General features: G+C 35.0%; 82 protein-coding genes and 2 tRNA genes (2 of these 84 only partly in view). 70 read left to right on the forward strand and 14 right to left on the reverse strand.

Annotated elements, in window-relative coordinates:
• Window positions 1-23, reverse strand: partial view of a hypothetical protein gene (locus C1A06_RS13580; RefSeq protein WP_145996419.1) — the 5' portion only. It extends 247 nt beyond the left edge of the window; 23 of the gene's 270 nt are visible here — the first part of the coding sequence; it begins with the start codon at window positions 21-23; its stop codon lies off the left edge, out of view.
• A gap of 188 nt (window positions 24-211) precedes the next feature.
• Here C1A06_RS13580 and C1A06_RS13585 point away from each other — a divergent pair, with 188 nt between their 5' ends.
• The 4 genes from C1A06_RS13585 (at window position 212) to C1A06_RS13600 (ending at window position 1804) form a co-directional block, all read left to right on the forward strand.
• Window positions 212-502: a helix-turn-helix domain-containing protein gene (locus tag C1A06_RS13585; RefSeq protein ID WP_101690763.1), complete on the forward strand. Its 291-nt coding sequence runs from the start codon at window positions 212-214 to the stop codon at window positions 500-502.
• A gap of 141 nt (window positions 503-643) precedes the next feature.
• Entirely contained in the window at window positions 644-1024 is a 381-nt protein-coding gene (locus C1A06_RS13590) for a hypothetical protein (protein ID WP_101690764.1), read from the forward strand.
• A gap of 24 nt (window positions 1025-1048) precedes the next feature.
• Complete coding sequence (locus C1A06_RS13595) at window positions 1049-1516, forward strand: thermonuclease family protein (RefSeq protein WP_101690765.1); 468 nt, start codon at window positions 1049-1051, stop codon at window positions 1514-1516.
• On the forward strand, window positions 1517-1804 hold the full coding sequence (locus tag C1A06_RS13600) for a hypothetical protein (protein WP_101690766.1): 288 nt from the start codon (window positions 1517-1519) through the stop codon (window positions 1802-1804).
• 18 nt (window positions 1805-1822) lie between these two features.
• On the opposite strand, the gene C1A06_RS13605 is transcribed toward C1A06_RS13600, so the two are convergent.
• Window positions 1823-2131 (reverse strand): hypothetical protein, encoded by a 309-nt coding sequence (locus C1A06_RS13605; protein WP_101690767.1) that lies wholly within the window; start codon window positions 2129-2131, stop codon window positions 1823-1825.
• 329 nt (window positions 2132-2460) lie between these two features.
• Between C1A06_RS13605 and C1A06_RS13610 the strand changes: the two genes are divergently transcribed.
• From C1A06_RS13610 to C1A06_RS13625, 4 genes are all read left to right on the forward strand, one after another.
• Window positions 2461-2931 carry a phage holin family protein gene (locus C1A06_RS13610; protein ID WP_101690768.1) on the forward strand — a complete coding sequence of 157 codons (471 nt, stop codon included), beginning with the start codon at window positions 2461-2463 and terminating at the stop codon, window positions 2929-2931.
• The gene (locus C1A06_RS13615; RefSeq protein ID WP_101690769.1) at window positions 2909-3319 is read left to right on the forward strand and encodes a structural protein P5; all 411 of its coding nucleotides are present in this window, start codon (window positions 2909-2911) and stop codon (window positions 3317-3319) included. Before C1A06_RS13610 ends, C1A06_RS13615 begins: the two co-directional genes overlap by 23 nt.
• The gene (locus tag C1A06_RS13620) at window positions 3316-3711 is read left to right on the forward strand and encodes a hypothetical protein (protein WP_101690770.1); all 396 of its coding nucleotides are present in this window, start codon (window positions 3316-3318) and stop codon (window positions 3709-3711) included. The genes C1A06_RS13615 and C1A06_RS13620 overlap by 4 nt, the downstream gene beginning before the upstream one ends.
• 495 nt (window positions 3712-4206) lie before the next feature.
• On the forward strand, window positions 4207-5460 hold the full coding sequence (locus tag C1A06_RS13625; RefSeq protein WP_101690691.1) for a phage integrase SAM-like domain-containing protein: 1254 nt from the start codon (window positions 4207-4209) through the stop codon (window positions 5458-5460).
• On the opposite strand, the gene C1A06_RS13630 is transcribed toward C1A06_RS13625, so the two are convergent.
• Both C1A06_RS13630 and C1A06_RS13635 read right to left on the reverse strand, forming a co-directional pair.
• A complete protein-coding gene (locus C1A06_RS13630; RefSeq protein WP_101690692.1) occupies window positions 5457-6005 on the reverse strand; it encodes a hypothetical protein in 549 nt (182 codons plus the stop codon). The two genes, C1A06_RS13625 and C1A06_RS13630, sit on opposite strands and share 4 nt — an antisense overlap.
• A 10-nt stretch (window positions 6006-6015) precedes the next feature.
• Complete coding sequence (locus C1A06_RS13635; protein ID WP_145996412.1) at window positions 6016-6762, reverse strand: hypothetical protein; 747 nt, start codon at window positions 6760-6762, stop codon at window positions 6016-6018.
• A gap of 251 nt (window positions 6763-7013) precedes the next feature.
• Here C1A06_RS13635 and C1A06_RS13640 point away from each other — a divergent pair, with 251 nt between their 5' ends.
• The 33 genes from C1A06_RS13640 (at window position 7014) to C1A06_RS13785 (ending at window position 26151) form a co-directional block, all read left to right on the forward strand.
• Window positions 7014-7454: a helix-turn-helix domain-containing protein gene (locus tag C1A06_RS13640; protein WP_101690694.1), complete on the forward strand. Its 441-nt coding sequence runs from the start codon at window positions 7014-7016 to the stop codon at window positions 7452-7454.
• Entirely contained in the window at window positions 7451-7660 is a 210-nt protein-coding gene (locus C1A06_RS13645) for a hypothetical protein (RefSeq protein ID WP_101690695.1), read from the forward strand. Before C1A06_RS13640 ends, C1A06_RS13645 begins: the two co-directional genes overlap by 4 nt.
• An 11-nt stretch (window positions 7661-7671) precedes the next feature.
• Complete coding sequence (locus C1A06_RS13650; protein WP_101690696.1) at window positions 7672-8025, forward strand: hypothetical protein; 354 nt, start codon at window positions 7672-7674, stop codon at window positions 8023-8025.
• 63 nt (window positions 8026-8088) lie between these two features.
• A complete protein-coding gene (locus tag C1A06_RS13655) occupies window positions 8089-8463 on the forward strand; it encodes a DUF3127 domain-containing protein (RefSeq protein WP_101690697.1) in 375 nt (124 codons plus the stop codon).
• A 63-nt stretch (window positions 8464-8526) separates the two neighbouring features.
• Window positions 8527-9417 carry a hypothetical protein gene (locus tag C1A06_RS13660; protein ID WP_101690698.1) on the forward strand — a complete coding sequence of 297 codons (891 nt, stop codon included), beginning with the start codon at window positions 8527-8529 and terminating at the stop codon, window positions 9415-9417.
• A 79-nt stretch (window positions 9418-9496) separates the two neighbouring features.
• Window positions 9497-9757 (forward strand): hypothetical protein, encoded by a 261-nt coding sequence (locus C1A06_RS13665; RefSeq protein ID WP_145996413.1) that lies wholly within the window; start codon window positions 9497-9499, stop codon window positions 9755-9757.
• A gap of 2 nt (window positions 9758-9759) precedes the next feature.
• Complete coding sequence (locus C1A06_RS13670) at window positions 9760-10425, forward strand: lambda exonuclease family protein (RefSeq protein WP_101690700.1); 666 nt, start codon at window positions 9760-9762, stop codon at window positions 10423-10425.
• A gap of 25 nt (window positions 10426-10450) precedes the next feature.
• Window positions 10451-10621: a hypothetical protein gene (locus C1A06_RS15135; RefSeq protein WP_159461423.1), complete on the forward strand. Its 171-nt coding sequence runs from the start codon at window positions 10451-10453 to the stop codon at window positions 10619-10621.
• 3 nt (window positions 10622-10624) lie between these two features.
• Window positions 10625-11437 carry a hypothetical protein gene (locus C1A06_RS13675; protein ID WP_101690771.1) on the forward strand — a complete coding sequence of 271 codons (813 nt, stop codon included), beginning with the start codon at window positions 10625-10627 and terminating at the stop codon, window positions 11435-11437.
• Entirely contained in the window at window positions 11430-11654 is a 225-nt protein-coding gene (locus C1A06_RS13680) for a hypothetical protein (protein WP_101690772.1), read from the forward strand. The genes C1A06_RS13675 and C1A06_RS13680 overlap by 8 nt, the downstream gene beginning before the upstream one ends.
• On the forward strand, window positions 11651-11929 hold the full coding sequence (locus tag C1A06_RS13685; protein ID WP_101690703.1) for a hypothetical protein: 279 nt from the start codon (window positions 11651-11653) through the stop codon (window positions 11927-11929). The genes C1A06_RS13680 and C1A06_RS13685 overlap by 4 nt, the downstream gene beginning before the upstream one ends.
• 11 nt (window positions 11930-11940) lie before the next feature.
• Window positions 11941-12363 carry a DUF4494 family protein gene (locus tag C1A06_RS13690; protein ID WP_101690704.1) on the forward strand — a complete coding sequence of 141 codons (423 nt, stop codon included), beginning with the start codon at window positions 11941-11943 and terminating at the stop codon, window positions 12361-12363.
• A gap of 206 nt (window positions 12364-12569) precedes the next feature.
• Entirely contained in the window at window positions 12570-12905 is a 336-nt protein-coding gene (locus C1A06_RS13695) for a hypothetical protein (protein ID WP_101690705.1), read from the forward strand.
• Between the two features lie 98 nt (window positions 12906-13003).
• Window positions 13004-13852 (forward strand): DUF7833 domain-containing protein, encoded by an 849-nt coding sequence (locus C1A06_RS13700; protein ID WP_101690706.1) that lies wholly within the window; start codon window positions 13004-13006, stop codon window positions 13850-13852.
• 16 nt (window positions 13853-13868) lie between these two features.
• Window positions 13869-15710, forward strand: a complete 1842-nt coding sequence (locus C1A06_RS13705; protein WP_101690707.1) for a toprim domain-containing protein — start codon at window positions 13869-13871, stop codon at window positions 15708-15710.
• 27 nt (window positions 15711-15737) lie between these two features.
• Window positions 15738-15956: a hypothetical protein gene (locus C1A06_RS13710; RefSeq protein ID WP_101690708.1), complete on the forward strand. Its 219-nt coding sequence runs from the start codon at window positions 15738-15740 to the stop codon at window positions 15954-15956.
• Window positions 15956-16363, forward strand: a complete 408-nt coding sequence (locus C1A06_RS13715) for a VRR-NUC domain-containing protein (RefSeq protein ID WP_101690709.1) — start codon at window positions 15956-15958, stop codon at window positions 16361-16363. The genes C1A06_RS13710 and C1A06_RS13715 overlap by 1 nt, the downstream gene beginning before the upstream one ends.
• Before the next feature lie 195 nt (window positions 16364-16558).
• Window positions 16559-16912, forward strand: a complete 354-nt coding sequence (locus C1A06_RS13720; protein ID WP_101690710.1) for a hypothetical protein — start codon at window positions 16559-16561, stop codon at window positions 16910-16912.
• A 4-nt stretch (window positions 16913-16916) separates the two neighbouring features.
• A complete protein-coding gene (locus C1A06_RS13725; RefSeq protein WP_101690711.1) occupies window positions 16917-17327 on the forward strand; it encodes a YopX family protein in 411 nt (136 codons plus the stop codon).
• Window positions 17324-17479: a hypothetical protein gene (locus C1A06_RS15140; RefSeq protein WP_159461424.1), complete on the forward strand. Its 156-nt coding sequence runs from the start codon at window positions 17324-17326 to the stop codon at window positions 17477-17479. Before C1A06_RS13725 ends, C1A06_RS15140 begins: the two co-directional genes overlap by 4 nt.
• Before the next feature lie 4 nt (window positions 17480-17483).
• Window positions 17484-17576, forward strand: a tRNA-OTHER gene (locus tag C1A06_RS15145).
• A gap of 321 nt (window positions 17577-17897) precedes the next feature.
• Window positions 17898-18299 carry a hypothetical protein gene (locus tag C1A06_RS13730; protein ID WP_101690712.1) on the forward strand — a complete coding sequence of 134 codons (402 nt, stop codon included), beginning with the start codon at window positions 17898-17900 and terminating at the stop codon, window positions 18297-18299.
• A 3-nt stretch (window positions 18300-18302) separates the two neighbouring features.
• On the forward strand, window positions 18303-18593 hold the full coding sequence (locus tag C1A06_RS13735; protein WP_101690713.1) for a helix-turn-helix domain-containing protein: 291 nt from the start codon (window positions 18303-18305) through the stop codon (window positions 18591-18593).
• Window positions 18594-18600: 7 nt separating this feature from the next.
• Window positions 18601-18951: a hypothetical protein gene (locus C1A06_RS13740; RefSeq protein WP_101690714.1), complete on the forward strand. Its 351-nt coding sequence runs from the start codon at window positions 18601-18603 to the stop codon at window positions 18949-18951.
• Entirely contained in the window at window positions 18948-19334 is a 387-nt protein-coding gene (locus tag C1A06_RS13745; protein WP_101690715.1) for a hypothetical protein, read from the forward strand. The genes C1A06_RS13740 and C1A06_RS13745 overlap by 4 nt, the downstream gene beginning before the upstream one ends.
• A 6-nt stretch (window positions 19335-19340) precedes the next feature.
• The gene (locus C1A06_RS13750) at window positions 19341-19943 is read left to right on the forward strand and encodes a helix-turn-helix domain-containing protein (RefSeq protein ID WP_101690716.1); all 603 of its coding nucleotides are present in this window, start codon (window positions 19341-19343) and stop codon (window positions 19941-19943) included.
• A 28-nt stretch (window positions 19944-19971) separates the two neighbouring features.
• Window positions 19972-20421 carry a terminase small subunit gene (locus C1A06_RS13755; protein WP_101690717.1) on the forward strand — a complete coding sequence of 150 codons (450 nt, stop codon included), beginning with the start codon at window positions 19972-19974 and terminating at the stop codon, window positions 20419-20421.
• A gap of 64 nt (window positions 20422-20485) precedes the next feature.
• A complete protein-coding gene (gene terL / locus C1A06_RS13760; RefSeq protein WP_245872080.1) occupies window positions 20486-21916 on the forward strand; it encodes a phage terminase large subunit in 1431 nt (476 codons plus the stop codon).
• A gap of 2 nt (window positions 21917-21918) precedes the next feature.
• Window positions 21919-23307 (forward strand): phage portal protein, encoded by a 1389-nt coding sequence (locus C1A06_RS13765; RefSeq protein ID WP_101690719.1) that lies wholly within the window; start codon window positions 21919-21921, stop codon window positions 23305-23307.
• Between the two features lie 10 nt (window positions 23308-23317).
• Window positions 23318-23761 carry a DUF3310 domain-containing protein gene (locus C1A06_RS15205; protein ID WP_221405687.1) on the forward strand — a complete coding sequence of 148 codons (444 nt, stop codon included), beginning with the start codon at window positions 23318-23320 and terminating at the stop codon, window positions 23759-23761.
• A gap of 2 nt (window positions 23762-23763) precedes the next feature.
• A complete protein-coding gene (locus C1A06_RS13775) occupies window positions 23764-24030 on the forward strand; it encodes a hypothetical protein (RefSeq protein ID WP_101690720.1) in 267 nt (88 codons plus the stop codon).
• Window positions 24031-24032: 2 nt separating this feature from the next.
• A complete protein-coding gene (locus C1A06_RS13780; protein ID WP_101690721.1) occupies window positions 24033-25187 on the forward strand; it encodes a hypothetical protein in 1155 nt (384 codons plus the stop codon).
• Between the two features lies 1 nt (window position 25188).
• The gene (locus tag C1A06_RS13785) at window positions 25189-26151 is read left to right on the forward strand and encodes a ribonuclease H-like domain-containing protein (protein WP_101690722.1); all 963 of its coding nucleotides are present in this window, start codon (window positions 25189-25191) and stop codon (window positions 26149-26151) included.
• A gap of 134 nt (window positions 26152-26285) precedes the next feature.
• On the opposite strand, the gene C1A06_RS13790 is transcribed toward C1A06_RS13785, so the two are convergent.
• From C1A06_RS13790 to C1A06_RS13820, 8 genes are read right to left on the reverse strand one after another with little or no spacing between them, the layout of a single operon-like run.
• Window positions 26286-26534: a hypothetical protein gene (locus C1A06_RS13790; protein WP_101690723.1), complete on the reverse strand. Its 249-nt coding sequence runs from the start codon at window positions 26532-26534 to the stop codon at window positions 26286-26288.
• A gap of 3 nt (window positions 26535-26537) precedes the next feature.
• Window positions 26538-26792, reverse strand: coding sequence for a hypothetical protein (locus C1A06_RS13795; protein ID WP_101690724.1), 255 nt, complete (start codon window positions 26790-26792; stop codon window positions 26538-26540).
• 24 nt (window positions 26793-26816) lie between these two features.
• Window positions 26817-27164, reverse strand: coding sequence for a hypothetical protein (locus tag C1A06_RS13800; RefSeq protein ID WP_101690725.1), 348 nt, complete (start codon window positions 27162-27164; stop codon window positions 26817-26819).
• Window positions 27161-27541, reverse strand: coding sequence for a hypothetical protein (locus C1A06_RS13805; RefSeq protein WP_101690726.1), 381 nt, complete (start codon window positions 27539-27541; stop codon window positions 27161-27163). The genes C1A06_RS13800 and C1A06_RS13805 overlap by 4 nt, the downstream gene beginning before the upstream one ends.
• A complete protein-coding gene (locus C1A06_RS13810) occupies window positions 27538-27771 on the reverse strand; it encodes a hypothetical protein (RefSeq protein ID WP_101690727.1) in 234 nt (77 codons plus the stop codon). Before C1A06_RS13810 ends, C1A06_RS13805 begins: the two co-directional genes overlap by 4 nt.
• Before the next feature lie 30 nt (window positions 27772-27801).
• Window positions 27802-27984 carry a hypothetical protein gene (locus C1A06_RS13815; RefSeq protein ID WP_101690728.1) on the reverse strand — a complete coding sequence of 61 codons (183 nt, stop codon included), beginning with the start codon at window positions 27982-27984 and terminating at the stop codon, window positions 27802-27804.
• A 27-nt stretch (window positions 27985-28011) separates the two neighbouring features.
• On the reverse strand, window positions 28012-28182 hold the full coding sequence (locus C1A06_RS15150) for a hypothetical protein (protein ID WP_159461425.1): 171 nt from the start codon (window positions 28180-28182) through the stop codon (window positions 28012-28014).
• Window positions 28183-28203: 21 nt separating this feature from the next.
• Entirely contained in the window at window positions 28204-28695 is a 492-nt protein-coding gene (locus tag C1A06_RS13820) for a hypothetical protein (protein WP_101690729.1), read from the reverse strand.
• Between the two features lie 325 nt (window positions 28696-29020).
• On the opposite strand from C1A06_RS13820, the gene C1A06_RS13825 reads away from it, so the two are divergent.
• The 29 genes from C1A06_RS13825 (at window position 29021) to C1A06_RS13955 (ending at window position 49429) form a co-directional block, all read left to right on the forward strand.
• The gene (locus C1A06_RS13825) at window positions 29021-29233 is read left to right on the forward strand and encodes a hypothetical protein (RefSeq protein WP_101690730.1); all 213 of its coding nucleotides are present in this window, start codon (window positions 29021-29023) and stop codon (window positions 29231-29233) included.
• Between the two features lie 21 nt (window positions 29234-29254).
• The gene (locus C1A06_RS13830) at window positions 29255-29704 is read left to right on the forward strand and encodes a hypothetical protein (RefSeq protein ID WP_101690731.1); all 450 of its coding nucleotides are present in this window, start codon (window positions 29255-29257) and stop codon (window positions 29702-29704) included.
• 4 nt (window positions 29705-29708) lie between these two features.
• On the forward strand, window positions 29709-30218 hold the full coding sequence (locus tag C1A06_RS13835) for a hypothetical protein (RefSeq protein ID WP_101690732.1): 510 nt from the start codon (window positions 29709-29711) through the stop codon (window positions 30216-30218).
• Window positions 30215-30526: a hypothetical protein gene (locus tag C1A06_RS13840; protein ID WP_101690733.1), complete on the forward strand. Its 312-nt coding sequence runs from the start codon at window positions 30215-30217 to the stop codon at window positions 30524-30526. The genes C1A06_RS13835 and C1A06_RS13840 overlap by 4 nt, the downstream gene beginning before the upstream one ends.
• A gap of 9 nt (window positions 30527-30535) precedes the next feature.
• Window positions 30536-30871 (forward strand): hypothetical protein, encoded by a 336-nt coding sequence (locus C1A06_RS13845; protein ID WP_145996414.1) that lies wholly within the window; start codon window positions 30536-30538, stop codon window positions 30869-30871.
• 5 nt (window positions 30872-30876) lie between these two features.
• A complete protein-coding gene (locus tag C1A06_RS13850; protein ID WP_101690735.1) occupies window positions 30877-31242 on the forward strand; it encodes a hypothetical protein in 366 nt (121 codons plus the stop codon).
• Window positions 31243-31247: 5 nt separating this feature from the next.
• The gene (locus tag C1A06_RS13855) at window positions 31248-31553 is read left to right on the forward strand and encodes a hypothetical protein (protein WP_101690736.1); all 306 of its coding nucleotides are present in this window, start codon (window positions 31248-31250) and stop codon (window positions 31551-31553) included.
• Between the two features lie 31 nt (window positions 31554-31584).
• Window positions 31585-32187, forward strand: a complete 603-nt coding sequence (locus tag C1A06_RS13860) for a nucleoside triphosphate pyrophosphohydrolase family protein (RefSeq protein ID WP_101690737.1) — start codon at window positions 31585-31587, stop codon at window positions 32185-32187.
• Between the two features lie 11 nt (window positions 32188-32198).
• Window positions 32199-32474: a hypothetical protein gene (locus C1A06_RS13865; protein WP_101690738.1), complete on the forward strand. Its 276-nt coding sequence runs from the start codon at window positions 32199-32201 to the stop codon at window positions 32472-32474.
• An 11-nt stretch (window positions 32475-32485) separates the two neighbouring features.
• Window positions 32486-32668 (forward strand): hypothetical protein, encoded by a 183-nt coding sequence (locus tag C1A06_RS13870; RefSeq protein ID WP_101690739.1) that lies wholly within the window; start codon window positions 32486-32488, stop codon window positions 32666-32668.
• Window positions 32661-33344 (forward strand): hypothetical protein, encoded by a 684-nt coding sequence (locus C1A06_RS13875; RefSeq protein WP_101690740.1) that lies wholly within the window; start codon window positions 32661-32663, stop codon window positions 33342-33344. The genes C1A06_RS13870 and C1A06_RS13875 overlap by 8 nt, the downstream gene beginning before the upstream one ends.
• A gap of 1 nt (window position 33345) precedes the next feature.
• The gene (locus C1A06_RS13880; protein ID WP_101690741.1) at window positions 33346-33591 is read left to right on the forward strand and encodes a hypothetical protein; all 246 of its coding nucleotides are present in this window, start codon (window positions 33346-33348) and stop codon (window positions 33589-33591) included.
• A 10-nt stretch (window positions 33592-33601) separates the two neighbouring features.
• Complete coding sequence (locus tag C1A06_RS13885; protein WP_101690742.1) at window positions 33602-33934, forward strand: hypothetical protein; 333 nt, start codon at window positions 33602-33604, stop codon at window positions 33932-33934.
• Window positions 33935-34263: 329 nt separating this feature from the next.
• Window positions 34264-34887 (forward strand): hypothetical protein, encoded by a 624-nt coding sequence (locus C1A06_RS13890; protein ID WP_159461426.1) that lies wholly within the window; start codon window positions 34264-34266, stop codon window positions 34885-34887.
• The gene (locus tag C1A06_RS13895) at window positions 34884-35273 is read left to right on the forward strand and encodes a hypothetical protein (RefSeq protein ID WP_101690744.1); all 390 of its coding nucleotides are present in this window, start codon (window positions 34884-34886) and stop codon (window positions 35271-35273) included. Before C1A06_RS13890 ends, C1A06_RS13895 begins: the two co-directional genes overlap by 4 nt.
• Window positions 35273-36355: a major capsid protein gene (locus C1A06_RS13900; protein WP_101690745.1), complete on the forward strand. Its 1083-nt coding sequence runs from the start codon at window positions 35273-35275 to the stop codon at window positions 36353-36355. Before C1A06_RS13895 ends, C1A06_RS13900 begins: the two co-directional genes overlap by 1 nt.
• A 2-nt stretch (window positions 36356-36357) precedes the next feature.
• Window positions 36358-36582 (forward strand): hypothetical protein, encoded by a 225-nt coding sequence (locus tag C1A06_RS13905; protein WP_101690746.1) that lies wholly within the window; start codon window positions 36358-36360, stop codon window positions 36580-36582.
• Between the two features lie 26 nt (window positions 36583-36608).
• On the forward strand, window positions 36609-36944 hold the full coding sequence (locus C1A06_RS13910) for a DUF6706 family protein (protein WP_145996416.1): 336 nt from the start codon (window positions 36609-36611) through the stop codon (window positions 36942-36944).
• Window positions 36941-37279 carry a hypothetical protein gene (locus C1A06_RS13915; protein WP_101690748.1) on the forward strand — a complete coding sequence of 113 codons (339 nt, stop codon included), beginning with the start codon at window positions 36941-36943 and terminating at the stop codon, window positions 37277-37279. Before C1A06_RS13910 ends, C1A06_RS13915 begins: the two co-directional genes overlap by 4 nt.
• Entirely contained in the window at window positions 37270-37749 is a 480-nt protein-coding gene (locus C1A06_RS13920) for a hypothetical protein (protein WP_101690749.1), read from the forward strand. Before C1A06_RS13915 ends, C1A06_RS13920 begins: the two co-directional genes overlap by 10 nt.
• On the forward strand, window positions 37746-38156 hold the full coding sequence (locus tag C1A06_RS13925) for a hypothetical protein (protein ID WP_101690750.1): 411 nt from the start codon (window positions 37746-37748) through the stop codon (window positions 38154-38156). Before C1A06_RS13920 ends, C1A06_RS13925 begins: the two co-directional genes overlap by 4 nt.
• Before the next feature lie 9 nt (window positions 38157-38165).
• Window positions 38166-38735, forward strand: a complete 570-nt coding sequence (locus C1A06_RS13930) for a hypothetical protein (RefSeq protein ID WP_101690751.1) — start codon at window positions 38166-38168, stop codon at window positions 38733-38735.
• A 36-nt stretch (window positions 38736-38771) separates the two neighbouring features.
• Window positions 38772-38846, forward strand: a tRNA-Met gene (locus tag C1A06_RS15155).
• Window positions 38847-38869: 23 nt separating this feature from the next.
• The gene (locus C1A06_RS13935) at window positions 38870-39334 is read left to right on the forward strand and encodes a hypothetical protein (protein WP_101690752.1); all 465 of its coding nucleotides are present in this window, start codon (window positions 38870-38872) and stop codon (window positions 39332-39334) included.
• Between the two features lie 80 nt (window positions 39335-39414).
• Window positions 39415-39549, forward strand: coding sequence for a hypothetical protein (locus C1A06_RS15310; protein WP_281253969.1), 135 nt, complete (start codon window positions 39415-39417; stop codon window positions 39547-39549).
• The gene (locus C1A06_RS13940) at window positions 39549-44000 is read left to right on the forward strand and encodes a tape measure protein (RefSeq protein ID WP_101690753.1); all 4452 of its coding nucleotides are present in this window, start codon (window positions 39549-39551) and stop codon (window positions 43998-44000) included. Before C1A06_RS15310 ends, C1A06_RS13940 begins: the two co-directional genes overlap by 1 nt.
• Complete coding sequence (locus tag C1A06_RS13945) at window positions 43997-44503, forward strand: hypothetical protein (RefSeq protein ID WP_101690754.1); 507 nt, start codon at window positions 43997-43999, stop codon at window positions 44501-44503. Before C1A06_RS13940 ends, C1A06_RS13945 begins: the two co-directional genes overlap by 4 nt.
• A 4-nt stretch (window positions 44504-44507) precedes the next feature.
• Entirely contained in the window at window positions 44508-47159 is a 2652-nt protein-coding gene (locus C1A06_RS13950; protein WP_101690755.1) for a DUF4886 domain-containing protein, read from the forward strand.
• The gene (locus C1A06_RS13955; protein ID WP_101690756.1) at window positions 47156-49429 is read left to right on the forward strand and encodes a hypothetical protein; all 2274 of its coding nucleotides are present in this window, start codon (window positions 47156-47158) and stop codon (window positions 49427-49429) included. Before C1A06_RS13950 ends, C1A06_RS13955 begins: the two co-directional genes overlap by 4 nt.
• A gap of 28 nt (window positions 49430-49457) precedes the next feature.
• Here the strand turns inward: C1A06_RS13955 and C1A06_RS13960 are convergent, their stop codons facing one another.
• Window positions 49458-49847, reverse strand: coding sequence for a hypothetical protein (locus C1A06_RS13960; protein WP_101690757.1), 390 nt, complete (start codon window positions 49845-49847; stop codon window positions 49458-49460).
• 9 nt (window positions 49848-49856) lie between these two features.
• Window positions 49857-50034, reverse strand: partial view of a hypothetical protein gene (locus tag C1A06_RS13965; protein WP_101690758.1) — the final stretch only. The gene runs 329 nt beyond the window's last position; only the last 178 of its 507 coding nucleotides appear in the window; the start codon falls outside the window, past its right edge; the stop codon is at window positions 49857-49859.

Raw genomic sequence — 50034 nt, forward strand, 5'->3', positions numbered from 1 at the left:
TTGTTGTATTTAGTCGTTTTCATATCGTTGGTTTTAGTTGTTTGAGATATTTTATTGTCGTTTTCTGTATTACAAAGATACATCTTAATGTCGTGTTTTCAAATTAAAAACGATAATTAAATGTAGTTTTAATATTTATTAACGATATTACAATGTCGTATATTTATTTATAAGCTACATTTGTATATCGAAAACTAAAAGCATTATATATATGGGATTGAGAATAAAGGAACTTATTAAGGAAAAGGGATATTCTATGCAAGAATTTGCAGAGATACTTGAAATAACGAGGGATACGCTAACTAGGAATATAAACGGAAACCCTACAATCGAAACACTAGAAAAGATAGCATCTAAGTTGAATGTTGATATAATTGACCTTTTCGAAAAGCCATACAAAGACAATATCTCAGGCTTTATAAAAGTAAAAGGCAAGATAGAAGAAATCAACTCGATCGAGGATATTGAAAAACTCTTGGATGAACTAAAGAAGAATAGCTAAAAATATGTATGTTTGTTTTTAATTAACAAAAACAAATTATACGTTATGAAAAAATTGTTATTACTCTTACTGATTTGTCCTTTATTATTGGTTTCATGTGGTTCAGATGATGATGAATAAAAAGTACCGCCACAAATAATAATGACTGCCAAAAAGAATGTAAGCGGTAATAATAATATTGATGCTATGTTCTATATTTTTAAAGAGGGGAACTATGATCCAACTACATTAAGTAGGGAGAATCATTTAGCCTATGAAGCAACACTTAAAAATGATAAGGGAGAGATAGTTAAATCAATTGCATTTGGTTCTACCAATTCCAACAAAAGTTATGTTATATATGAATGTAAAGTAGGAAAATACTACGTAGTGTGCTGCCCGTCTGGATTCAAACCAAATACAATAGTATTAATGAATTTATGGAAAGCCAAAGAGGTTGAAGTCACAAAGCAGAACAATGTAGCATTTGAGGCTAAATTCTCTAATTTATATAATACTGGATATGTTGAATGGGATGAATAAAACAGAGACCTGAAAGCAAATTAAATGACTAAATACATCATACTCTTACTAATAGTATTGTCATTACCTATTCAATCCAAAACTTTAAAAGGTAAGATTGTAAGGGTATCAGATGGCGATACTATTGTTTTATTGGATAGTACCAATACACAGCACAGAATTCGTTTAGATGGCATTGATTGCCCAGAGAAAGGACAGCCATTTGGACGCAAAGCAACAGACTTCTTAAAAGAGCTAACAACGGGTAAAACCATTATTGTTGAATGGGAAAAGAAAGACCGCTATAATCGCATTTTAGGTGTCGTTTACGCTGATAATATCAATGTGAATAAGGAACTATTAAAGAATGGTCTTGCGTGGCATTACAAGCATTTTAATAACGATCAGGAACTAGCAGACCTAGAGCAACAAGCCAAAGATAAGAAACTGAATATTTGGTCTGAAAAGAATCCAATAGAGCCATATAGATGGAGAAAAGGAGATCGTAATTAAATGACTAAACTAATACATTTGAATGAGTTCGTTTTGCAGAAGTATGGATTTGTAAAACAGAGAAATGAAGATCGTTACTTGCTAGAGGTTGGCGATATTTGGTTTTCATTTACACCTGAAGGATTTTTCAATGAACAAGAATTTAGGGTTACAACGTTTATTAAAATAGGAGGGGATAAACACGACAATTTATCTTCAACCAAAGAGTATTTTGATATCCAATATCTTCACGAACTCAAAGAGATATATTTAAAAAAGGTAGGTAGGGAATTATTGCCTATATATTAAGCTCCGAAAGGGGCTTTTTTACGTTCCTATATTTTCCTTTTTACACATTAACCAAAGCTTCTGATGTCCTTTATTGACTGTTTCGGCTAGGTTTTCGTAACGTTCCCCGTCTTCGTCATTATCTAGCGCATAACTGAAATATGAAACAGTAATACAAGCTTTCGTAATTTCTTCGTATAATTCAAAACAGCGTTGTAATATATTCCTATCTGTGTGAAAGTCTATTACAATGTCATAAATATCGCCTTTCAATAAGTCTTTCAACTCATTCATAAGGATATTTATTCGTTCTTTTTGTACTTCTATTGTTGAATCAAGAGAGGGCATAAGGTGGTGTGTTAGTATATCAGGTAAATGTACTAATTAATTGAAAGATAAGCAATACATAAAATAGGGTAGGAGCGTGTTAACAAACCGAAGCAACGAGTCTTTGAAATCTAAAAGTATGTAAGTACGTTTGGTTTAAGGGAATTGTTGCGTCTATACGCTTTCCGAATTGATACAATTTTGAGGATATAGGCAAAATAAAACCCTCTTAGCCGACTAAAGATGCGCTAACATCTTCAGGTTAAGACACGAAAGGGAATAGCTTTCGCATCAAGCCAAGAGGGCATAAAACATTGATTGTTTAATGGTGCAAAAGTAAGTAAAAAATTATGATTGAAGATCGAATAATGATTGAATTTGTACAAGCGAATCTACCGAAAGTAGAATTTGTTTTAGCTGCGTGGATAGGTGTTGTAATAGCTGTCTTTATTGACTTGTTAACGGGTTTATATAAAGCGAAGTCACTAAACTATCTTATTACTTCTGATGGGCTTAAACGAACGGTAAGCAAACTAGTATTGTACTTTGCATTTCTATCATTTGCGGGATTCATTGATATAATGACTTTCGGTCTTGAATTTTTTACTATTCCTTATGCTTCTTTGTTATTCTCAATATTCGTTTTTGTCATTGAAGGTAAATCGGTATTTGAAAGAGCAAACGAAAAAGAGCGTAAAAGGCTTATCGGTGGTGCTAAAGATGTAACGGCTGTATTAGCTAGTAAAGATGAAATAGTGAAGGCTATACACGATTATATAAACGAGAAAACACAACAGAATGACGAGAGGATTACGAAATAATAACCCTGGCAATATTGAGCAGAACAAAGATAATTTTCAAGGCGAAATAAAACCTTCCCAAGATAAGCGATTTAAGCAGTTTAAAACAATGGCTTATGGCTATCGTGCAATATTCGTAACGCTGCATACATATTTAACCAAATATAAGCGTGATACAATTGAAAAGATTATAACAGCGTGGGCACCATCGGTAGAAAATCACACAGATATTTATATAGCTAACGTTGAGAAATGGTCGGGAGTTCCTAGAGATAAAAAACTGACCGAAAATTCAGGCTATGATTATATTCAAATCGTTGCTGCAATGTCGAGAGTTGAAAATGGCATTAAAGCTGACATGTCGGTTGTAATAAAAGGCTTTGAGTTACAAGATAAAATTAAGCCATGAAATTACTAACAAAGATAATTGCAGTATTATTTGTTTCGGCTCTACTCTTTAGCTGTAAAACAAAATACGTTGAAATACCGATCGAGAAGATCAAGACGGAAATAGAGTATCGGGATAAGGTTAAACGTGATTCTATATATACACGCGATTCAATTATTATTCACTCAAAAGGCGATACTATTTGGATGGAGAAATACAAAACTCTATACAAAGAAAAACTACGAATTGATAGTGTAGAAGTCGAAAAAATAGTACTTCAAGATAAGCCAGTCATTGTTGAAAAATCGAAGCCTTACTATCCGAAATGGATTGTTATTTTAGCTATCTTTGGTATAGTAGCAATAGGATATAGAGTATATAAAATAATAAAGCCGTTTATCGGCAAATTCTAGACATAGGTTCTTTTTGCATATCATTTTAAGGTTTTAAGGTTATTACTTATTCAAAGAATTAGTTTTTAGTTTTTCGGTAGTCTGGCTTGTGAAAGTCGGGCTATTATTTTATATTTACAAACCATCCGTGTAAAGCTGTGAAAATAGTGTTAAAATTAGAAATGTTTTACAATAGTTTTACAACGAGAAAAATCAATAAATACAATTAGTTGTATATCAATTATATGTGTGTTTGTACACGCTACTTTGAGGTGGTAGTTTCAGAAATGATGTGTGGGTTCGAGTCCCGTCGTGTGCACAAAGCCTCAAATGCGGTTTTAGAGGGTAATCTGACAAAGGTTACCCTTTTTGTTTGTTCATAGTTTTACACATCTATTTTGTATAATTTCGACCAAATGTTTTACAAATGTTTTACAAATGTTTTACAATATGGCGAAAAATGTTTTACAATGGATTTTATTATTTATATCTTTCGGGCACTAAAACTAATTCGACATGGTTGTTATTAAAGCAGTTGTACTGAAACATCAGGAAAAAGAGGATGGAACTTTCAATGTAAAGTATAGAATTACGCATAATAGAAAGTCTGCTTATATTGCTTCGCCTTATTTTATTCACAGATCAGAACTGACAGACAAATATAAATTCAAGCCCTCAAAGCTTACAAATAAAATAGATCGTGAAGTGTTAGACCTTAGAGATAAGGTTTCTGAATTAAGTTCTAATATCAATCACTATTCAGCTAAAGAGGTTGCCGAAGCTTTGACAAAAGCAAAGAGCGAAGAAAGCGAAGTAATTGACTTCTTAAAACATCTGAAAAGCGAATATGAACAGCTCGAATCGGATAATAAATTGAATGCAGCAAGTTATAAGGCTGTATATAATAGGCTGTATGAATACACAAAAGGTCGTTTATTTTGTCACGAAATAACACCTATGTTTCTTACTAAGTTTGAAAGATCGTTAGTAAAAGACGGATTAACAAGTTCGGGTATCATTAAATACATGGGCTGTATTCGTGCAGCTTTTAATAGGGCTAAAGATTTATACAATGATGAAGATAGGGGATTGATCGTTATTCCAAACAATCCATTTTCAAAATATAAAGTACCGAAAGAATCAGAAGCAGATAAAAGGGATGCAGGGATAGATATTGTACTAGATCTTTATTTCTATGAGCCTCAATCAGGGTTGCAGGAACTCGCAAAAGATTTATTTTTTCTTTCGTTCTATTTAATAGGTATAAACGCAAGGGATTTACATAGTAGCGATATTGAATTAAAAGATGGTAGGTTGATATATCAACGGAGTAAGACTAAAGACAAGCGATCAGACAGAGCTGAGATTTCAATTAAAATAGAACCTGAAGCAGAATATCTGATAAATAAGTACAAAGGATTTAAAGATAATGTATTCAATCTAAGCGAACGTTTTAATAGTTCTGCGAATCTGAATTTATCATTAAGCAGAGGATTTAAACAAATTCGAGAAAATATAAAAGTAAAGAATAAACAGAAATACAAGAATCTTACTTATTACTCAGCCCGTCACTCATGGGCAACAATAGCATCACATAATTGTGATATAATAGATAGCCATATTGCAAAGTGTTTGAATCACGTTAGCTTGGATTTTAAAACTACAAATAGGTATATTAAAAAAGATTGGTCTACTATTGATAAATGCAATAGGCAGGTATTAGACTTCGTTAAGCAGGTTATAAAAGAAAAAGAAACGGATAGCGATTAACTACCCGTTTGATTTCCTATACCCAAGATAAGCCAATTAGCATTAAGATCGTAATTCTCAACTGCGTGCTTGATTGCTGCGCCTTGTACAAATCTATAATCCTCTGTTTGTTGTATTTTACTGTGCATATCTTTATCTAATCCTGCTGCTAAATAGAATGATCTAAAAGAGCTTATTTTACCTTTCATACGCAATGTTTCGGTAAATGGGATAAATCTGGCTTTTATGTCGTTATTGACTTGTTCTAAGGTTATTATATCATTTCCTACATATACAGTTTCATCATTTCGGTACATATCGCCTTCAGCTGCAAATATCCAATTAGCATTAACTTTATATTTACGTACTAAATGAGCAATAATATTCATAGGCATATAGCTATTTTCGTCCTTTTCCAATCTGTAAAGATTCTGAACTGCATAACCTACTTCTAAACAAAATGCTCTTTTTGATTTTACTAACTTCTTTTCAAGTATATCGCTGATTGCAAATAAAGCTCTTAACTTTATTTCTGTGTGTATCTTATTTTTGTCGTTTTGTAGCATAGGTATTCTCTTATTTTCTCAGGTCTCTGTGGATTAGCTCAACAATGTAATATAGTTCTTTTATGTCTTGTAGTCTGATCGTAGTTATATCCTCATAAAGTGGATTGATGGATTGGCATGTTATATTTCGGTGTTGGATGTCATGACTTAAAACACTTTTTATCAATAGCCCTTCTGTTTTATGAAGTATTACAAAGAAATAACTATCAATTGAAAGAGGATACGACCAATGGCTTGTTGCTATATTCTTGGCTAGTATACGATCGCCATTCATTAATGATTTATTTGTATTATCGTTCATACTATCCCCGTCAACTTCAAAAATCATATACTTGCCTTTATATTGCATATCAGTAGTAACGGGAATAACGGGTAATTGGGTTATATATGTTTCATCGTCAAAAGATTCAGCATAGTGCTGTTTTTCATCTTTAGATACAAATGGTATAGGTTTGTAATTCTTTGTGAGTATACTATTGTTGATATCTGAATATATTGCTTGTCTCACAAGGCTAGGTATAGATTCATTTACTTTTTTTGCATCTCTTTTTAGTTTGTAATCTAAAAGGTAATCATAAACAGTTTTAAGACTTTTTACAGAAGGATTGACATCGCCTTTCATCCAATAACCAATTGTTGACGGGGATAAATCCGTATTAATAGCTATTTGTCTTAATGATAATACATCTTGTAGTTCTTTTATCAAAGCAAAAGTATCTTGCTTTAGGCTTTCTCTTTTTTGGTCTTTTTCTTTCATTTTAGTTTTCAGTTTGTTGGATACTATATTCAATTTAACTTTGTTTAACGTACAATATTGAATAAATACAAAACAAAGTATTAAATTTGTATCAAATAGGTGTTCGAATTAGTTCTTTACAAAGGTAATTGAAAATAATTGAACACTTCAATACATATTAATGTGTAAAAGTACATAGTTTTAATGAAAATTGAATTTAATAAAAGTTAAATAGTACACATTGAGGATATGGTAAGACAAAATCACACAATATGGAAGCAAATATTATTGACATAGCAAGGGTACAAGAAGTATTGAAAGAAAAGAATATTTCTTTTCAGCAAGCTTTATCTCTATTACTAACTGCAACTGGTAATTCAGCAGATGAAGCAGCAGACGAAATGTGTATATCGCCTGAGACGCTAAAGAAACATATAAGCAGTTCAAAGCCTAAGCTTGGATATAGTAAAGCTACCGAAATATCAGGATATATAATATGTACAGCTTTAGGTTTAGACTATGAACAAGTAGTAGAATACCTAAGAGATCAGGCAAGGAAAGCAATTGAACAAAGAAGAAAGATAGGTCAATCAGCAATTATCGGGCTTATTATTATTGGCTCTTTTGCTCCAAGTATAAGACGAATGAATATACAACAATATAGAAGATCAGCTAGAGTAGAAATAACCACTTCAAGACGCAGAGATATATGACACAAAGACAAGTAAATGAGCTAGAAAGAATCAGAGATCAGTTTTTCGATCTTATCGAACCTGAAAATGCAAAAGAGTTTGTAGAAGATATGTTCGAATGTTATTTGAAAGAGTATGGTGCAAACGAAACACAACTAGAAACGAAGTATAGAGCTATAAGATTAATAAATAAGGTCATTGAGTTACTTAATAATAAGACATTTTAAAATCTAATAGCATGGGACAAGTTTCAGCACTACATGAGGAGCAACTATTAAATATAGTTTCTCAAGCAGTACAAATTGGTATTGTTAGCCAGTTAGTTTATCAGGGAGATATGGATTGTACGATAACACAAAATAAAGCGTATAAAACATACGGCAGGGGAACGATCGAGCGATGGCTCGCAGCTAAACTGATAACGAGATACGCAGACTATGGAAAGGCATCAAGTAAAACAGCGTATAGATATAGCGTGATCGAATTAATGAAAGTAGCAATGAGCGATAATATGATACGTGATATGTCGCCAAAGGCGAAAGACGAATACAAAGAAGTAGTAACATTAGATATGCAAAGGAAAGTCGGTTAAGTCCGACTTTCTGAGAGCAGCAAAACAAATAAATAGATTTTTAAACATTAATAATTAAACAAAATGAACATTGAAGGTAAAGTAAAACAAGTACTAGAAATCCAATCAGGACAAGGAAAAAACGGAGAGTGGAGAAAGCAAAGTTTCATCATTGAGACAGCAGGGCAATATCCTAAAAATGTGTGTATAACAGCATGGGGTGACGCTGTGGCTAATTCAGTTTCTATGTTAGTTGTAGGCAATCAAATAAACGTTTCCTTTGACTTAGAGAGTAGAGAGTTTAACGGGCGATGGTACACCGATGTAAAAGCGTGGAAAATTGAACAAGTAGGTGCAGTATCACAACCACAGCAAGCACCAAACACGGGAGGTCAACAACCTGCACCACAAGTAAATTTCAACAGCAACAACAATAAAGAAGACGATTTACCCTTTTAAGGATTTGTTGGCTCTATTAGCCATCCGTTTTGATACAATAATTATAAATAAAAGTAAAATGATATGAATAACGATTACGAAGTTTTAGAAGTTGTAGCACCATCTGTTCAACAGTTAGATGCTATTGAAAGAGCAAATGTAGATACTCAGGTATCAACAGCGAAACAATATCCTAGAAATATTAAAAGATCATTAAATAATGCTATCGCCATTGTTACAATGGATGAAGGAACGGCACAGTCTTGTACTTACGCCTTGCCTAGAGGTGGCAAACCGATTACAGGACCATCGGTGCATCTTGCAAAGATTATTTCCCAATGCTATGGTAATATCAGAGCAGAAGCAAAAGTTGTAGAGATTACGGATAAACATGTGGTGTCTCGTGGCACAGCGTGGGATTTGGAAAATAATTACGCAGTAGCGTTTGAAGTACGCAGAAGTATTGTCGGTAATAGAGGTCGTTTTAATGACGATATGATAACTGTAACGGGTAACGCTGCAAATGCTATCGCTTATCGTAATGCTGTTTTGTCAGTAGTTCCGAAGTCGATAACAGATAGGGTTTATCATGCAGCGCAAGAGTTGATAACGGGCGATTTATCAGACGATACAAAATTGATTGCAAGACGCAAAAAGGCTATTGATATGTTCAAAGATGAATTTAATATTTCGGAAGATGAACTTGTTAAGCTTTGCGGAAAACAGACAGTAAATCAGATTAAGAAAGATGAAATAGCATTGTTGCTCGGTTTTTATCAGTCTTTGAAAGATGGCGATACGACAGTAGATACGTTGTTAAAAGAAGTAAGGGGGATTTCTACCACAGTCGAACAGTCAAAAGCGACACCGAAAGAAATGCAAAAATACTTCGAGGAAGCCAAAGCAAAACCAGAGTTAGCAGCATCCTACTTAGCACAAGGTAAAATCACAAAAGAAATGTACGATGAAATTTAATTTATAGGAGGTAAATAATATGTGTTTTTGGAAAAAGAAAACTAAAGAAAAGCCGACAATAAAACCTAAAAATGGGTATATGTTTGTCACAATTGAAACTGATAATGGATTTGAACAAAGGGAAGTAAGAATACCTAATGAAGATTCAGTTATAGAAAAGTTGAAGCGCAAAGATTCTATTGATGGCATTACAAAACGTGAGCTATTCGCAGGAATGGCAATGCAGGGATTGTTATCACAAGAAACAGAATCATATCATTTCGGAGGCATAGGAAATTTAGCCGAGCAAGCAGTGAAAAGAGCAGATGCCTTGATTAACGAACTAAATAAACAACAATAACCATGCAACCCCAATTCATTGAACAACGAACAGACGAATGGCACTTACAACGTAAAGGGCGATTTACAGCATCCGAGATATTAGATATATGCGAATCAGACCAAAAGCGAGAAACAGCAGTATTTAATAAAGTTTACGAAGCCATGATGCCAGACGATGTTTTTATTGAAATGAAAAGAAACGAGCGTTCTTCGCCATCTATGGATTGGGGAACGCTATACGAATCAGAAGCTAAAGCGCATTACGAAAGGATAACGGGAAAGATTGTAGCTAATGTTGGCTTTGTTTCTTATGGTAATGACTCGGGCGGTAGTCCTGATGGATTGATATTAGCTGATAACGGGCAAACAGAGTTTAAGTGCCCTTTCAATGGTGCAGTACATTTAAGGTTCTTTGGTATGAAGCATCAAAACGAATTACTAGAGTATTGCAAATATGGTGCATCAGGAAAGAAATACTACTATCAGGTACAAGCTAATATTCTATTCAATAAGTCGGATTATTGCGATTTTATGAGCTATGACCCTCGATTGATAGACTTATTCAAAGGTAAACCTTTAAGGGTAGAGCCTGACGAAAAAGTTATGAAAGAGATCGAAGATAACACAAAGTTAGCATCTGAAATGAAGCAAGAAATGTTATTAAAAATAATCAAAAGCGCAGGTTAATTAACAAGTAAACAAAATTAAAAATATGGAGAATGTAGAAATATTTACAAAAGAAGAAGTAGCAAACATTATAAAGAATATATATAGTGAATTTGCTGAAATGCCAATAGGAATGCACACAACATCGCAACTAAAAAGAATTATCCAATTAGAGGTAGAGAACCATCCTTATAAACCAATTAAAATATTCAAATAAGATATGCAAAAAATAGAAATAAAATTACCTCAGATTGAGGGTGCAGAATTGAAGAATGTAACTACAAATATTGAAAACGGCTATGTAGTTGCTGAGTATGGGGAAAAGGTGCAAGAGCCAAAGTTTAAGAAAGGGGATATAGTATATTGTGAATATTATAGATGTGGTGGATCTTCTTGGGTTGCTATATTAAATGAATGGGATTCATCTTATATGGGAATTAATATAGTTGATATTATGATAAAATCCAACGCAGGTAGTAGCATTGATAAATTAAGATTTGATGACCATCAGAATGTGAAACTAGATATTTGTCGCCTCGCTACCTCCGATGAACAACAAATCTTATTTGACGCACTCGCAAAAGAAGGCAAATATTGGGATGCAGAAGCGTTAGAGGTTAAAGACTTTATCAAAGTGCCTGAGAGTATAGGGATATACAAAGATTACACAATATTCAATAAACGACACGGAGACGGCTTATTTATTGGTTTCAATGAGGATAAGCAGGCTTTAGGAGTTGATGTTGTAAATGGTGTTTATGTGGTTAAGAGTGTTGGCAGATTAGAACAAACGGATAAAGTCCAATGCTACCTACAACCTTGCAAGAGGGATGATTTGAAATCGGGTGACACAGCATATTTTTTCGAAAAAGGAGACGATAGTAAATTTATGTTAGCTATTTGTCTTATTGATGGCTATTGCAAAATACTAGACTATCAAACCTATGTATATATTCTTAACGGAATAGACATAGAAACTAATGTTGATAATGATTCTTACAATTGGTACAAACTAATCCCCATAAATGGCTAAAAAGATAGCAAAGCCCGAAATTGAGCCTAAATGTGATTATTGCGTGCATAACAAAGGGGAAAACAAACAATTCAAATATATGTACCTATGTGAGTGTTTAGGCTATTGCGTACCCTTCGGAATGAAATTTTGTGAAGCGTACAAGAAAATGAAAGGCGATTTTAAAATGGATAATAACAAGTATAAAGAGTATTTAAACAGACAAAAAGAATTATGAAAGGAAAATATTTTAAATTATTTGTGTTAGTTGTTGTAGTATTGGCATTTTGTAGTTGTGCCGATGTTGAAAATGTACAAGAGTGTTTGACTAATAATACTTATGGCTTTTGGGGTGGTTTATGGCATGGTGTAATTGCGCCTTTTAGCTTTATTGGTAGTTTATTTTCTGACGATATAGCAATATATGCTGTCAATAATAATGGTGGATTTTATGATTTTGGCTTTGTATTAGGCTCAGGCATTTTGTTCGGGGGTATATTTTCAAACAATTAAATAATCAAACAATGGCATTCTTTAAAGTAAAAGCATCGTTCAACTCAGAGAACGAAAAAGGGAAAATAGAAAAGGTAACACGTGAATATCTTGTTGATGGTATATTATACGGAGAGGTAGAAACAAGAATAGTGCAAGAACTTACACCTTTTGTTCGTGGTGGCGATGGTATCTTTCAAGTTATAACACGTTATCCGCTAAAAGAAACAGTATTCAATGGTGGCGATAAGTATTTTAGAATACAGCTAATCTATACAACCATTGACGAAAAGACAGAGAAAGAAAAGGAAACAAAAGAATTTGCACTTGTACAAGCTGACGATATTGCGTCTGCACAGTTGGCTTTACTCGAACACATGAAAGGCTCTATTTGCGATTATAAGATCGGTAAAGTTGAAGCTACAAAGATTGTTGATGTGTTCTTTTATTTATAAAATGAACACGATTTGCATTTTAACAATTACATTTTGCAAAATTGAATAAATTGGATTACATTTGAAGGAAAATTAATAATATGATTTGGAAGTTTAGGCATAAAGAAGCATCAAAACAGATCAAAGTATCTCAAATTTCATTGACTAAAAGCAGTCAAGTGCTTTTTTTGCCTATGCGACTTCCGTTTTGATACAATTTTAATGATATGGAATATACAAAAGAAAAAACAATAGAGCTTTTAAAAGATCGTGTAAAGAATCATACTGTTTACTCAGTAGCCAAAGGTTCAGGATTAACAAATACGACAATTGATAATATTTTAAAAGGCAAATGCAATGCTAGAGAAAGCACTTTAAAGGCTATTTACGAGTATTTAGTGGCTGTTGGTAAAGATGATTGCAATAATGATAATATTGCGCCTAAACGCAAGCAAATGACCTTTGAGCAGAGATATAAGGTGCTTTATCATTTCACGAAGTCTCAGGGCTTGAATCCGAGAGAAGCATTTACGGAAAAACAGCTAATGAAAATGGAGATATGAAAAAGATTTTCAGATCATTATATTACTATGTGATACTTAGACTTAAAGGGTATTCGCATAGTGTTTCTATTTGGGCAATAAAAATATAAAACTAAGATATGAGCGGGTGGATTAAGTTGCATAGAAGTATTACAGAGAATCCTATGTATTTCTCCGAGCCTTTTACCAGAATACAGGCTTGGACTGACCTAATTTTAATAGCCAATCACAAGAAGGGCTATATATACTATCGTGGCAATAAAGTTGAGCTAAATAGGGGCGATGTTGGGCATAGTCAAGTGAAATTGGCAGAAAGATGGAAGTGGTCAAGAGGGAAGGTTATTAGATTTTTAAATGAATTAGAAAAAGAACAGCAGATAGTACAGCAAAAAAACAACTTAACATCCATTATATCAATAGTTAATTATAATCATTATCAAGGTGGCGATACAGCAGACGATACAACAAACAGCACAGCAGACGGACAGCAGACGGACAGCAGACAGTACACTAACAATAATGATAAGAAGAATAAGAATGAGAAGAATAATAAAATAAAAATAGGCAACGAAGATTTTTTTGTGAAAAGTCAGTTTATCGAATTCCTAAATGAAATGCAAGAAGATCAGATTTGGTTAGAGCCTATCTGCATGAATAAAAGAATATCTGTTGATGAAATGATTGTATGGTTAAAGAAATTCTTCATCGAGCTAACAAATGATAATGACGAAACCGAAAGAGATTTGAGCGAGTATAAGAAATATTTCAATCGTTGGTTAACAAGTAAGCTAGATAGACAAGAAAAAGAGAATAGCCAAAACAAGCAAGAACCTAAAGAAGATGAAAAGTTATGCAAATGGGAAATACCTCAGTTAGGAGATCAACGAAAAGGAACATACAAGCAATACATGATTGATAAAAACAGAAACAGCAATTTAGAAATAAACTTTTTGGGATTCTTGAATTAGACTAATAAACTAAACTATGGATATTAACGGCTTTAAAATAAAAACATTCAACAAATATAACCTACCAGAAGGTCAAAAGCGGTCTGTCTGTCCTCTTTGCTCACACAATAGAAAACCACAAAATCAGAAAGCTAAGGTTTTAATGATTGATTGGGAAAGAGGATTAGCGACATGCCAACATTGCGGAGAGGTAATACAGATACATGAGTACGAAAGTAAAAAGGATTCTAAGCCTAAAGTTTACGCAAAACCTCAATGGTCAAATAGAACCGAATTATCGGATAGACTTGTAAAGTGGTTTGAGGGTAGGGGTATAAGTCAATTATCGCTTAAACTTCTTAAAATTACCGAGAGCAAAGAGTTTATGCCACAAGTCAAGAAAGAAGTAAACACGGTTCAGTTTAATTACTTCAGGGATGGCGAACTAGTAAACATTAAATATCGGGATGGCGCTAAGAATTTCAAGCTATTCAAAGATGCAGAGCGCATAATGTACAACCTTGATTGCTGTAAGACTAGCAAAGATGTTGTAATTGTCGAGGGCGAAATGGATGTCCTTTCTTTCGTTGAAGCAGGAATAATGAATGTTATGTCAGTTCCAAATGGTTCAACGTTAGGTAACTCAAATCTTGAATATATTGACAACTGCATTGAGTATTTCGAGAATAAAGAAAAGATATACCTAGCGCTCGATAATGACGAAGCAGGGCAAAATACAACAAAAGAACTTGTAAGAAGATTTGGAATAGAAAAATGCTTACTCGTTGATTTTGGCGATTGCAAAGATGCGAATGAATATCTTGTTAAGTACGGGAAAGAAAAACTAGCATTTGTTCTGCGTGAAGCTAAAGAAGTCCCAATTGAGGGTGTTAGCTCTGTATTAGATTGGCAAGATCAGTTTGAAGATTATCTTGTTAACGGAATGCAACAAGGTTATAAAACGGGCATAGAATCATTTGATAGGATATTTTCAACTTATACGGGGCAATCAATAGCCGTTACGGGTATTCCAAGTTCGGGAAAGTCTGATTTTGTTGATATGATGTGTTTGGGATATAATCGCAATTATGGTTGGAAAATAGCTATTGCTTCGCCTGAGAATAAGCCTAACACTATCCATGCAGGTAAGATCATTTCAAAGCTTGCAGGTAAATGGGTAAATAAAAAAGAATATCTATCAGAGGGATGGTTTAAAAGGGCTGTTGACAAGATTAACGATATGTACAAGTACATTGATCTTAGTGATGGTTACGATCTTGATGAAGTATTAGAAAAAACACGAAGTCTGATATTCAAATTTGGTATCAAGGTTTTAGTAATAGACCCGTTTAATAAAGTTCGCCTAAAAGCATCATTAAGCAAAAATGTAAATGAATATACAAATGATTATCTGTATAAGCTTGACGAGTTCGCACGTAAACACGACATTCTGATTATCATAGTTGCACATCCTACAAAACCAAGTCAGGAAAACATGAAAAACTATGAGCCTACTTTTTACAGCATTAAAGGCGGTGGCGAATGGTACGATATGATGCCTCACGGATTGTGTGTACATCGTGATTATGACAATGAACTAGTAAAGATCAAAGTAATGAAAGTTAAGTTTTCACACTTAGGAGAAAATAACAAATTTACTTGGCTTAAATGGAATAAAAATAACGGGCGATATATTGATTACTCTTTTCAGAGTGAGAATCCAGAAAGCGTTTCGAATCCTATAATTGACGATAGTAATTGGCTAGTCGAAGCAGAAAACAATGTAGAGCAATCAAACTTCGATTTCAACAAAATATCAACTGAAGCAAAAGAAGATAATTTTTTTACAACATTAGACAAAGACAAGTTACCATTCTAAACAAATAATAAAAATCAATATAAAACAATGGCAAGAAAACAAGGAATTATAACAGACGAAGATTTGCAAATCGCAAGAGAAAAAGCAATTCAAGCAAGTAAGAGCAGACAAGTAGAAGAACGAATAATACCGATCAGACGAGGTTTAAGTATTTGCGTTCCCGTAAATGCAACAACCGAAGAAATAGAGAGACGCAAAGAGCGATTTATGCAAAAGAATGGTTTAATTAAAGCGGTGGCGGGATAATGGCACTCTCAATCGAACAATATAACGCACTGAAAGAAAATTCCAATAAAACATCAGGTAAGAAGCCAAAGCAAAACGAAAGTAAATTACAAAAGATGTGCGTACAATGGTTTAAACTTTGTTATCCTGATTTATTACTCTTTGCCGTTCCAAATGGGGGAAGCCGTAACGCTTTAGAAGCAGCAAGATTAAAACAAGAAGGAGTTTTAGCAGGAGTATCAGATCTTATCCTATTGCATCCTAACAAAGAGTATCACGGATTATGTATCGAAATGAAGTATCAGAAAGGTAAACAATCAGAACATCAAAAAGAATTTGAGAAAAAAGCCAAAGAAGCAGGCTATAAATACATTGTTGTGAACTCTTTCGATATGTTTAGAGAGGTTATAACTGATTATTTTAGTTAAAAATGAAAATTGTTTGCACTTTAACTTTTGTTAACTTGCAAAAATGGACATAATGAATTATCTTTGAATTATAGAAATAAAAACAAAGTCAAATTATGGATTGTAAAGGTAGCATAAACAACAAATTTACCGTTCAGAAATGAATGCAATTTTTTTATGCCCCTATGACATCCGAATTGATACAACTTTTTGATTATGGAAGCTAAAAAACTATATCAGGTGCAAGTTAATTGCGTAATTCCTCAAAGCTATATCGAGGGTGCAGTTAAGTACGTTTCAAGCTGTTTACCCAGTCAGCTTTGCGATCTGAATGATATTGACGAACCAATGTTTGACGACAAATTACGTGTTTGCGTAGACTTTGAAATAGCATCATTTGATAGCATCGAGATTAAAGTAGCAGAGCTTCTTAATGAAGATTACGATGTTATGCAACTTGAATCAGCAATATTCAGAAGCTTGCTTGAATCTGTTGTAGCTGAATATAACGCAAGACATAAAGAAGCTGTAAGACAAGGTTACGAGATACTAGAAACTGAAAAATACTAAGGATATGAGAGAGATTAAGTTTAGAGGGAAATCCAAAAATGGAGTGTGGGTATATGGTTCACTTATTAAAATGATAAGAATAAATATTGAGACACATATACTTCCTTTTACGGGAGTATATGATGATTCTAAAATATTAGACCTATCGATTAAAGTCGTTCCCCAAACAACAGGACAATTCACGGAATTAAAAGATATAAACGGAATAGAAATTTACGAAGGGGATATATGCAAGATATACTTCAATTATTGTTCTGATAAAATCGGAGTAGTCTATTTTGAAAATGGATGCTTTTATGTAGACGACAAACACCCATCAGGTAATTTGCCATTAAAGAGCTTTAGAGAGGGAGAGGATAACACACTAGAAGTTATAGGCAATATTCACGATAACCCAGAATTATTACAGTCATGAAAGCAAAAGTAAAATTTAGTCATTTGATATATGCTATACTTCTATTCGTTGCAGTCGGTTTAGCAGTTGACAGCTACGGAGAAATGAAAGCAGAGAAAGAAAGATACGAAAATTCAACTGTTGCGTGGTTGGATGATGTAATAAAGATATAAAAATTAGTCGGTGGCGGAATTGGTTAGACGCCTATTAGTCGCAACTAATAGAAAAAGTAGTGTACAATACATGCAGGTTCGAATCCTGCCCGACTAACAAACAGAAACGAGTAATAAAGCAAGCTATATTTTAAAATTTGACAATAACAACATAGTGATTAGTGATCTTATAAATGCGGTTTTCAAGCTTTCCCGCACTCGTTTTTGAAATAATGCAATCAGATGAAAACATTCATAATCATAATTGCAGTAATATACATAATCGCTTACTCATGGTGCTACTACGAAATGAAGAATGCACCGAGCGAAGAACAAGAAGAAAATTAGTTGATTTCATAGTTTAGTTGTTGAATCGGGCTAGAGTGTAAAAGCCTAGCCCTTTTCTTTAAAAAGTAAAAGAAAGACAAGAATAATTAATATGCGAAATATAAGAATACCAAACCAAAGAAAAATAAGCTACGGTATTATAGGGAGTAAACCAAAGCTACAATTAAAACCAAGAGTGAAAGAAATAATAAAGAAAACACCTTTGCTAGATCTTCCAGAGATTGACAAAAATCTAATGGCTAGACGAATTAATTTGTGTTTTATACTAGCTGATATTCAAGACGATTTAATGACCGACATATTATGCGAATTAAAGAAAGTAGACGAAACATTATCTCTACCAATGAAACGTTCGGTTGACAGAATAAAAGCACACGCAGAAAGTCTAGTATCATTTGTAGATAAAGAAACTGGCGAAAACTTTTCTACTGAGTTTGGGGAGTATTCAGATAAGATCAAAGAAATCATTTATAAAGAGTTCGGATTGCAATAAGCTATGATTACAGCAGAATTATACATACAAGACTTTTGCAATAAGAATAGGCTAAAAGTTGACGAAATAAAAGGCAAGTCAAGAAAGAAACCTCTAGTTGATTACAGACACGTATTATTCTACAATCTGAGAGAAATGTTCAATATGACGCTTCAAGATATTGCTAAGATGTTCGGATTGAATCATGCTTCAGTAGTTCACGCAGTAAATAAAATAGAAGTTCAGAAAGACATATACAACGATATAAAGTCAATTTGTGAGCTTAATCCGATTGTCAAACTAGAAAACAAATAATAAAGCTATGATACAGTTACTAGACAAGTTTACTTCAAAATACGGAATAGAAGCCGATAAGATTATTAATGGCAAAGCAAAGGGAGAGAATGAAAGAAAGTGTATAAGAATAATAGCTTATGTGCTTTCTAGTGTGTACGAAAAAGGTAACGAGTTTACTGCATCTGCTCTTAATCGCAGTCAAGCAGAGATTGAAAAATATATCGTTGATGTTTGTCTTGATTTTGATTATAAACGTGGCGAATACGATAAAATGTTTAACGAGATACTAGCTATATTCGAGCAAGCCGAAAAAGATAATCAAATTAAGCTTGTAGATGGGGAGTATGAATTTGAAGGAATGGAGGTAGGGGTATGAACAACAAAATATTAAGACTAACCCTAAAAAAGCAATGGTTCGATATGATTGCTTCAGGAGTAAAGAAAGAAGAATATCGAGAGATAAAAGATTATTGGACTAATCGCCTTGTTTGGTTATTAAACCCTGAAAAGTTTGATAGCATCACAGACTTAACAGAGAGATTGAAAGATAATGCAATGATAGTTGAAAGGAAAAGCTACTTGGAATATGCTTTTTACACTCATGTTGAATTTACTAACGGATATGGCAAACATCGTCCACAAATAACATTCGAATTTAAAGGTATCACTATTGGCAAAGGCAATCCCGAATGGGGCGCACCTCTCGAAGATGTATTTATTATAAAACTAGGAAAAGAGTTAAGTAGACAAAATATTTAACTGCCCATGAAGCCAAAGGTTCAGCTATCCATAACAATAGACAACGACGACCAACCGATAAAGATTCACGAAAATTGGTCTGATAAATTAAGATTTCCCCCGTACTCTAGTAAACTGAAAATAGAGTATAGGGGTAGCTTCTTTGTTATCATACTAAAGACATTCTTTGATAAATGGGGAATAGAATTAGTACATACAGATAGCGAATTTAAGTATTTGGATAAAGCAGGTAAAACACTACTAGACGAAGAAGAATACAAGCTTAAAACAGACATAAACGAGATCAAAGACGCTGCTATCCTTGCTGCATATCTTCATTTAAAAGTAAACTATCTATTATCGCTTACAAACTACAAAATCGAAGATGTAAGAGAGAATAACAGGACAAAGCAAATCACATTACTAAGACATCTTTTATTCTGGAATCTAAGAAGCCTCAAAGATGAAAACGGAGAGCATTATTATTCTTTCAGCGAGATAGGAAAGTTCTTCAATCGAGTTAATCATGTAACTGTTATTAGCGGAATAGAAAAGATAAACAGAAACTTTATAAAGCGTGATTCAAACACATTTAACCTTGTTAACAAACTAGGGTTTAGACTTCCCTGATTGATACAACTTCTTTATATATTTGGGTATGAGTGAAATTAAGTTGACAGATAAGCAAGAAGCATTTTGTTATGAGTATTGCATTGATTTTAATGCTACTCAGGCTGCTATTCGTGCAGGATATTCCGAAGATACTGCTGCTGTTATCGGTTGTGAAAACTTAAGAAAACCTAACATAAAAGCACGTATAAGTCAGATGCAATCTAACCTTGCGGAAACGGCGCAAGTATCAGCTTTAGCAATAGCATTAGAGCATAAAAAAATAGCATTTGCCGAACTAAAAGAGGGTGCTTTTGTGAATGATGACGGGAAAATTGAAGTACCATTAATCAAAGCTTTAGATAAACAAAGAAGCCTTGATTCACTTGCTAAAATGATAGGTGTAGAAGGTACAACAAAGATAGATATTGATGCTACTCTAGGAGTTAAGCCAATCAGTAAAGAAACAGCAAAGAAAATAATCGAAGAACTTGGATGATGGAAACAAAATATTGCAAGCGTATTGTTTAAGTGGAACTTTAAACTTTACCAAGTATTTCTTTTTGCGTAAAACCAAGAAGAAATTCATTGTAAATAACCATCACGAAGTAATATGTGATACACTCGATAAGGTTATAGATGGCGAGATAACAAGACTAATCATAAATATTGCACCTCGTTACTCTAAAACCGAACTAGCTGTAAAGAATTTCATTGCTAACGGATTGGCATTGTCGCCTAAAGCAAAGTTTATTCATCTTTCTTATTCTGACGATCTAGCAAATGACAACTCAGAGGAAGTAAGAAACATCGTAAAAAGTGAAGCCTATCAACAGCTATTCCCATACGTTCAAGTATCAAAAACAACCGATTCAAAAAAGAAATGGAATACAACCGAAGGAGGGGGAGTATATGCAGTTTCAACGGGCGGTCAAGTAACGGGATTCGGTGCAGGAGAGGTAGATTATACCGAAGATAAAAGTAAGGTAAATGAATTGCTTGCTGAATTGGAAGGTATGGTTACGGAATTAGATAGTTCCGATTCTACAAACTTTGCAGGTGCAATAATCATTGATGACCCGATAAAGCCCGAAGATGCGCTTTCTGATACAGTAAGGGAGCGAGTTAACCAACGATTCGAAACTACTATACGAAATCGTGTAAACAGCCGTAAAACGCCTATCATAATCATTATGCAAAGGTTGCACGAGCGTGATTTATGCGGTTATCTCTTAGAACAAGAGCCTGACGAATGGCACGTACTTTCTTTACCTTGTATCTATGAAGATGAAAACGGGCAAGAAAAAGCTTTATGGGAGCATAAACACACGTTAAAGGAGCTTTACAAGATAAGAGATAATAACTCTTTCGTTTTTGATACTCAGTATATGCAGAATCCTAAACCTATCGAGGGCTTGATGTACCGAGAGTTTAAAACGTATGACACAATCCCGTTTTGTAGAACTAGCGTAAGAAAGAACTACACCGATACGGCTGATATGGGTTCGGATTATTTGTGTTCTATCTGTTATGAAGAACATCCCGATGCGGTATATGTCACCGATGTGCTTTATACTAAAAAGCCGATGGAATATACAGAACCGAAAAACGCTGAAATGCTTGACGCTAACGATACGAGGGAAGTTTGGATTGAAAGTAACAACGGAGGTCGTGGATATGCTCGTAATGTAGAAAGATATTTGAGAGAAAGAGGTAATACACACACTTCGATAGAATGGTTTCATCAAAGCGAAAATAAGCAAGTCAGGATATTTACAAAATCAGCAGATGTAACAAATATAATTCGTATGCCTTCTGATTGGCAATATAGATGGTCGCAATTCTATAAAGATGTTATCGGGTACAGAAAAGAGGGTAAAAATGCGAATGATGATGCGCCTGACGCATTAACGGGTATAATTGAAAAGTTTGGAATTAGAATACATAGTGGTTTACCATCAGGAAGTTTAGCAGCATTTAGAAATAAGGGGTAAGAATGGCAAAGAAAGATAAAGAAACGAATGTAGAGTCGATTGATAAGATAATAGAATTTATCAAATCGAATCAGCAGGTAAGCGATGAAAAGATTGCTGAATACAAGAAAGCATACGATGTAAAAGAGCACGAAGTATTTAATCGTCCAGATAGAACGATTACAGAGGTGTTTATAAACGATAAGGGAATAAAAGAGTATCGTGTCGGTGCTACCTATGAAGCTAACAAGATCGGCGACCCTTTAGCTAATGAGATAGTTGAAAAGGCTGTTTCATTTACGGCAGGGAATAAGCCACATATAACATACAATACAACGAACAAGCAGAAAGAAGAAAAGCTTAAAGCGATACTTGAAGATAACAAAGAATTGTCTTTAAATGTCGAAGCTTATGAATCTTTATACGCTTTCTCGGAAGTAGCTGAGATATGGTACTACGATGAAGAAAAGAGTAATATTCGTGTTCATCTTGTAAGTCCTATGTTTGGGTATAAGCTTTATCCTATCATTGACAGAAAGCGCAAAATGACGGGCTTTGCTTATTCTATTGCATACAAAGAAAACGACAAAGAGGTTGAAGAACTCGTTTACTACACCGATCAGGCAACACGCATATTTGAGAATAGGGGCGAAGGATGGGTAGAGTTAAAGCCTAACTCTATTGATGGTAGCAAAGAAAGCCTATTGAACGTTTACGGCAAAATAACAGTCGTTTATACTAATCAGGGCAAGTCTGATTATGAGGATGTAATACAATCAATCTATCGCAGAGAAACGACAGTATCAAACGCAGGGGAGAGTACAGACCGTTCCGCTTTTCCTCATTTATTGATTGAAGGAGAACTTAACGGAATATCCACAGTGCCAGGGCAAAATAGCACTTACGAACTCGGAGTAGGTGGTAAGATTAGTTATGTCGAATCAGATCAAACAACATCATTACTTGAATTTGATGTAGAGCAAAACGAAGAAATAATAAGAAAGCGTACACAGACACCTGATATTAGTTTAGAGAGTTTAAAGGGCTTAGGTAATATCAGCGGGGAGATGCTTGAACGTTTGCTTGTAGAGCCTACATTGAAAGCACGCAGAAAGATTACTAAATATCTTATCAAGCACCATCAAAGACGCATGAATGTTCTTAATGCGATGGTCAGCTATCATAACAATTGGAAAGTAGATGATATCACTTTCAGCGTTGAGATTGAACCATACGTTCCTAAAGATATTGATGCAAAGCTAGACAGAATAATAAAGATCGCAGTCATTATGCCGAAACGGTACGTTCTTGAGCAGTACAAGAAAGAAATTGACCCGTCTATTGATATTGATGCTATTATGGGATTTTTTAGTGACGAGGCAGTCGGAGATTTAGCCGAACCATATATTTAAAGATTGAGGTATGAAGAAGTTAATATGTAAATATCCAGTGGAATCAGTATGTGTTATGGGGTTTGTTTCGGCATTAATGGCACTGATATTTGAAAAGCTAGAGTATAGTGTTTTATCAGGCATTTTTATAACGATTTTCATATTGATTACCATACTTATATGTGTATGTAGCATTTCAGATGGATTTTACAGATTAGAAAAATTCTTTAACAATGAAGATATTTATATGAGCGACAACGTTACAAAGCCAAGCCATTATACTAGCCATCCTAGTGGTATCGAGTGCATACAAATAACAGAACACTATAATTTCTGCATAGGTAACGCTATCAAATACCTTTGGAGAGCAGGATTAAAACAAGATGCCGATAAGACAGCAAAAGACAAAGAAATCGAGGATTTACGCAAAGCTATTTGGTATATAGAAAGACAGATAAATAATTTAAAACAATAGATATGGAAAATTCTGACGCATTAAAAGATGATTATAGTTTTCTGTATGAAGAAGATTATTTGAGTGTGCTAGTTGATGAGAAAAACAATCTAATACGCATAATCGGCTTTTGTAAATCATGTAAAGACATTGTAGAGGGGTGCATAAGCATAGATGAAATTAATTTGCCTACAATAATGCAATCAAAAGAATGCTCATGTCTTTATTGTGGCACAATGAGTAAATCAAAAGTCAAAAAGGCTGATTTAAGTTCATTTATTAAGGAATAACCATGTCAAAACCCACCAACAAACAGCTACAAAAAGCATTAAGAGAGTATGTCAAGAAACAACAACGACATTCTCTAAAGCTGTTTGGTACTAAAGCTATTGACGAAAAAATAGAAAATATATTTAAAGACCATCAAAAAGAGGTAGAAAAGATTTATCGGGATTGGATAAATGGCAAGGTAGATACAAATAAACCTTTCAAGCTATCAGACTACCCAAATATAAAGACCTATTTTGAGCCGATTAGAGAGAGTTTGCAGGTTGCTTTATATAATCACACCATCAATTCAATAAAAACAGCTTGGACGCAAGCAAATAACGATATTGAGCCAATTATTAAAACTGTATTTCCGAATACACCAACAAACAGACTAGAAAAATATCTTAGTCATAACGAAGCAGCCAAAGAAGCTTTCATTAAGCGTAATATATCAAAAGGTAGAACGCTAAAAGGTCGTACTTGGCTAATGTCAAATAAATATCTTCGTGAGGTCGAAGAAACAATAGCGATAGGTATAAATAAAGGCGATAGCGCAGTAAATATAGGTAAACGGATAGCTGAGTATCTTGAAAAGCCCGAGATTAAAGCCGACCATATAAACAAGCTTACAGATGTAGAGTTAAAGAAGCATTTACAGAAACGACAAATAGAAGAAGCTGCAAAGGGTAGCAAAGCACCTAAAAGCGTCAAGAAACAAGCGCAAAGGCTTGTAGCGAATGAAACAAACCTAGCGTACAGAAACGCAGAAACAGAAAAGATAGATAGACTTGATTTTGTTGTAGGGTATGAGATTAAAACATCTAACTCACATCAAATTTGGCTACAAAAATATTGGATTCCTAGATATGGCAGTTTGCAAGAGGTTTGCGATGCTATGGCGGGTAAATATCCAAAGACCTTTAAGTGGAATTCATGGCATCCTAACTGTAAATGCTATCGTGTTCCCATCATAAAAACTATATCCGAAATAACCGAAGATAACCTATTGATTTTAGAAGGAAAAGAACCAACAACAAAAAGCGTTAATGCGGTAACTGATTTATCAAAGCACAGCAAAGAGTGGCTTAAAATGAATCACGAACGCTTTAGCAAGTATAAAAACAAGCCGTATTTCTATGAGGATAATATCGAGCTTATAAAACAAATAGTTGGGTAATATGGGAAAAGGATTACATTCGTATAAAGACGAGGTTTTGAAGTTATGGGAGAGTGGGGAATACCAAAATAAAACCGATCTAGCAAGATTCGTCATTGCTAAGTATTCAAACTTCGGTAGACCTGACGATTCAGTTAGGCGATCTATCAGTAAAATGATCTCAAAGCACAACAAAAGAAAGAACAAAGCTAAGAAGTCAGAACAGTACACACCTAAAGTCTTGTTATTTGACATTGAAACTGCACCTATGCGAGCTTATGTGTGGGGGCATTGGAAAAACAATATTGCTCTTAATCAGGTTATCAGTAATACTTATGTTCTTTGTTGGTCTGCAAAGTGGTTAGGACACGATAACGTTATTTCGGGAGTGCTAACACCTGACGAAGCAATAAAAGAAGATGATAAGCGAATAGTTAGTGACCTTTGGCACTTGCTTAATGAAGCTGAAATAGTTATCGGACATAATATTGAACGTTTCGATATTCCACGAATGAATAGCCGTTTTATTATACATGGATTGCAAAGACCATCAACTTATAAGACAGTCGACACATTACGAGTTGTACGCAAACAGTTTGGTTTTAACTCTAATAGATTAGATGCTTTAGCAGGCTATTTTGGTTTAGATCATAAATTACATACATCTTTTGAGCTGTGGTCTGAATCAATGGGAGGTAGTGAAGACAGCCTTAAATATATGTCAGAATATTGCGATAGGGATGTTACATTGCTTGAAGAAGTTTATTTGATACTTCGCCCTTGGATTTCAGGTCATGCGAATATTGGGCTTTATTTTGATGCTAATAAGCATATTTGTCCTAACTGTGGGTCTACTGATCTAACCGAAGAAAAACCATATTATACAACAGTTGGCAGATACCAAACATTCAGATGTAAATGTGGTGCAATATCGAGAGTAAAGAAGTCTGATTATGATAATTCAAAGCTATTAAGGAGTGTTTAGTGTAGTGATATAGTCCATTTTTCAATCGAAAGAAGGGAATCGGATAACGGCAATTAGTTTTGTTCGTGGTCTGCAAATAAAAACCGCAGGGAGTGTACAGCCTTGCGGTTTGCTTTTTATAAAACATAAATCAACTACTTAAAAAATAAATCTTGGACTATTGGCTGCTTAACACTATTGACACTCCAAACGCTATCTTTTAAGGCTGTTGCGGTAACGTGTATTGACGAATTTTCATCGCTTATAGTCATATTGCTTTCGTCTGTTGCACTATCTAAAAAGAAGTCTATTTGCTCTTTGAGTACCTTTGCTGTATCAGTAGAATAGTGTTTAATTTCCTTACCATCTACTAGAATTGTAAATATTGATTGTATTGTGTTCATATATTATGATTTTAGTTTATCAATTATCCCCAGCTCTTCCATTTTGCGGATGGCGGCTTGTTTATTAAAGTCAGCATATCTTGCAACTCCATCTTTTACTATATTAATATCAGACTTTTTTGTATCTATCATTAATATTATTTCTTTCCAATTCTTCAATAGAAAAGTGTCGTCTTTTCTATCTACTAACATACGATCATACTCATGTCTCAATAGATAAGCATAATCAGGTTTAAAGCAAGCTTCTGCTACTTGCAAAAATTAGTCGAGTGTGATGTTCATTTATTTGTTGTTTTGCTGTTTATCCTCTCTACTATGTGCATCAGTAGATTCAGGTAAGTTCTTATCAGCACCAAATACATGTAACTTGGTAAGTATTTCCTCTGTTTCTTTTGCGTTCTTTCTCATCAAATGAAGGTCTATCAGCATATCATTACAAGCATCCTCAGATAGAGGTTTGATTTGAGAAGGTTGGATATTAAAGCTATCATCGTTTAGAATATCATTAACCACTTCCGAAGTAATGAAATTATCTATTTCTTTCTCTAGCTCTTTAATAGAATGTTTCAAATATGCTTCTTGTGACTCTTTTGAGAGCTTGTCAAATGCTTCTTTGCTTATCTCTTTCATAACTCTATTTCTAGTTCTTTATTCTTTCTTATAAAATAAATGTTCTGTAATTGGTGTAGATATTTACAGATTCCTAATAATGGTGTGCAGTTTTCACAATCTAACATTGCAATGCCTAACTTTAAGTCGATAATGATACCATCTAGCTTGTACGTATTATCAGGAGTATATTTTTCTGCACCTAACTTAATCATTCTATCTTCGGTTAGGGGGATGGGGTATAAATCATTTGTATTAACTCCTTGTTCTGTGTTTAATCTGACTAAAACATATCTATCGGCATTAATTGGATTATAAACATATATAGATGTCGTTTGATATGCCTTTCCATTGTGCATAACCCAATTCCCTATTCTTATCTCATTCGGCTGTATCATGGCTTTGCATCCTTTAAATCATTGTCATTAATATAAATGTTTGTCTCAAAGGGTATAGAGCCACCCATATTAAGGTATTTTCCAAAGAAATTAAAGGCTTCGTGCATCTGCATTTCAATAAATCCATCATTATCATATTTTAACCACGAATAACCTTCTTTATCAACTATTTGCTTACCTTTTTCAGTAAGTTTTAACTTTATCTTCTCATTAATATTAAATGTTTTCATATCCGTTTATTGATTACTAGTGAGTTATACTTATTCTGATTGTGTTTCAGTATGAGATTTTGAAATAGGTTTCAAATGAACCTCAATTATCTCATATTCACGTCCATTATTTGGAATGTAATTTTCAGCTTCATCTTCGCTGTTAAATAAATGAACCTCTTTTATATCAAGTAGGTTGCAATCTTTAGCTTTAATCGTAAATGCTATTCTCATATCCGTTTATTTTCTGTAAATATACTATTAAACTTTACTAATTACCCTATTCAGTTCAGCTATAAACGTTCTATAACAAGCGGCTTTGGCTTCCATTCGAGCGTTGTATTCTTTATCAAAGTCATTTGTAATAGACCTATTGACTTGAATTAGTCGGTTTTCGTAAGCCTCTTTCAGTAATAATAATTCTTGTAGCATACCATTCTATTTAAAAGTTATTTATAGTCTATTATTCAACACCTCATTTAATGGATTGTAAACGCTCGCAAATATGCGTCTTTGTTCTTTATCGGTAATAGCTGAAACATATCTATGACATATCAATCCTTTCTTTGCATCCCATACCATACGAGCCTTTTCGACACCATTAACAAAGAATGTATTAGGATGTTTGCGCCATTGTGTTATCGTTCCATTCTCGATAAGATTGATTAATTCTTTTGGCATTGTTTCTTTTGCTGTTTCAGTACCTCGTATCTTTGCTTCCTCTAATTCAATAGCATCTTTTGTTTTCTCAATGCTTTGTTTCAGATTCCTAAGGCTATCATTTTGCCTTTCCCATCTATTAAGTGTAACGTGTCCGTTCCTTTTATCATTCAAAGGCTGTCCGTTCGCTCTTTTCACATCTGCAATATGAGTGTTCAATTTTCTATCAAATTCAGCTTGTTTCTTTTCAAGCGATTTTTTAAGTATTTCTAGTCTTTTGCTCATATATAGTTATATTATAAACTTTTACTTCCTTATTTCTCTACAACAAAGATACAAACAAAAATGCAAACAATGTGCACTTTAACAAAGGTTAACTATAAAGATTGTGCATTTTGTGCAATCTTGATTACATTTGTAATGTGAAATAGTAATAACAAGCAAATTGATTGATATGAAAACAAAAGAGATTTATAAGAAAGAAGGTAGTATGATTTATATATCGAGCAAAAAAGAATATAAGCCTTCGCCTATATTCATTCCAAAGAAAGCTAATCGAAAGAGAAGCAAGTAATTTTTATATCCGTATAACATCCGATTTGATACAATTATGATAATAAGAACCATAAAAGACTTAAAAGAAGTCATAGAAAATATGCCTGACGATTTTGCAATAGGCATTCGAGTTAGAAGAAAGCTAACAGACGAAGAACTTGAAGGATTGAATTATCCTTACCATTTTGAAACTGAGGATTCAGCACTAGAATATGACGACACGGGATGGAGTGATAAGACCGCTTATTTCGGAGTAGAAAGAATTTAAGAATAGTAAAAGAGTGAAGCTATGAAATTTATGTACAGTGCATTTACAGAGAACACACCCGAAATGAGGGAGTGGTTGGAGAAGTTGGGGTATGAGGAAGGCTATCATTATGACTTATTCAACAAGTATATATACACATATAAGGCTATAAATGATAAATGGTATTTCTGCTCTTGCCGAATAAACGACTTTAGTGTTTATAACATTAACTGTCTCGGAAACTCTCAATTATTCCAAGCTGTAACAGCCATGCGTGACGATAGCGATTATATGCAGTGGTTTGTAGCAGATGAAGATACTTTTACGCGTGATGGTGATGCTTGTATATGGAGAAAAGGTCATTTCCTATTTTCTGTTGACAACGATTATATAGGTAAAAATCAAGAGGAAGAATATCAAATAAAAGCTCACAAAGCCGCCTTACCCGAATTACAAGAACATTTTAAAACCAACCCTAACCCAACTAGATAAAACAATGAAACTAGAATTAAAACATATAGCCCCGTACTTGCCGTATGGGTTGAAAGTACAAGCCACAGGAATGTCTGACACTCATATATGTACTGTAGTCGAAGTTGGAATAGAGTTTGGTCTTTATATAAGAGCTAAACAAAAGGACAATAAACATTGGTGTTGTTCAAATTATTGGGAAATGAAGCCCATCCTTCGCCCCATGTCCGACCTATACAAAGAGATCAACGGAGAAGTGGCGATAGTCGAGTTGGCGAAGATAGCTTGCAAGAGCGTTGGAATAACTTGTGATATAAGCCACATAAATAAATATGATGGGACAGTATTCCTAAACTCCTTGACTGAATTTTCTTATAACAAAGGCGGGAACTTCTTTTTATACGATGGAGAATCCGAAACTCACTACTTGATTAATCAGTTTGAGTTATTCGACTACCTCTTTGCAAACCACTACGATATTTACGGATTAATCGACCAAAATCTAGCAATAAACTTAAACGAGATAGAATTATGAAAAACGACATTAGACGGGTTAAATATAGATTCTCAATAAATGAAACTGGAGAGATAGAATGCCCAGTTCATCTTAAAGAGGAGCAAATAGAACAGAAGGTAAAAGATATGTTGAATAAAAAATATGATGCAAATGTATCTATGGAGATAATATCCATAGAAAAAGACAGACCCAGATGCCCTAAGTGCAAATCCACATTACTAACAAAAGAGTGTAGCTATATGGACTTCGGTTTTGTATCGTCTTCTTGGGTAAAGTGTGATAGCTGTGGTTATACATTTGATTACGAGAAATTTGAATATGACTAATGAGAAAGAATGATGGAAAATATTAGCGAAAAAGATAGGATAAATACAGATGTACTAATTGAAATTCTTGAAGAACACGGAATCAAAATTAGCACTGATAAATACAAATCTGTTTACGAGATATATAAAAGATTTGCCGATCATCTAGACGCAATAGAAGAATATGAAGCAACTCCATTCTTTGGATATAAAGAAGAAAAGGAATGCGAAAAGTGTAAATCGTTAGAAAAGCGAATAGAAGTATTAGAGGATAATATTTATGTCTTTAAAGATAGCGTAAAACGTAGAACTGGAGCTTCTAATGTGTGGATTGATGGTAAAAACGTAATGTATGATTATAGATAAACGCTATGACTAACGACATCAAGAAAGCGATAGAGGAAGAAGCAGAACGCTTTAATAATTGTGTTTCAGGCTTCTTTAATGTGAAAGAGGCTTTTTATGAAGGCTTAAAGAAAGGTATTGAAATAATACAAGAATCTACCCGATGGCGAAAGGTAGAGGAAGAGTTGCCAGAGAATGATATTCTTTGCATTAAACCTAAGACAGCTTGTAATGGAGAGAGTACAAAGTCTGTGATAATACTTGATAACAAAGGATGTTTACATTTAGGTAATCGAATGAGAATCAGAAATGGAGATTGGTTCTGGAGAATCCCATTAGAATCTCTTTCAGAAGATGCTGAAATTATAGAGTGGCAACCCATTAACAAATAGATAAGATGATTACAACATACGAACAAGCGAAAAGACTGAAAGAGTTAGGCAGAATAAGAAAAACTCTAAGCAAAGCAGAAGTACTAGCTAATAAATCTCATGACACAGCACAAGATGTGTTATTCATCCTGGATAGTATATGTGAAACAAATGACTTCTCTGAAAAATGTTCTGTTGATATATGCTCAGGGAATGATTCTATGATTACTCACAATGAATCGGAAAGATCGCTATCGCTTGATGATGATACAATAAAAGAAATAATAAAGCTCTATCAGAGTGGCGAATCATTAGAAGATATATTTAGTTAGACGAATTACTAACCTACCTAGAACAAAAGAGATGAAAGAAAGACCAGACTTAAATAAATTAGCAAAAGAAGTATTTGAAGCCAATAAAGCTAAGGGCTTCCATGATGAAGAAAGAAGCAATGAAACTCTTTTAATGCTTGTGATAACCGAACTATCCGAAGCTGTAGAGGCTGACAGAAAGAATAAACGAGCCAAACTAGAAAGATACAACAGGAAACAAGAGAGCCGTAACCCTTTGAGTGACTTGCCTAGAACTAGAGCATTTCAAGCTGATTTTGAACAGACAATTAAAGACACAGTAGAAGATGAACTAGCCGATGCAGTCATTCGTCTGCTTGACTTGGCGGGATTGAGAGAGATGCCTATTCAGTATGAATTAAATATTGGAGAGGACAAAAAGTTAAGTTATAAAGAAAAGAGATTTGAATTTGCAGAGATAATATTTAATATAACGTCATGTATATTCGAATCTAGATGGAAAATGAATAAGCTCCTTTTGTTTGATATTATTTCAAGTGTGATAAGAGCTATAGATGCCTATTGTGTACTTAATTCTATCGACCTATGGCAACACGTAGAATTGAAATTGAAATATAACGCTACAAGACCACACAAGCATGGTAAGAAATATTAACCCCACCGAGTATGAAAGTAAAGCATATAAAGAAATTAAGATCACTAGTCAGATACTATGATGTTTGGATTACGTCATGTATTGATTTATTCGGAGTTTCAACAAATGGCAAACCAGCCACAACAGTACTAGCTAGAACCCCAAAAGAAGCAGCCAAAAGAGCATACAGAAAAGGAATTAGGCATAAAAGCGCATTCTCAGGTTTAGAATCAAGCCCTCAATTTGGTAGATATGCTGTTAGACCTAGTGATAAAACTTCAGAACGATTTACAACTTATTGGAAATAATTATTTTGAGTATGAAAGAGGAAAAGAAGATACTAAAAGAGATAGAAAGGCTTTATGTTTATTTAGTTATTACGTTGGTTTTCTTCTTCGTTGTGACATCCTTAGGAATATCAAAACAACTAGATAGAATCGAGCAAAAGCAAGACAAGATAATCGAACAAATCGAATCAACAAAACAGAAAAGAAATGAGTGAAGAAAAACTGAACTTTGCTAGAACATTAAACGAAAGCGGTCAACACGGATTTATAACATCCGATGAATGTTTTCATTATGGGTCAATGTCGGGATGCGACGAATATTGTCCTGTTCTATTACGAGGAGAATGTAAAAGTGCCGACGATACTTTATATATGCTATCTAAACATGATGATGTAGACTTTGATCTATGGGAGAAGTTAAAGGATTTATACAACTTTACTGAAAAAGCCATGAATAACAATAAAACACCCGAAGAAAAACCATATTTACAAGACTTGTTCGATCACATGCGGAACGAACACGATCTTATTCTCACTCAATCAGAAATGCAAGAGATAATTTCAGTAGTTAAGCAATCCTTAACAACTGAATCAGATGTCAAAGATAACTCGACACCCGAAGAAAAAGCGAGAGAGTATGCGGATATGGAATGTCCTAATTATGCAGTTGACAATGTCGAATCAGAAGTTCACACAGCAGTTTATAAATCTTTTCTATCAGGCTACCATTCCCGTGACGAAGAAGTTCAAGAGCTGAGAGAAGCGTTGAAGGAGATAGTAGAACAAGTACCTAGATGCAACTTCAATTTATCTACATCAACATCTTACTCAGAAGCTAACAGACTAGATGAATTGATAGCCAAAGCCGAACAACTACTAAACAAACAGTAAGATGAAAAAAGATAAAATATATTTATTTATAAGCATCGCTTTGATTATTGCGGGTATCATATCAATAATATCAGGAGTGTGTAAAGATATGATTATAAAAGAGCTGAAAATAAAGATCAAAGCGCAAAGCGAACTAATAGACAGTCAAAGGTCAATAATTAATCAACTCGATTCAATTAACGACTTTCTGAACACTCATAAGGTAACTAGATACACCATAATTGAGAAAGATACAATAACCAACTAAAACAATAACCATGTGTAGCTTATTAGACCAATTAAAGGATTATTTCAAAAGTACACCAAGATCGCAAATAGAATCGGATTGGAATAAAACGAGTGAATATGACGAGATAGGGCTATCGGTAGATGAATTAGTGAATATCAAAACAATAACCATGATTGAGCAATTTGAATATGTAACATGCTCTGTTTTTATGAGCCGCACATACAGTGGAAGATTTTACTGGGATATAAAAGAGTTACAAAAACTTGGTCAAGATGGTTGGGAAATTATATCCGAACTATCTCACATAAATAGAAGCAAAACATTTTTACTTAAAAAGAAGATAGTACATAAAGATAAATAACCATGCAATATTCACAACACCGAGAGAAGTAGCCACGTTCATGTAAAATGCAGAAGGCGAAGTAAGGATAAAGAAAAACAAGATATATTTTAACGGGGAACTGATAGGAGAGTTCAAGTTTAAGTAACAATTCAAATGATAGTATTTAAGTGAGCGTGTAGCCAATAGGTTACGCGCTTTTTTTTGTTGTTAACAAATCAGAGTAAAGCCGTCCGAATTGATACAATAATTGACCTATATTCGTACTGAACGATTATTAAATTAATTAGTGTATACACATGAAAGAAAAGATTTTAGCAGCGTTAAAAACAAAGTATAAGACTTTGGGTTTGCAAGATTCAGCCTTCAATGGGGTGGCTGATACGCTCGAAAAAACCATTACAGACGAAAGCCAAATCGAAAATGCAGTCGCAGGAGTAGAAGGCTACATGAAACTTATTCAGGGCGAAAGTGATAGAGTGAGAGGCGAAAAAGCCACACTTCAAAAGGAACTAGACGAACTGAAAAAGAAATCGGAACAAACACAGCAGACACAGACAACGCAGACAACGCAAACGCAACCTACTCAGGGGGGCGATGGAATGCCTAATTGGTTTAAGGCTTATGTAGAGCAAAACAAACAAGAAATTGAAACGCTCAAAAGCTCATTCACTCAAAACCAATTAGCAACCAAAAAGAAAGAGCGTGACGAAGTATTCAACAAGATCTTAAACGGAGTTAGCGACACTTTCGCAAAACCGATTAAATCGGCTTACAGTCTTTTAGGCGATAACGTGGATGAAGAAAAGTTCCAAGAGTTTTTACGTGAAACAGAAGCGAGTGTGACTGAACAGAGAGCAAGGGAAAATTCATATATCCCCGCATCAGGTTACACCAAACCACAAGAAGGTTTAAACATGAACCGAGTGGCAAAAAAAGAAGAAGAGTTCAGAAAAAAATTTGAGAAGAAATGACAGAAATGATTCACAGACGGGATTTTATTGTCCCTGACAAATTAGACGGAAAGGCTATTCCAACTTATGTAGCAGGTCTGCAAAGTGGGGTAAATCTTGATATGACGAACTATCCGCTTGATTATATCCGTGCGGGTTCTTTGGTTATCAAGGATGCATCAGGTTTCAAGCCTGCACCAATCGAAAAATCAGGCGAAGAGTATGTTTATTCTGCACTACCTGAAGGTGCTGAATATGTAGGTGTAGTTGTGAATACGAAACCAAAAGAAGAGCCTCTAGTAGGTGTGATGACACAAGGTGTTGTGATAACAGACGCTTGTTTACCAACATACAGCAATGAATTGAAAGCGACATTGAAAACAGCATTAAAAATAGAATTTAGATAATGATACTACAAGGGAAAAAATGGAATGATGTTTTGCAAGTGTCTTATGAAAATGCACTAGCATACTATCGAGCAAAGCAAGATCAGTACGGCATCTTTAAATTCATGCGTAAAGAGGAATATGACACAAATATATTCGAGGTGCTTGAAAGCGTGAATGTGAGTGTGATGGCTGACCGAAGAACAGAGGATTCAGAGCGTACAGAAAAGACGCTTGACGATATGAAGTACCTAATCGGTAAGATTAATATTGTCGGCACTCAAAAGACGCTGAACGAAACACAGACAAGAAAGATTTTAAACGATTGGAGCAAAAACGCACCCGTTGATGTTATTGCTCGTACTCTTGATGTTCGTAACCAAGCGAATATTGATGCTATTTTTCATCGTCTAAACTATGACTTCTATCGTACTCTTTCGCTAGGTGTTGTTTCGATTACTAGCATTGACAATGGAGGTAATAATGTTAATCTCGATGGTGTTACTTGGGATTATCAGATTCCGACAGCTAATAAGTTCGGTGTAAAAACACTAGGAAAGTTGACGCTTGAGGATATCGATAAAGTGATGAAAGCTTCTAAGAGCACTGTTCGTTCAATCTTTATGGATGCAACGACTTTCGATACGCTTGCACAAGACGAAGGACTTGTTAAGGCTTACGCTGCATCTAAAAACTCATTAATGGAGTTAGGAAGTCTATTGCCTGACCAAGTTAACGAGTATATGGATAGACGCTACAAAGCTACTATCTATATTATGGATGAAACCTTTACAAAGGAGCTTCAAAGCGGACACAAGCAAGATGTTGAAGGATGGAAGGCGGGTACTGTAACGTTTACACCTAGTTCAGAGGTTGGTGCTATTGCACATACACAAACTGTTGAAGCGATTGCACGTAACCTAAATCCTAATGATAAGAGCTTCTTGGGTATTCAAGATTTGAGCATTCTACTTCGTAACTATTCAGTTTCAGAAGAAAACAAAACGTTCAAAATCTGGACTATGGCAGAAACTCACGCATTGCCGGTACTTGAAAATTCTAATGGTATTTATCAGATAGATACTACAAAAATAGAAGCGTAATCATGGAAGTAAGAGCAACAGTCTTAATCGACTTTTACGATGCGGAGAGTAGAGGTTTAAAGCTAGAGAAAGGCACGACTATTACCAGACCGAAAGAAAGAATAGACTATCTATCTAAGCGTGGTTTGGTTGAAATAGTAGAAGAAAAGAAAGCCGACAAAGTAGAAGCGCAGACAGTAAAAGAGAAATCAAAGAAAGTTGTAAAATCAAAACAAGGGGAGAAATAAACAGCTCCCCTATAAATCAAAGCACTATGAAAGTTATCGAAGTTTTTAGAATGGAATACTCAGGTTATGGTCTTAGCGAAGATCAGCTTAATTATGAGATCCAAAAAATGGGATTAGATGCAAACAAAGAAGTAGAGGATATTGAAAAGTTTGTTTCTACTCAGTCTTTCGAGATCAACAAAGCTAAATGGATAATCAACAATATTATTACCAAGCAGCCTAGTAGTTGGTCGCAAGGCGATATGAGCGAATCCCTTGACTTCGGTGCTTTGACAACTTATGTAAATGGTATTTATCGCAAATGGGGCTTATCAAGTCCTTTAGTCGAAGCAAATCAAGTACCCCAAATAAGAAGACTATGAGAAGATTGAACAGATACCCACACAAGTTATACGGGATTATTACAAGCAGTACAACAGTACAAGACGAGTTCGGTCAAGATGTGATTATAGAAGGCAGCGAGGAAGCTGTATTTATCTGTGATTGCTACGAAGAAGTATTAGGTGCTGCAAAAGAAATAAGACTTGATAATGGCGAAATAAAAGTGTGTTCGTCTGTAATCTTTACACCGTTTAGAACGGATATACAAGCAGGGGAAAGAATAGAGATAAGAGACACAGATGGAACGCTGAGACTAAGGGGCGAGATAAAGCGAAATAGTGGTGTAGATTTCAAGCATTCGAGGCTATGGGTATAAAGATGACGGGCAATGGTAGAAAGGTCATTAAAGACGCTGCAAAACAAGCAGAGCGAGATGTAGAAAGAGTGATACTTCGCACGCTTAATGCAGTAGGTATGCACTGTATCGGTTTCGCCCGTGATAATGGATATTATACTGACAGAACGGGGAATCTACGAAGCTCAGTAGGCTATATAATCGCAAAGGATGGTAAAGAGTTTTCGAAATATGGCTTTGACCCGAACGAGAATAATGCTAAACCACCCAAAAAGGATGGCGAAAAAGGTGCAAACGATGGTTACAAGTTCGCTGTAAGCTTACTTAATCAATACTCCAAAGGTTATGTATTAATATTCGTTGCGGGTATGTTCTACGCTGAATATGTAGAGAAAGCAGGATATGACGTGCTAATCGGTACACAAATAGAGGCCGAAGATGTAGCTAAAAAGATGTTTGACGATTTAACAAGCAAATTCAAAAGCAAATGAAAGCGACAACAAGTTTAGATGTGATTTCAGCGATTCAGGGAGAGATAGTCGCTAAACTGACTGATAATACGGCGGTTTACCCTCATTCGCATCCGTCTAAAAACCTGCCTATTAAATTTTATCTAGTAAAATCTTTGAGACAACGAGGTGATGGCGGTCTTAAAGAAGGTGGATTTATTGAAGTGTGCGCTTATGCTGCGAATCTGAATAAAGTAGACGATCAGACACAGCCAAACATATTGCTACTTAACTCGATGTCAAACAAACTTCATTCTATCCTAGATGATGCGATAATAGGCAATATAGCGATCCTAAACATTCAAGAAACAATAGTCAATGAACCCGATTTGCGATACCATTATGTGAGTTTAGTGTGTGAAATATTAAGTGTAAAACAAAGTAAATAAATAAAGAATATGGCAGATACAGCAGTAGATGTAGTATATGGTATTGACTATATATTATTCGGAGCGAAACCCGCAAATGGCGCATTCCCCGCAATAGGAGCATCGGGGGCGGGTGTTCATCGTGTTACGCATATCAAAATGACTTCTTATGCGTACAGTAAAGAAGATGATCAAACCACAGATATTAATTGTGAGGATTTGAACGAAGTGTTTATGACGCTTGACGGCGAGAAAGGTAAAACGACTATCGCATTCGAATCGTACAACTTCAGCGAAGATACAAAAGCGTTTTTCTTGGGCTATGAGAAAGTGGAAGGCGAAGATGCTTGGATAAAGATACCAGGCTATCAGATTCCAGAGCTTTATATGGAAGTGGGGACACGTAAGGTACAAGATTATCCCGCTAAAGTATATCAATATCTACCCGTTAAGGTAAAAGCAACAGATGCAACAACTCTTACAAAAGAGGATTTGGCTGCAATCAGTTTCGAAGTTACTCTTTTGGCTAATGTTGATAGTCAAGGTAACGAACTAGGTAACGTTAAGATCACTAAGGTAACAGAACCAGTAGCAGGTTAAAATGAAAGCGGTTGAAATATACCGCTTTTACAATATTGCGGAGTGGGGAAGTGGACTATCCCGTCAGGCTCATTACCTGAAGATCGTACGTTCGAATCGTACCTACCGCAACAAATAACATAAAAGAATTTATTATGACAAGTGAAGAACTAGTATATAATTCATTAGAGGAAAGAGCATACAGTATTAAGCTAGGTGGTAAGGATGTGCGAATGTTTCCTGCGTCATTGTCAGATGCACAGTATATAAGTGTGTTGATTTCGAGGTTATCCAAAGAACTTAACAAGGATGCAAAAGTGGTAACTGTAGAGGATATGTTAAGCCTTTCTAATTCCAAAGACTTGGCAAGTCTAGTTAGTGTTACAGCTAAAAGTAAAGCTTGGTTCTATCCATTCAGAATTATATCGACATGGATAAGAAGGAAATACGCATTTCATTTAGCATACAATAGAGCTACAAAACTAGAGATTAGACTAGCAATAATACACATAATAAACGAAATGCAGCTTTTTTTTTATCGGGATTGTATCATTTCCCTACAAGGTCAGAACATTCTGAAACAGACGAAAGAGACAGATCAGACAGCCCTTGGAGTTTAGAAACTGCAATATTAAAAACATTCACACAGTTTTCGCGTAATGATATAAGGCATAATATAAGCTTTGCGAACTTAATGTTTATGTTAAATTCAATACCTCCATACAGAGGATTAGAGGATAAAGACGAAACTAAATCCAAGACTAATAAACCTAAAAAGAAAGAGAAAAAAGAACCGAAGATTATTCATTGGGAACAAATAGGATTTGGAAGATAATGGCAGGATTAAGTTTTGAAATGTCGGCAGACGACAAAAAATTAAGGGATGGTATCGCAAATGTCGAAAAAAGTCTCTTGGGTTTAGAGCAATCAGCTATGAAGGCGGGTAAAGCACTAGATGAATCGTTTCGTATAAGACAAGAAACACAAAGCAATATACAGCAACAATTAAACAAGGTCGTTGATTCGCTTACTAGCATTGACGGAAAGGTCGGACAAACCAAAGCGGAAGTAAAAGACTTGGATAAGGTCAGTAAAGATGCGAGTACAAGCATAGGTACATCGTTTAAGTCTATTGCAGCAGTCGCAGGTGGTGCGTTCGGTGTTCATTCTATATTACGATTCAAAGATGCAATTATTCAAGCTCGTAAGGAAACACAGATGCTTGAAACATCATTTGAAGTATTGCTTGGTAGCAGAGAAAAAGCAGATATGTTGCTATCTAAAATGCGTGAACTAGCATTAAAAAGCCCGTTATCTGTTACTGATGTTTCAAAAGGTGCTCAAATGCTGCTTTCATTCAATGTTGAAGCATCTAAAACTATACCTATTCTTAATCAGATTGGCGATATCTCTATGGGGGATTCGCAAAAATTCCAATCCTTAACACTCGCATTCTCGCAAATGTCGTCAGCAGGTCGCCTTATGGGGCAAGATTTGTTACAGATGATCAATGCAGGCTTTAATCCATTACAGGAAATATCAGCTAAAACGGGAAAATCAATAGCCGACCTTAAAAAAGAAATGGAAGGCGGTGCTATTACTGTTCAGATGGTAGAAGATGCATTCAGATCGGCAACATCTGAGGGTGGTCGCTTCTATGGTATGATGGATAAGCAGAGTTCGGGTATTGCAGGGAAACAAGCACAACTTGAAGATGCTATATTGAACATGCATAACGAGCTAGGTCAAAGCATGGAAGGCTTGATATCTGGAAGTTATGATGTAATGACAGCATTTGTTAAGAATTACGAAAAGATAGGCGAAATTCTAATAGGTTTAATAGCAACCTATGGAGCTTATAAAACGGCTGTACTCGCATTATCTGTTGTAGAAAAAATACGCTATCAGGCTACACTTGCTCAAATGGCAGGAATGACTAAAATGCAAGCTGTGATGGATATATTAAGGTTCAAAACGGCAGCATTAAATAAGACTATGCTAGCGAATCCTTATGTAGCTGTAACGGCTGCTGTTGTGGCTCTTGGTTATGCTACATACAAACTAGTGACATATCAAACAGACCTAGATAAATCGCAAAAAAGGCTAAAAGATACTAGTAAGGAATATGAAAGAACTATCGTATCAGAGCAAACACAGTTAGATATCCTTTTCGGTCGCTTAAAAGCTGCTAAAGAAGGGACAGATGAATATCAGCAAGCCAAAGAAAATATTCTTAAAAAGTATGGTAGCTATTTATCGGGGCTAAGTGAAGAAATCCGTACTCTTAAAGATGTGGAAGGAGCGTATAAAGCTATATCAAGGGCAGCTATTCAGGCAGCAAAGGATAGAGCAATAGAGAGGGGCACGCAGGAAGCCTCAGACGCTTACACAGAAGAATATCAAAAGAATATACTGAAGGTTCGTAACGCTTTCTTTAAGAAATTTGGAGAGGCTGAAGGTACACTTTTGCTTGATAGTTTTAAAAAGTCGTTTAACGAAGGTAGCGAGTTTACAAAGGAGGTAAAAAAAGCTATAAGCTCATTTGATGAAGTCATTTACTCTGCTAATGGTGCAGCAGGGTCGGTTTCATCTTACTCGAATAATGCTGTTCAGAATGCAATAGTTAATATGAAACGTTCTAAAGAAATTCTTGATTCTGAGGTTAAGATGATAGAAGATATATACGGAACATTAAGCAATACTGAGGGTATTAATGAAGAAACAGTTAAATTCAAAACATATAGCGAACAAGTATCAGAAGCAAGGGAACAAGTTAAAAAGTTGATAAATGAACGCAATAAACTTCTTAATGGAGAACTGCCAAATGAATTAGCCGAAGGAACTCAGTTTGACTTTGCAAAAGGTATTGAGGATAAAACTAAACAACTAAAAGAAGCTCAAGAAAAGCTTAATATTTTACTTAATGGCAGCTCTGCAAGCGAAGCATCAAATACGAACAAATATTTAGAAAAAGCCAAAGAAGAAGCCAGAAAGAAAGCTGACGAACTAGAAAAGCTAAATAGAGAGGCTAGACAAGCCGAGATCAATCAAATGCAAGATGGTCTTGAAAAAGAGATAGCACAGATTGAGCATAATTACGCTGCAAAGATTGCCGAACTTAGAAAGCAAGAGAAGAAATGGCGAGACGCACAAAAAGGAGAACTGACGAAAGATCAAGAAACGACTATTGAAACCGCTTATCAAAATGCAGATAAGGAGGCACTAAAAGCAATAGATAAGGCAAGTAAGGCAAGCAAGGAAGCTGAAAAGAAAAAGTACGATGAAATGCTTAATGAATTTCAATCGTATCAGGATAAGTATGCAGCAGCTCAGAAAACGTTTAACGATAAAAAGGCAGCCTTAGAAAAAGCACGTACACCTGAAAATTCAGATCAGATAGATAGATCAATTCAAGAACTAGAGTACAAACGTGATGAAACATTAAACTCTATCAACGAAGAATTTGCATCAAGAGAAGAAACCTATCAAGTTTGGGTAAATGAGTTAGCGTCATGGTCGTTAGATCAATTAAAATCACTATTAGCTGAAGCTAAACGCAATCTTGAACAGCTTAAACAAGATGGTGTGTCTGATACAGATTTAGCTATTGCTAGTGCTAAAGTAAAGAAGCTTGAAAAAGAGATATCAGATGTAAATAAGAAGCTGACACCAAAGCAAAGAACTATTAAGGAATGGAGCGAATTACATAATGTTCTTTCTGATGTTACTAAGTCCTTTGAGGATATAGGCAATGAAGTAGGCGGAACAGCAGGCGAGATACTCAAAACAGCAGGGCAAATATCAAGTTCTACATTGAGCATGATTGATAGTATTGTGATGTTATCCAAAGAATCAACAACAACAATACAAGGATTATCTCAGGCGGCAAATAGAGCTATACAAGCCGTTGAAAAAGCGTCTGTAATTCTAGCAGTTATTACATCAGCAATACAAATATTGCAGAAGCTAAATAGTATAACAAAAGATTCTCACGACAAATATTTGGATTATGATGCGAAGATAGAGCGTATTAACGATCTGAAAGATGCTGTCAATGATTATGAACTTGCGGTATTACGAGCTACTCAAGCGGAAAAAGCATGGTTTGGCGAGGATGGTTTGCGAAATCTAAAAGACTATAAAGAGCAGCAAGAAAAAATCTATCAGATGCATGAGGATAAACTCAATGAAATGCAGGCTAAATATCAGAACAAAAAAGGGGGCGGTTGGCTTACTGGGATTCTTGATTATGGTTTACTTGGTGGCATTGATTGGGCTTTGGGTACTAATATCTTGGGGAATAAATATGATGAAAGATTAGCTAAAGCGGTTGATAATCTTAGAATTGAGACAAGAAAGCGTAAAAAGGGGATATTCGGGTCGGGTATTGGCTCAAAGTCACAGAAAACAGAGGATTTAAGAACATGGGTTAAAAGAGAACTTGGGTTTGATTTATTTGATGCAGATGGTTGGATAAATCAAGAAGCCTACGAGGTTATAATGGAAAAGTACAGCAATAAGCTTGTAGGTCAAACCAAAGAAACACTCGAAGAACTTAGTTCTTTAAAGGAGCAATACGATGAATATTTGAAGCAACTAAGAGAATATGTAAGCTCGTTATATGAACCGCTAGTTGATAATATGGTCAATTCTCTGTGGGATTGGCTAGATGGTGGGAAAGATGCTTTAGACAGCTTTAAGAATTATGCCTCTGATACATTTAGAGATATCGTAACCGACATGATGAGAACAATTGTACTTGAAAAAGTAGTAGGATCATTTCAAGACGATATTGCAGATATTTACGAAAAATATTCATCAGGGAAATTGACCGAAAAGCAATTAGCAAATCTAGTAGCGGATAGAACAGAGCAATTGACATCTGATTACGAAAAGAATATTCCTGCTTTGCAAACAACACTCGCAGAAATAAACAAAATATTCGAAAATATAGGTTTAAGTCTTGAAAATGCAGAATCAGTACAACAATCAGGCTCTAGTGGATATGAAATCACAGCAAGTCAGGAATCTGTAAATGCATTAAATGCTCGTATGGGTGGTTTATTATCAGGTGTTATAAGCATTGATTCTAGTGTTAAAAACCTAGAGCAATGGTCGTTGCTAAACTCTGCAAATATCGGTAACATTACAAATAATGTGCAGATTCTAGTGAATACGCAATTACAGTCAATGTACTATTTGAGCGATATAGCGAATTACACAAAGCCAATTGCAAACATGGCTAATGACATTGCAGACATAAAGCGAAATACAGAAGGAGTATGACAAATAGGTTATTTATTAACAATAAAGATGCTTGGTTAACTTGGGGTGTAACATTGCGCAAGGGGTCTTATGATGCCTTGCGTTTGGGCGCACCTCAAAAAGAGTATATAAGCAATGATTCACTTGCTCAACATGGCAAGCAATATTTTACGGGACAATCGAGAGTAGATGAAAGGCAAGTTATTCTGATGTTCTATTTAGATGCAAGTTCAGAGCTTGAGTATTACCAAAGATCAAAAGCATTTGAAGCAGAACTAAGAAAAGGTTTGCTATTGTTCCGAATACCTAGTTTGTTCACAGAGTACAAATTGATACTTAACAATTTCAGCGATCTTACCACATGGCATAAAGGTAGTAAAGCCGTGTTTTCGGCACGTTTTACAGAACCAAATCCGACAGATAGAGAAAGTACATTGATTACAGCTAGAATACTTACAGACGATCAGCAAATAGGCTTTACAGATAATGACAATGAAATATTAACAGAAGATATAAGAGGTTAAGAAAATGGCAGGGATCGAGAACATAGATTTTCAGGAATTATCAGGGCTACCGATAACAGAGAATAAAGCGGATATGTTTGTTGTTGGCTATAAAAATACGTCAGGTAATCCGACAATGGTTACACCTATCGGCAATTTAGCCACAAAAGCAGAAGTAGAAAGTGCAGTAGCAAGCAGAGCGACAACAGATCAACTAAATACAGCTACGCAGCAAATTAATTTGTCATTGGTTGGATTGTCTAATCAGGTCGGTACAAAAGCAGAACAAAGCGAAGTAAATGAGCTTAAAGATCGTATTGGAAACGGAGGTACACCAATAGAAAGATACAAAGATGCTGTTGACACTATTGCTATTCTTGAAGCGTTACCCGTTGAACAAAACGAAAAAGGCGATGGGCGTGTGGTTACTGCTGATATAGACGCTAACGGACAATCTTACACTTGGGTGTGGGATGGGTCAAATTGGGGTAGAACACCATATACCACTTTGCCCGCTGATGTGGCAATAAAAGGCGGTTCGTATTTAAATATGAAGCAGATGGATGACAAGAAATCTGATAGAATTGCTACTTATGGGGGAAATTATATTAATAAGTATGGTGTCATTTCTCATCTTAATTTAAGTTCAAGTAGAGGATATAGCAAGCCTATACTGCTTGTTGATGGTCTAGTCATAAACAACTATTCGGTATTGACAGCAAACAAGATTAGCGATACTGAGTATGCTTCGGTGTTTTTATATGATTCGAGATTCAGATGTATTGGCTTCTTGACTGATTCGCAGTCGATAGAAAACGCGAGTAGAACTATTAATATTTCAGAAATTCAGTCTATTTTTCCGTCAGCTTTATATTTTAGAGTTAACGCATCCTTAACTAGTGATTTCTCGATTACCACACTTGATAATAATATTCCACTAACAGCAGATGATAGTTTTATAAATCAGGAGTTAAATAAAAACAACCTATATAATCTTGTCGTGGCAGGTGGGTCTTATATTAACAAGAGTGGAGTCGTGACACAATCTCTAGCTAATTATAGACGGGGTTTTACTCGATTTATATACATAACAGATGGATTAAAATTGGAGCATTTCGCTGTTGTATCTGCAAATCTTATTACATCTGGCACTTATGCGTCTGTTATGCTTTTTGATTCTAAATTTGAATTTGTCGGAAATCTGACACATACAACAACATCTGAAGATATTTCAATAACGCTTAACAAGGCAAGTATTACGGATTTGTTCCCTACGGCGGTGTATTGTGCAGTTAATTTAAATGTAGATAATGGGTTTCAGGCTATCGCGACAGATAATACATATCCATTCTCGCCAACAGATGAGTATGTAGAGGTTGTAAGACGTAAAAAGGCATTATTGCAGGCTGTTGTTTTAGGCGGTGGTTACGTGGGTATGACTGGACAAATAGTATTGTCGACATTTAATATGAATAGAGGGTATACAAAGTATATTACTATCGTTGATGGTCTTCAGTTGAAGCATTTTGCAGTTCTATCTTCAAATAGCCCTTCGGCTAATTTATATGCTTCTGTTTTTCTTTATGATAAATATTTCAACTATGTAGGCTATTTATCACAGTCGTCAAGAGGAGAGGATTTTTCAATTACCTTAAATAAGGCTGAAATAACAGCAGTTTATCCGACAGCCGTATATTTTAGGACTAACATAAATTCAGAAAACGGATTTGATGTGGTGATGCCTAGTGGGTCTATCCCTCCAGTAGTAGATGAAGGCTACGTCTCGGAAATGAAGTCAATATACTCTATGTCATCAAGGCAAATAATCAATCCGTCACTTCCTAAATTAAACATAGACGATGAAATCAAGATTTTAGCAATAGGAAGTTCTTGGCTTAATGATACTGTAATAAGGCTTCGAGATGTTGCCATCGCATCTGGATTGAGGGTAGAAGTAGGCAACGCATTGTCTAGTGGGCTATCTTATCAGACGATTGTTGATAAATTTAATAATAGCGAATTAGTTGACTATACTTTGTGGGATTCATTAGGAAATCCAGCCGTTACATCTCAGAATACAATAAGCAATATTATATTGTCTAAATCATGGGATATAGTTGTTATTCAACAAGGCGCAAAAGATGGCTTTTTTCTCGATTCGTTTCAGCCTTATATGTCTAAATGGATTCATATATTAAAGACTAATCTGATAAATCCGAATGCTGTAATAACTATGAATCATACATGGACACCTGACAGAAATGGGCAGTACATTTCATCATATGGCTTTACATCTCAGCAAGCTATGTGGGATGCTACTCTACATAATATAACAATAGCTTCCTATCAGAGTGGCATTGATTTAGTCGTTCCTTGTGGAATGGCGATTTATTCGCTTCGTACAACGTCATTGCAAAATGATAATGATTTGACAAGGGATAAACTACACTTAGATAGCGGTATAGGCACATATACGGCAGCATGCACCTTCTTTGAAGCTATATTAAAACCTATCTATGGTGTTTCGATATTAGGTAATACATACCGAAGTCCAGACCAAACACCGACAGATAAATACACACCAGTAACAGATGCAAACGCAATCATAGCTCAAAAATGTGCTATTTCTGCAAATGCAAATAGATTCGGATATGTAGATTTTAGCGGATTATTATGATTACAATAGGCAATATAAAAGGAGTAAGACAAGAGCATCAAATAACAGTATTTAGGGCAAGCGACAATTTGCCCTATTTACAATTTGTTCTTTCAAATGATGCAAGAGTGAAAAACGAGATAATGAACGAACATTATCTTGAGAGTACATTTAATTACACGGGTTTAATCGAAATGAAAATAGGCGACTATTGCACCTATAATGGTATAAAATATGCGCTTATGAAAGACTTTACACCTGAGCAGGTACGAGACGGAGAATATAGATATACAATTCGTTTTGATGCACCTGAAATGTTCTTTAAGAACGTTCCGAACTTCTACACATTGCAAGGCTTTAATGAGCTAGAATGGAGTTTAAGAGAGCGACCAGAGCGTTTTATGCAGTTGTTTGTAGAGAACATTAACGACTTCTACAATAACGATTGGAAAGTGGGTATTGTTGAACCTACTGAGCTACTAGATTTGTCGTTTAGTAATTCGTATGTCTTTGACGCATTAACACAGCTTGCAGAAGCTACAAAATGCGAATGGTATCCTGATTATCAGTTAAAGACATTAAGCCTCGTAAGCAGGCTTAAAATAGGCAATACACCGATTGTATTAGAATCAGGCGACTTACTTAATCAGGTAAGGAGAGACAGTCAAAACAAAGACTATTGTACACGTTTATATGCATTCGGTGGTACTCAAAATATACCTCTTAATTATCGTAAACCAATAGCAGGCGAAGCGATTGACGCAATCGTACAAAAGCGTCTTAGAATGCCTTTAAGTACGGGCGATTACATTGATATAAGACCGAACTTAAAACCTCACGAGATAGTACCTAAATTCGTTAATTTCGACATCTTTCCGCAAAGGGTGGGTACTATAACAGAAATTAGAGAGGTAGAGCGTAAAGACGAGCAAGGCAACAAGTTTAGCGTGTTCTATTTCAAAGATTCAGGAATTAACTTTGATACTAAATATATTCTCCCAAACGAAACATTAAAATGTGTGTTTCAAGATGGATGGATGGCGGGATTTGATCGTGAAATCAGCTACAACAATAAGACAAAGGAATACGAGATAATTAACGAGCAGTTAGGCGAACAGCTTATACCTAATGCGATTATAAGACCAAAAGTAGGGGATAAATATGTCCTTTACAACTTCAATATCTCAATGGTTGGCGATCAATATGTGCCCGAAGCAGAAAGAGAGCTAGAGCGTCAAGCAAAGGAGTATCTGGCTGAAATGTTTGATAACAGCAATACGGATTCAGACATTGATACTTATACTTGCGTTCTTAATCCCGTTGAAGTAGCAGAACAAGAAGTAAGTTTAGTTTTAGGGCAATCGGTATCAGTTATCAGTGATGCAGTAAAAGGCGGTCAAAAGGATTCAAGGGTATATGGTTATACTAAATTTCCCGTTACCCGTAAAGATGAATATTTGATCGGAGACAGCCCGAAATATTCCCGTTTTGCGTCTGTTGAGAAAACAGCAGAAAATAATAAGCGAGAATTAAATGTACAGATAGCGGATGCAATGCGTCAGGCTAATAATGCGTATCGTGACATTAAGGCTTTGAATTATATCCGTACAGCGTTGCAGAATGAGACTACTATTGACGGCGGTTTGATTCTCACTACATTAATTCAAATGGGGTTAATGCAGGGCGATACGTGGCTAAATACGGCAGGTGTGAACGGAGTACGTGAGAATGACAATGATATTGCTTTTTGGGGCGGTGGTACACTAGAGCAGGCAATTAATGCGGTTAAGAATCCTGAAGCAATCGAAGATGTTGCAAACTTTGTTGTAACACATGGTGGTAAAACCATTCAGAATAATGCATTAATTAGAGGTAAGTTTGAGAGCAGCTTATGGGGTAGTAAAATAATTATTGACCCTTATTTAAGAAAGATTGAGTTCTTTTCTTCTATAAGTGAGAAGTCTGGAGGGAGTTGGACTTTGATTGATGTTATGGGAGCCAATAAAGCTACATCAAGTATAGAAATCCCATCTAGTGACGGAAATTTTATAACTAAAATATCAAGTGGTTTATCAGCGTTATCGACAACTGGCGATGGTTCACAAAGTCACTTCAATAACAAGACTATAAGTCTTTATGGTGCATTTGGGACTAATACAGAGTTTTCAGCTTCAACTGAAGGGGATATTTTGGAGTTAATAATAAAGAACCTCCCAAAGAGTGATATTTATCTTAAGGAGGGTCAAGCTTGGCTTGATAATGGATTAATAAGAGTAAAGGAAAGCGAATAAAATAGCCCCTTAATTGGGGCTATAACTATTACTGAGGGTATTGAGTTGCGTCAGATTTATCTGTAATATTTGTAAATGGCATATCGACCATTGTTAGAATATTGGTTTTGTATGTTTGTATTTCAAATGCCTTATTTAGCCTTTTTGTCCCAGAATAATCAAAGAAAATATATACTTCATCAAATTTAGAATTGCTATTTACATGAAATTCATTAGTTTTACTTTTAGGGGAAAGTTCATCCCATGATGTTACTTTTATATATATGTCATCTTTTAAATATGCAATAGTTACATTTGATAATTTAATATCTGTTTTATTCTCAACAACTATACTTGTATAATCTTGTGTATTATCTTCATCATCTGAGCCACACGCAAAGAATAAAGGTATAATCAAGAGGAATAGTAGTTTTTTCATAATCTATATTTATTTATTATATTTTTCAACCCATTCATTAAACTCAACAATTTCGCCTTCTGAAAAGTAACCTACAAGAACACCATTAGAGTAGCATTTATATAGACCATCTTTTGATACATCTTCAACTTTCATTTGTTTACCCGTTTTGAGATCAACAACAATAGTATTCATTTTAATTCGTGAA

This window comes from Dysgonomonas massiliensis (assembly GCF_900240225.1).
GTDB lineage: Bacteria > Bacteroidota > Bacteroidia > Bacteroidales > Dysgonomonadaceae > Dysgonomonas > Dysgonomonas massiliensis.

What these genes read in the sequence shown, in the direction of transcription:
- C1A06_RS13585 (WP_101690763.1), top strand. Translation starts at nt 212, where the DNA reads ATGGGATTGAGAATAAAGGAACTTATTAAGGAAAAGGGATATTCTATG.
- C1A06_RS13590 (WP_101690764.1), top strand. Translation starts at nt 644, where the DNA reads ATGACTGCCAAAAAGAATGTAAGCGGTAATAATAATATTGATGCTATG.
- C1A06_RS13595 (WP_101690765.1), top strand. Translation starts at nt 1,049, where the DNA reads ATGACTAAATACATCATACTCTTACTAATAGTATTGTCATTACCTATT.
- C1A06_RS13600 (WP_101690766.1), top strand. Translation starts at nt 1,517, where the DNA reads ATGACTAAACTAATACATTTGAATGAGTTCGTTTTGCAGAAGTATGGA.
- C1A06_RS13605 (WP_101690767.1), bottom strand. Translation starts at nt 2,131, where the DNA reads ATGCCCTCTCTTGATTCAACAATAGAAGTACAAAAAGAACGAATAAAT.
- C1A06_RS13610 (WP_101690768.1), top strand. Translation starts at nt 2,461, where the DNA reads ATGATTGAAGATCGAATAATGATTGAATTTGTACAAGCGAATCTACCG.
- C1A06_RS13615 (WP_101690769.1), top strand. Translation starts at nt 2,909, where the DNA reads ATGACGAGAGGATTACGAAATAATAACCCTGGCAATATTGAGCAGAAC.
- C1A06_RS13620 (WP_101690770.1), top strand. Translation starts at nt 3,316, where the DNA reads ATGAAATTACTAACAAAGATAATTGCAGTATTATTTGTTTCGGCTCTA.
- C1A06_RS13625 (WP_101690691.1), top strand. Translation starts at nt 4,207, where the DNA reads ATGGTTGTTATTAAAGCAGTTGTACTGAAACATCAGGAAAAAGAGGAT.
- C1A06_RS13630 (WP_101690692.1), bottom strand. Translation starts at nt 6,005, where the DNA reads ATGCTACAAAACGACAAAAATAAGATACACACAGAAATAAAGTTAAGA.
- C1A06_RS13635 (WP_145996412.1), bottom strand. Translation starts at nt 6,762, where the DNA reads ATGAAAGAAAAAGACCAAAAAAGAGAAAGCCTAAAGCAAGATACTTTT.
- C1A06_RS13640 (WP_101690694.1), top strand. Translation starts at nt 7,014, where the DNA reads ATGGAAGCAAATATTATTGACATAGCAAGGGTACAAGAAGTATTGAAA.
- C1A06_RS13645 (WP_101690695.1), top strand. Translation starts at nt 7,451, where the DNA reads ATGACACAAAGACAAGTAAATGAGCTAGAAAGAATCAGAGATCAGTTT.
- C1A06_RS13650 (WP_101690696.1), top strand. Translation starts at nt 7,672, where the DNA reads ATGGGACAAGTTTCAGCACTACATGAGGAGCAACTATTAAATATAGTT.
- C1A06_RS13655 (WP_101690697.1), top strand. Translation starts at nt 8,089, where the DNA reads ATGAACATTGAAGGTAAAGTAAAACAAGTACTAGAAATCCAATCAGGA.
- C1A06_RS13660 (WP_101690698.1), top strand. Translation starts at nt 8,527, where the DNA reads ATGAATAACGATTACGAAGTTTTAGAAGTTGTAGCACCATCTGTTCAA.
- C1A06_RS13665 (WP_145996413.1), top strand. Translation starts at nt 9,497, where the DNA reads ATGTTTGTCACAATTGAAACTGATAATGGATTTGAACAAAGGGAAGTA.
- C1A06_RS13670 (WP_101690700.1), top strand. Translation starts at nt 9,760, where the DNA reads ATGCAACCCCAATTCATTGAACAACGAACAGACGAATGGCACTTACAA.
- C1A06_RS15135 (WP_159461423.1), top strand. Translation starts at nt 10,451, where the DNA reads ATGGAGAATGTAGAAATATTTACAAAAGAAGAAGTAGCAAACATTATA.
- C1A06_RS13675 (WP_101690771.1), top strand. Translation starts at nt 10,625, where the DNA reads ATGCAAAAAATAGAAATAAAATTACCTCAGATTGAGGGTGCAGAATTG.
- C1A06_RS13680 (WP_101690772.1), top strand. Translation starts at nt 11,430, where the DNA reads ATGGCTAAAAAGATAGCAAAGCCCGAAATTGAGCCTAAATGTGATTAT.
- C1A06_RS13685 (WP_101690703.1), top strand. Translation starts at nt 11,651, where the DNA reads ATGAAAGGAAAATATTTTAAATTATTTGTGTTAGTTGTTGTAGTATTG.
- C1A06_RS13690 (WP_101690704.1), top strand. Translation starts at nt 11,941, where the DNA reads ATGGCATTCTTTAAAGTAAAAGCATCGTTCAACTCAGAGAACGAAAAA.
- C1A06_RS13695 (WP_101690705.1), top strand. Translation starts at nt 12,570, where the DNA reads ATGGAATATACAAAAGAAAAAACAATAGAGCTTTTAAAAGATCGTGTA.
- C1A06_RS13700 (WP_101690706.1), top strand. Translation starts at nt 13,004, where the DNA reads ATGAGCGGGTGGATTAAGTTGCATAGAAGTATTACAGAGAATCCTATG.
- C1A06_RS13705 (WP_101690707.1), top strand. Translation starts at nt 13,869, where the DNA reads ATGGATATTAACGGCTTTAAAATAAAAACATTCAACAAATATAACCTA.
- C1A06_RS13710 (WP_101690708.1), top strand. Translation starts at nt 15,738, where the DNA reads ATGGCAAGAAAACAAGGAATTATAACAGACGAAGATTTGCAAATCGCA.
- C1A06_RS13715 (WP_101690709.1), top strand. Translation starts at nt 15,956, where the DNA reads ATGGCACTCTCAATCGAACAATATAACGCACTGAAAGAAAATTCCAAT.
- C1A06_RS13720 (WP_101690710.1), top strand. Translation starts at nt 16,559, where the DNA reads ATGGAAGCTAAAAAACTATATCAGGTGCAAGTTAATTGCGTAATTCCT.
- C1A06_RS13725 (WP_101690711.1), top strand. Translation starts at nt 16,917, where the DNA reads ATGAGAGAGATTAAGTTTAGAGGGAAATCCAAAAATGGAGTGTGGGTA.
- C1A06_RS15140 (WP_159461424.1), top strand. Translation starts at nt 17,324, where the DNA reads ATGAAAGCAAAAGTAAAATTTAGTCATTTGATATATGCTATACTTCTA.
- C1A06_RS13730 (WP_101690712.1), top strand. Translation starts at nt 17,898, where the DNA reads ATGCGAAATATAAGAATACCAAACCAAAGAAAAATAAGCTACGGTATT.
- C1A06_RS13735 (WP_101690713.1), top strand. Translation starts at nt 18,303, where the DNA reads ATGATTACAGCAGAATTATACATACAAGACTTTTGCAATAAGAATAGG.
- C1A06_RS13740 (WP_101690714.1), top strand. Translation starts at nt 18,601, where the DNA reads ATGATACAGTTACTAGACAAGTTTACTTCAAAATACGGAATAGAAGCC.
- C1A06_RS13745 (WP_101690715.1), top strand. Translation starts at nt 18,948, where the DNA reads ATGAACAACAAAATATTAAGACTAACCCTAAAAAAGCAATGGTTCGAT.
- C1A06_RS13750 (WP_101690716.1), top strand. Translation starts at nt 19,341, where the DNA reads ATGAAGCCAAAGGTTCAGCTATCCATAACAATAGACAACGACGACCAA.
- C1A06_RS13755 (WP_101690717.1), top strand. Translation starts at nt 19,972, where the DNA reads ATGAGTGAAATTAAGTTGACAGATAAGCAAGAAGCATTTTGTTATGAG.
- C1A06_RS13765 (WP_101690719.1), top strand. Translation starts at nt 21,919, where the DNA reads ATGGCAAAGAAAGATAAAGAAACGAATGTAGAGTCGATTGATAAGATA.
- C1A06_RS15205 (WP_221405687.1), top strand. Translation starts at nt 23,318, where the DNA reads ATGAAGAAGTTAATATGTAAATATCCAGTGGAATCAGTATGTGTTATG.
- C1A06_RS13775 (WP_101690720.1), top strand. Translation starts at nt 23,764, where the DNA reads ATGGAAAATTCTGACGCATTAAAAGATGATTATAGTTTTCTGTATGAA.
- C1A06_RS13780 (WP_101690721.1), top strand. Translation starts at nt 24,033, where the DNA reads ATGTCAAAACCCACCAACAAACAGCTACAAAAAGCATTAAGAGAGTAT.
- C1A06_RS13785 (WP_101690722.1), top strand. Translation starts at nt 25,189, where the DNA reads ATGGGAAAAGGATTACATTCGTATAAAGACGAGGTTTTGAAGTTATGG.
- C1A06_RS13790 (WP_101690723.1), bottom strand. Translation starts at nt 26,534, where the DNA reads ATGAACACAATACAATCAATATTTACAATTCTAGTAGATGGTAAGGAA.
- C1A06_RS13800 (WP_101690725.1), bottom strand. Translation starts at nt 27,164, where the DNA reads ATGAAAGAGATAAGCAAAGAAGCATTTGACAAGCTCTCAAAAGAGTCA.
- C1A06_RS13805 (WP_101690726.1), bottom strand. Translation starts at nt 27,541, where the DNA reads ATGATACAGCCGAATGAGATAAGAATAGGGAATTGGGTTATGCACAAT.
- C1A06_RS13810 (WP_101690727.1), bottom strand. Translation starts at nt 27,771, where the DNA reads ATGAAAACATTTAATATTAATGAGAAGATAAAGTTAAAACTTACTGAA.
- C1A06_RS13815 (WP_101690728.1), bottom strand. Translation starts at nt 27,984, where the DNA reads ATGAGAATAGCATTTACGATTAAAGCTAAAGATTGCAACCTACTTGAT.
- C1A06_RS15150 (WP_159461425.1), bottom strand. Translation starts at nt 28,182, where the DNA reads ATGCTACAAGAATTATTATTACTGAAAGAGGCTTACGAAAACCGACTA.
- C1A06_RS13820 (WP_101690729.1), bottom strand. Translation starts at nt 28,695, where the DNA reads ATGAGCAAAAGACTAGAAATACTTAAAAAATCGCTTGAAAAGAAACAA.
- C1A06_RS13825 (WP_101690730.1), top strand. Translation starts at nt 29,021, where the DNA reads ATGATAATAAGAACCATAAAAGACTTAAAAGAAGTCATAGAAAATATG.
- C1A06_RS13830 (WP_101690731.1), top strand. Translation starts at nt 29,255, where the DNA reads ATGAAATTTATGTACAGTGCATTTACAGAGAACACACCCGAAATGAGG.
- C1A06_RS13835 (WP_101690732.1), top strand. Translation starts at nt 29,709, where the DNA reads ATGAAACTAGAATTAAAACATATAGCCCCGTACTTGCCGTATGGGTTG.
- C1A06_RS13840 (WP_101690733.1), top strand. Translation starts at nt 30,215, where the DNA reads ATGAAAAACGACATTAGACGGGTTAAATATAGATTCTCAATAAATGAA.
- C1A06_RS13845 (WP_145996414.1), top strand. Translation starts at nt 30,536, where the DNA reads ATGATGGAAAATATTAGCGAAAAAGATAGGATAAATACAGATGTACTA.
- C1A06_RS13850 (WP_101690735.1), top strand. Translation starts at nt 30,877, where the DNA reads ATGACTAACGACATCAAGAAAGCGATAGAGGAAGAAGCAGAACGCTTT.
- C1A06_RS13855 (WP_101690736.1), top strand. Translation starts at nt 31,248, where the DNA reads ATGATTACAACATACGAACAAGCGAAAAGACTGAAAGAGTTAGGCAGA.
- C1A06_RS13860 (WP_101690737.1), top strand. Translation starts at nt 31,585, where the DNA reads ATGAAAGAAAGACCAGACTTAAATAAATTAGCAAAAGAAGTATTTGAA.
- C1A06_RS13865 (WP_101690738.1), top strand. Translation starts at nt 32,199, where the DNA reads ATGAAAGTAAAGCATATAAAGAAATTAAGATCACTAGTCAGATACTAT.
- C1A06_RS13870 (WP_101690739.1), top strand. Translation starts at nt 32,486, where the DNA reads ATGAAAGAGGAAAAGAAGATACTAAAAGAGATAGAAAGGCTTTATGTT.
- C1A06_RS13875 (WP_101690740.1), top strand. Translation starts at nt 32,661, where the DNA reads ATGAGTGAAGAAAAACTGAACTTTGCTAGAACATTAAACGAAAGCGGT.
- C1A06_RS13880 (WP_101690741.1), top strand. Translation starts at nt 33,346, where the DNA reads ATGAAAAAAGATAAAATATATTTATTTATAAGCATCGCTTTGATTATT.
- C1A06_RS13885 (WP_101690742.1), top strand. Translation starts at nt 33,602, where the DNA reads ATGTGTAGCTTATTAGACCAATTAAAGGATTATTTCAAAAGTACACCA.
- C1A06_RS13895 (WP_101690744.1), top strand. Translation starts at nt 34,884, where the DNA reads ATGACAGAAATGATTCACAGACGGGATTTTATTGTCCCTGACAAATTA.
- C1A06_RS13900 (WP_101690745.1), top strand. Translation starts at nt 35,273, where the DNA reads ATGATACTACAAGGGAAAAAATGGAATGATGTTTTGCAAGTGTCTTAT.
- C1A06_RS13905 (WP_101690746.1), top strand. Translation starts at nt 36,358, where the DNA reads ATGGAAGTAAGAGCAACAGTCTTAATCGACTTTTACGATGCGGAGAGT.
- C1A06_RS13910 (WP_145996416.1), top strand. Translation starts at nt 36,609, where the DNA reads ATGAAAGTTATCGAAGTTTTTAGAATGGAATACTCAGGTTATGGTCTT.
- C1A06_RS13915 (WP_101690748.1), top strand. Translation starts at nt 36,941, where the DNA reads ATGAGAAGATTGAACAGATACCCACACAAGTTATACGGGATTATTACA.
- C1A06_RS13920 (WP_101690749.1), top strand. Translation starts at nt 37,270, where the DNA reads ATGGGTATAAAGATGACGGGCAATGGTAGAAAGGTCATTAAAGACGCT.
- C1A06_RS13925 (WP_101690750.1), top strand. Translation starts at nt 37,746, where the DNA reads ATGAAAGCGACAACAAGTTTAGATGTGATTTCAGCGATTCAGGGAGAG.
- C1A06_RS13930 (WP_101690751.1), top strand. Translation starts at nt 38,166, where the DNA reads ATGGCAGATACAGCAGTAGATGTAGTATATGGTATTGACTATATATTA.
- C1A06_RS13935 (WP_101690752.1), top strand. Translation starts at nt 38,870, where the DNA reads ATGACAAGTGAAGAACTAGTATATAATTCATTAGAGGAAAGAGCATAC.
- C1A06_RS15310 (WP_281253969.1), top strand. Translation starts at nt 39,415, where the DNA reads ATGTTAAATTCAATACCTCCATACAGAGGATTAGAGGATAAAGACGAA.
- C1A06_RS13940 (WP_101690753.1), top strand. Translation starts at nt 39,549, where the DNA reads ATGGCAGGATTAAGTTTTGAAATGTCGGCAGACGACAAAAAATTAAGG.
- C1A06_RS13945 (WP_101690754.1), top strand. Translation starts at nt 43,997, where the DNA reads ATGACAAATAGGTTATTTATTAACAATAAAGATGCTTGGTTAACTTGG.
- C1A06_RS13950 (WP_101690755.1), top strand. Translation starts at nt 44,508, where the DNA reads ATGGCAGGGATCGAGAACATAGATTTTCAGGAATTATCAGGGCTACCG.
- C1A06_RS13955 (WP_101690756.1), top strand. Translation starts at nt 47,156, where the DNA reads ATGATTACAATAGGCAATATAAAAGGAGTAAGACAAGAGCATCAAATA.
- C1A06_RS13960 (WP_101690757.1), bottom strand. Translation starts at nt 49,847, where the DNA reads ATGAAAAAACTACTATTCCTCTTGATTATACCTTTATTCTTTGCGTGT.